Origin of the sequence: Phytobacter sp. V91, assembly GCF_965644225.1 — a bacterium.
Classification (GTDB): domain Bacteria; phylum Pseudomonadota; class Gammaproteobacteria; order Enterobacterales; family Enterobacteriaceae; genus CBFFRJ01.
This window is the reverse complement of sequence record NZ_CBFFRJ010000027.1, coordinates 1-45,926: the sequence shown is the minus strand read 5'-3', so window position 1 is coordinate 45,926 and position 45,926 is coordinate 1. Positions and strand designations below refer to the sequence as shown.

At 49.4% G+C, this 45,926-nt stretch carries 37 protein-coding genes; 36 read left to right on the top strand and 1 reads right to left on the bottom strand.

Going from position 1 to position 45,926, the window contains the following annotated elements; genetic code table 11:
• Window positions 1-290 precede the first annotated feature (290 nt).
• The 3 genes from udk to asmA all read left to right on the top strand — a co-directional run bounded on the left by udk (window position 291) and on the right by asmA (window position 3,474).
• On the top strand, window positions 291-932 hold the full coding sequence (gene udk / locus ACSZO4_RS07815; protein WP_437888318.1) for a uridine kinase: 642 nt from the start codon (window positions 291-293) through the stop codon (window positions 930-932).
• Between the two features lie 81 nt (window positions 933-1,013).
• Window positions 1,014-1,595, top strand: a complete 582-nt coding sequence (gene dcd / locus ACSZO4_RS07810; RefSeq protein WP_437888317.1) for a dCTP deaminase — start codon at window positions 1,014-1,016, stop codon at window positions 1,593-1,595.
• Between the two features lie 25 nt (window positions 1,596-1,620).
• Window positions 1,621-3,474, top strand: a complete 1,854-nt coding sequence (gene asmA / locus ACSZO4_RS07805) for an outer membrane assembly protein AsmA (RefSeq protein WP_437888316.1) — start codon at window positions 1,621-1,623, stop codon at window positions 3,472-3,474.
• Window positions 3,475-3,506: 32 nt separating this feature from the next.
• On the opposite strand, the gene ACSZO4_RS07800 is transcribed toward asmA, so the two are convergent.
• A complete protein-coding gene (locus ACSZO4_RS07800; RefSeq protein ID WP_437888315.1) occupies window positions 3,507-5,087 on the bottom strand; it encodes a TerC family protein in 1,581 nt (526 codons plus the stop codon).
• A 694-nt stretch (window positions 5,088-5,781) separates the two neighbouring features.
• Here ACSZO4_RS07800 and ACSZO4_RS07795 point away from each other — a divergent pair.
• The 33 genes from ACSZO4_RS07795 (at window position 5,782) to ugd (ending at window position 45,847) form a co-directional block, all read left to right on the top strand.
• Window positions 5,782-6,921 carry a polysaccharide export protein gene (locus tag ACSZO4_RS07795; protein ID WP_437888314.1) on the top strand — a complete coding sequence of 380 codons (1,140 nt, stop codon included), beginning with the start codon at window positions 5,782-5,784 and terminating at the stop codon, window positions 6,919-6,921.
• Between the two features lie 6 nt (window positions 6,922-6,927).
• Complete coding sequence (gene wzb, locus ACSZO4_RS07790) at window positions 6,928-7,371, top strand: low molecular weight protein-tyrosine-phosphatase Wzb (RefSeq protein ID WP_437888313.1); 444 nt, start codon at window positions 6,928-6,930, stop codon at window positions 7,369-7,371.
• Between the two features lie 2 nt (window positions 7,372-7,373).
• The gene (gene wzc / locus ACSZO4_RS07785) at window positions 7,374-9,536 is read left to right on the top strand and encodes a tyrosine-protein kinase Wzc (protein WP_437888312.1); all 2,163 of its coding nucleotides are present in this window, start codon (window positions 7,374-7,376) and stop codon (window positions 9,534-9,536) included.
• 107 nt (window positions 9,537-9,643) lie between these two features.
• Window positions 9,644-10,486, top strand: coding sequence for a colanic acid biosynthesis glycosyltransferase WcaA (gene wcaA / locus ACSZO4_RS07780; RefSeq protein ID WP_437888311.1), 843 nt, complete (start codon window positions 9,644-9,646; stop codon window positions 10,484-10,486).
• Window positions 10,486-10,977 (top strand): colanic acid biosynthesis acetyltransferase WcaB, encoded by a 492-nt coding sequence (gene wcaB / locus ACSZO4_RS07775; protein WP_437888321.1) that lies wholly within the window; start codon window positions 10,486-10,488, stop codon window positions 10,975-10,977. Before wcaA ends, wcaB begins: the two co-directional genes overlap by 1 nt.
• Entirely contained in the window at window positions 10,974-12,191 is a 1,218-nt protein-coding gene (gene wcaC, locus ACSZO4_RS07770; protein WP_437888310.1) for a colanic acid biosynthesis glycosyltransferase WcaC, read from the top strand. Before wcaB ends, wcaC begins: the two co-directional genes overlap by 4 nt.
• On the top strand, window positions 12,166-13,386 hold the full coding sequence (wcaD, locus tag ACSZO4_RS07765; protein ID WP_437888309.1) for a colanic acid polymerase WcaD: 1,221 nt from the start codon (window positions 12,166-12,168) through the stop codon (window positions 13,384-13,386). Before wcaC ends, wcaD begins: the two co-directional genes overlap by 26 nt.
• Window positions 13,387-13,399: 13 nt before the next feature.
• Window positions 13,400-14,146: a colanic acid biosynthesis glycosyltransferase WcaE gene (wcaE, locus tag ACSZO4_RS07760; protein ID WP_437888308.1), complete on the top strand. Its 747-nt coding sequence runs from the start codon at window positions 13,400-13,402 to the stop codon at window positions 14,144-14,146.
• A gap of 54 nt (window positions 14,147-14,200) precedes the next feature.
• A complete protein-coding gene (wcaF, locus tag ACSZO4_RS07755) occupies window positions 14,201-14,746 on the top strand; it encodes a colanic acid biosynthesis acetyltransferase WcaF (RefSeq protein WP_437888307.1) in 546 nt (181 codons plus the stop codon).
• 20 nt (window positions 14,747-14,766) lie between these two features.
• Window positions 14,767-15,888: a GDP-mannose 4,6-dehydratase gene (gmd, locus tag ACSZO4_RS07750; RefSeq protein ID WP_437888306.1), complete on the top strand. Its 1,122-nt coding sequence runs from the start codon at window positions 14,767-14,769 to the stop codon at window positions 15,886-15,888.
• A gap of 2 nt (window positions 15,889-15,890) precedes the next feature.
• Entirely contained in the window at window positions 15,891-16,856 is a 966-nt protein-coding gene (gene fcl, locus ACSZO4_RS07745; protein ID WP_437888305.1) for a GDP-L-fucose synthase, read from the top strand.
• A gap of 2 nt (window positions 16,857-16,858) precedes the next feature.
• Window positions 16,859-17,332 (top strand): GDP-mannose mannosyl hydrolase, encoded by a 474-nt coding sequence (locus tag ACSZO4_RS07740; RefSeq protein WP_437888304.1) that lies wholly within the window; start codon window positions 16,859-16,861, stop codon window positions 17,330-17,332.
• Window positions 17,329-18,633 carry a colanic acid biosynthesis fucosyltransferase WcaI gene (gene wcaI, locus ACSZO4_RS07735; RefSeq protein ID WP_437888303.1) on the top strand — a complete coding sequence of 435 codons (1,305 nt, stop codon included), beginning with the start codon at window positions 17,329-17,331 and terminating at the stop codon, window positions 18,631-18,633. The genes ACSZO4_RS07740 and wcaI overlap by 4 nt, the downstream gene beginning before the upstream one ends.
• Window positions 18,630-20,066, top strand: a complete 1,437-nt coding sequence (gene cpsB, locus ACSZO4_RS07730) for a mannose-1-phosphate guanyltransferase (protein WP_437888302.1) — start codon at window positions 18,630-18,632, stop codon at window positions 20,064-20,066. The genes wcaI and cpsB overlap by 4 nt, the downstream gene beginning before the upstream one ends.
• Before the next feature lie 196 nt (window positions 20,067-20,262).
• A complete protein-coding gene (cpsG, locus tag ACSZO4_RS07725; protein WP_437888320.1) occupies window positions 20,263-21,633 on the top strand; it encodes a colanic acid biosynthesis phosphomannomutase CpsG in 1,371 nt (456 codons plus the stop codon).
• Between the two features lie 82 nt (window positions 21,634-21,715).
• Entirely contained in the window at window positions 21,716-23,110 is a 1,395-nt protein-coding gene (wcaJ, locus tag ACSZO4_RS07720; RefSeq protein ID WP_437888301.1) for an undecaprenyl-phosphate glucose phosphotransferase, read from the top strand.
• A gap of 10 nt (window positions 23,111-23,120) precedes the next feature.
• Window positions 23,121-24,599 (top strand): MOP flippase family protein, encoded by a 1,479-nt coding sequence (locus ACSZO4_RS07715; protein ID WP_437888300.1) that lies wholly within the window; start codon window positions 23,121-23,123, stop codon window positions 24,597-24,599.
• 81 nt (window positions 24,600-24,680) lie between these two features.
• The gene (wcaK, locus tag ACSZO4_RS07710) at window positions 24,681-25,958 is read left to right on the top strand and encodes a colanic acid biosynthesis pyruvyl transferase WcaK (RefSeq protein ID WP_437888299.1); all 1,278 of its coding nucleotides are present in this window, start codon (window positions 24,681-24,683) and stop codon (window positions 25,956-25,958) included.
• Window positions 25,955-27,175 carry a colanic acid biosynthesis glycosyltransferase WcaL gene (gene wcaL / locus ACSZO4_RS07705; RefSeq protein WP_437888298.1) on the top strand — a complete coding sequence of 407 codons (1,221 nt, stop codon included), beginning with the start codon at window positions 25,955-25,957 and terminating at the stop codon, window positions 27,173-27,175. The genes wcaK and wcaL overlap by 4 nt, the downstream gene beginning before the upstream one ends.
• A 12-nt stretch (window positions 27,176-27,187) precedes the next feature.
• Window positions 27,188-28,603, top strand: coding sequence for a colanic acid biosynthesis protein WcaM (gene wcaM / locus ACSZO4_RS07700; RefSeq protein ID WP_437888297.1), 1,416 nt, complete (start codon window positions 27,188-27,190; stop codon window positions 28,601-28,603).
• Between the two features lie 180 nt (window positions 28,604-28,783).
• Window positions 28,784-29,677 carry a UTP--glucose-1-phosphate uridylyltransferase GalF gene (gene galF, locus ACSZO4_RS07695; protein WP_437888296.1) on the top strand — a complete coding sequence of 298 codons (894 nt, stop codon included), beginning with the start codon at window positions 28,784-28,786 and terminating at the stop codon, window positions 29,675-29,677.
• 404 nt (window positions 29,678-30,081) lie between these two features.
• On the top strand, window positions 30,082-31,170 hold the full coding sequence (gene rfbB / locus ACSZO4_RS07690) for a dTDP-glucose 4,6-dehydratase (RefSeq protein ID WP_437888295.1): 1,089 nt from the start codon (window positions 30,082-30,084) through the stop codon (window positions 31,168-31,170).
• A gap of 14 nt (window positions 31,171-31,184) precedes the next feature.
• Window positions 31,185-32,051, top strand: coding sequence for a glucose-1-phosphate thymidylyltransferase RfbA (gene rfbA / locus ACSZO4_RS07685; protein WP_437888319.1), 867 nt, complete (start codon window positions 31,185-31,187; stop codon window positions 32,049-32,051).
• Window positions 32,052-32,078: 27 nt separating this feature from the next.
• Window positions 32,079-32,969, top strand: a complete 891-nt coding sequence (rfbD, locus tag ACSZO4_RS07680) for a dTDP-4-dehydrorhamnose reductase (protein ID WP_437888294.1) — start codon at window positions 32,079-32,081, stop codon at window positions 32,967-32,969.
• A gap of 18 nt (window positions 32,970-32,987) precedes the next feature.
• Window positions 32,988-33,536 carry a dTDP-4-dehydrorhamnose 3,5-epimerase gene (gene rfbC, locus ACSZO4_RS07675; RefSeq protein WP_437888293.1) on the top strand — a complete coding sequence of 183 codons (549 nt, stop codon included), beginning with the start codon at window positions 32,988-32,990 and terminating at the stop codon, window positions 33,534-33,536.
• Between the two features lie 2 nt (window positions 33,537-33,538).
• Window positions 33,539-34,468, top strand: a complete 930-nt coding sequence (locus tag ACSZO4_RS07670) for a glycosyltransferase family 2 protein (protein ID WP_437888292.1) — start codon at window positions 33,539-33,541, stop codon at window positions 34,466-34,468.
• A 113-nt stretch (window positions 34,469-34,581) separates the two neighbouring features.
• Complete coding sequence (locus ACSZO4_RS07665) at window positions 34,582-35,997, top strand: mannose-1-phosphate guanylyltransferase/mannose-6-phosphate isomerase (RefSeq protein WP_437888291.1); 1,416 nt, start codon at window positions 34,582-34,584, stop codon at window positions 35,995-35,997.
• A gap of 16 nt (window positions 35,998-36,013) precedes the next feature.
• Window positions 36,014-37,399, top strand: coding sequence for a phosphomannomutase CpsG (locus tag ACSZO4_RS07660; protein WP_437888290.1), 1,386 nt, complete (start codon window positions 36,014-36,016; stop codon window positions 37,397-37,399).
• Between the two features lie 92 nt (window positions 37,400-37,491).
• Complete coding sequence (locus ACSZO4_RS07655; protein WP_437888289.1) at window positions 37,492-38,295, top strand: ABC transporter permease; 804 nt, start codon at window positions 37,492-37,494, stop codon at window positions 38,293-38,295.
• Window positions 38,285-39,622, top strand: coding sequence for an ABC transporter ATP-binding protein (locus ACSZO4_RS07650; RefSeq protein WP_437888288.1), 1,338 nt, complete (start codon window positions 38,285-38,287; stop codon window positions 39,620-39,622). The genes ACSZO4_RS07655 and ACSZO4_RS07650 overlap by 11 nt, the downstream gene beginning before the upstream one ends.
• Window positions 39,619-42,717 (top strand): FkbM family methyltransferase, encoded by a 3,099-nt coding sequence (locus tag ACSZO4_RS07645; protein WP_437888287.1) that lies wholly within the window; start codon window positions 39,619-39,621, stop codon window positions 42,715-42,717. The genes ACSZO4_RS07650 and ACSZO4_RS07645 overlap by 4 nt, the downstream gene beginning before the upstream one ends.
• A gap of 295 nt (window positions 42,718-43,012) precedes the next feature.
• Window positions 43,013-44,419, top strand: a complete 1,407-nt coding sequence (gene gndA / locus ACSZO4_RS07640) for an NADP-dependent phosphogluconate dehydrogenase (protein ID WP_437888286.1) — start codon at window positions 43,013-43,015, stop codon at window positions 44,417-44,419.
• 261 nt (window positions 44,420-44,680) lie between these two features.
• On the top strand, window positions 44,681-45,847 hold the full coding sequence (gene ugd / locus ACSZO4_RS07635; protein WP_437888285.1) for a UDP-glucose 6-dehydrogenase: 1,167 nt from the start codon (window positions 44,681-44,683) through the stop codon (window positions 45,845-45,847).
• Window positions 45,848-45,926 lie beyond the last annotated feature (79 nt).

Genomic DNA, 45,926 nt, shown 5'->3' with positions numbered 1-45,926 from the left:
TGGGCGGCTCATGGTTTGTCGGCGCCTTTGAGGCGCTCACCCTAAAGCCTCCGGCTCTGCCGGAGGATACTTACTACTTAGTCGGCAAAAAAAACCACGTAAGCGGCGTTATTTTAACCGTTAAAATTTGCGAAAAGTCACCGCAAAGAGCAAAGGTGAGCAACTTTTAGCTTTAATAACATCCACTGCCTGTTCGACTGGTATCGTGGCGCTGAAATCCCTATAATTGCCGCGTTTGACGCCAAGGCGTCTCCTTCCTTTACATCCAGGTTAATCAGGTCGCTAAATTTATGACTGATAAGTCACATCAGTGCGTCATTATTGGTATCGCCGGCGCATCGGCTTCAGGTAAAAGTCTTATTTCCAGTACGCTTTATCGCGAATTACGCGAACAGGTCGGTGATGAGCAGATCGGCGTTATTCCGGAAGACAGCTATTACAAAGATCAAAGCCATCTGTCGATGGAAGAGCGGGTAAAAACCAACTATGACCATCCGAGTTCTATGGATCATAGTCTGTTGTTCCAGCATTTACAGATGCTCAAAAGCGGTCAGGCAATTGAATTGCCGGTGTACAGCTATGTTGAACATACCCGCACGCCGGAAACCATTCATATTGAACCCAAGAAAGTGATCATTCTTGAAGGCATTCTGCTGCTGACAGACGCACGTCTGCGCGAAGAGATGAATTTCGCTATTTTTGTCGATACGCCGCTGGATATTTGCCTGATGCGTCGTATCAGGCGTGATGTGAATGAGCGTGGTCGTTCCATGGACTCGGTGATGGCGCAATACCAGAAAACGGTGCGGCCTATGTTCCTGCAATTTATCGAACCGTCCAAACAGTATGCCGATATCATCGTGCCGCGAGGGGGGAAAAACCGCATCGCGATTGATATCCTGAAAGCCAAAATCAGCCAGTTTTTTGAATAATACATGTTAGGCTGTACCCTTAAGTTAATTTGCAACGCTCCTGCTTTGGCCGGAGCGTGATACACAAAAGGAGAAAGTGCCATGCGTCTGTGCGACCGAGATATTGAAGCCTGGTTGGATCAGGGCCGTTTGTCGATTCAACCGCGACCGCCCGTAGAGCGCATTAATGGCGCTACCGTGGATGTTCGTCTGGGCAACAAATTTCGCACATTTAGTGGGCACACTGCGGCGTTTATCGACCTGAGTGGGCCGAAAGATGAAGTCAGCGCCGCCCTCGAACGCGTGATGAGCGATGAAATTGCGCTTGCCGATGGGGAGGCTTTTTTCCTTCATCCTGGAGAGCTGGCGCTGGCAGTGACCTTTGAGTCAGTCACCCTGCCATCCGATCTGGTGGGCTGGCTGGACGGTCGCTCCTCACTGGCGCGTCTGGGGCTGATGGTCCATGTGACCGCGCACCGAATCGATCCTGGCTGGTCGGGCTGTATCGTGCTGGAGTTCTATAATTCCGGCAAACTGCCGCTGGCGTTACGTCCTGGTATGTTAATCGGCGCCCTGAGTTTTGAGCCGCTTTCTGGCCCGGCTGAGCGTCCGTATAACCGTCGCCAGGATGCGAAATACCGCGATCAGCAAGGTGCCGTAGCCAGTCGTATTGATAAAGACTGAGTGATGCAAAACCACTGAGGTTGCCATGAGAAGAGTATTAACGACGCTGATGATTTTACTGGTCGTGCTGGTCGCCGGCCTCTCTGCGTTGGTCATAATGGTCAACCCTAACGATTTTCGTTCTTATATGGTGCGCCAGGTGGAGGCGCGCAGCGGCTATCAGCTACAGCTTGACGGCCCCTTGCGCTGGCATGTCTGGCCTCAGCTCAGCATTCTCTCCGGGCGCGTCACACTGACCGCGCCGGGCGCAGCCCAACCCATCGTCAAAGCCGACAACATGCGTCTTGATGTCGGCCTGTTACCCTTGCTTTCTCACCAGTTGCAGGTCAAGCAGGTGATGCTTAAAGGGGCCATTATCCAGCTTACGCCGCAATCCAGGGCGATAGCGCAAAAAGATGCGCCGGTTGCGCCGAAAGAGAATACGCTGCCGCAGGTGGCGGAAGATCGCGGATGGTCGTGGGATATTGCCCGTCTGCAGGTGGCCGACAGCGTGCTGGTGTTCCAGCATCAGGATGACGAGCAGGTCACGGTGCGCGACATCAGTCTGCAAATGGATCAGGATGCTTTTCATCAGGCAACGCTCAATTTCTCTGGTCGCGTCAACCGCGATCAACGCGATTTAAGCCTGTCATTAACCGCAAAAGTCGATGCCAGCGATTACCCGCATAACCTCAGTGCGGCGATAAGTTCCCTCAACTGGCAGCTACAGGGCGGCGATGTGCCTCCCCAGGGCATCAATGGCCAGGGCAGCCTTGCGGCGCAATGGCAGGGTGACCGCCAGCGGGTTGTGTTAAATGACCTGCAGTTAACGGCGAATGACAGTGCATTTAGCGGCAAAGGCAGCGTGGTGCTTGCCGGGAAGCCGCAGTGGGCGCTCGACTTACAGTTTGATAACCTCAATCTGGATAACCTGCTTACCGTTAAAGATAACCCGGCGACCAACACCAGCAGCGCGCAGCAGGGGCAGAAGCTGCAACCCCGCTTACCGCGCCCGGTGATCGCCGGTAATCCCGTGATACCTGAGTACACTGCTCTGCGCGATTTTTCAGCTCAGTTGGTGCTGACGGCCAAAAAAATCCAATGGCGCGGGATGCAGTTTGCCGATGTCCAGGGACAGCTTACCAATGAGGGCGGATTACTCAGCATCACGACGCTCGAAGGGAAAATGGGGGCCGGTGATATTTCGCTTCCCGGCACCCTGGATGTTCGTACCGATCGGCCGCTGGCCCGGTTTAAACCGCGGCTGAATAACGTGGAAATCGGCACGATCCTTACCGCCTTTGATTATCCTATCGCGCTGACCGGCCAGCTCTCGCTGGCCGGGGATTTCTCGGGCGGTCGTATTGATGCGGATGATTTTCGCCGCAACTGGCAGGGCACTGCCCATGTGGACATCGCCGACAGCCGCATGGAAGGGCTGAACTTCCAGCAGTTGATACAGCAGGCGGTCGCCCGCAGCAGCGATGTTGAAGTGCAACAGAACTACGACAATGCCACCCGGCTTGATAGCTTTAGCACCGAGTTAACGCTGGAAGACGGCATGATGACCATGACGGATATACAGGGCGCATCGCCCTTGCTAAGCCTTGCCGGCGAAGGTGAAATGGATCTGGTCAAAGAGCAGTGCGATACCCGCTTTACGGTACGCGTGCTGGAAGGCTGGAAGGGCGAGGGCAAACTGGTTGAGTACCTGAAAAACACCGCAATCCCGCTAACGGTTTACGGTGACTGGCAGTCGCTGAACTACAGTCTTCAGGTCGATCAGATCCTGCGTAAACATCTCCAGGATGAAGCGAAACGCAGACTCAATGCCTGGGCCGATCGCAATAAAGACACCCAGAACGGCAAAGATGTGAAAAAGCTGCTGGATAAGCTGTAAGCGATAGCGCCGGGGTTGCCCCCGGCGTCTGTTCAGACTTCGTACTCCGGTTCATCCTGCTGCAACGCGATAAGCTGCACTTTCTGTACCCGGTGGCTTTCCACTTCCAGTGTTTTAAGCAAATAATCTCCCACCTGAACTTCTTCTCCCTGCTGCGGTATCCGCTGCAGATGTTCCATCAGCAGCCCGGCAATGGTGTGATATTCGCGCTTCTCATCCAGCGGCAGCGGCACATACTGCACCAGATCCTCCAGCGGCATATGGCCGTTCGCCGTCCAGCTGCCGTCGCTGTTTTTCTGAATGTCATGGCGGGCGTCCAGCTCTTCCACCTCGTTAGGCAGATTGCCTGCAATCGTCTCCATCACGTCGCTTAAGGTGACAATCCCTTCTACGGAACCAAATTCATCCACCACAAAAGCAAAATGGGTACGGGCGCTGCGGAACTGTTCCAGAGCCTGTAACAGCGGCAGGCCTTCAGGGAACACCAGCGGCTGGCGGATAAGCACTTTGAGATCCAGTGGTTCGCCACGCAGTGACTGCGTAAGCAGATCAATCACATGTACCACCCCGAGCAGATCTTCTTCTTCATTCCCCCCGGTGACGACCACACGGGTGTGCTGATTTTTTTCCAGCAGCGCGCGTATTTCGGCCTCCGGCGCATCAAGAAAGATGTGCTCAATGTCGTGACGTGAGGTCATGATGCTGCTGACCGTGCGTTGGTTCAGGTTCAGCACCCGGCCAATCATCCGTCGTTCCTGAGAGTTGAAGATTTGACTGTCGTCATGATCGGCAAGCATTGCGGAGGCGTCCGCGTCCAGCTCAGCATCCTCTTTTTTCCCGCTCAGTAAACGCATGACGGTTTCGGTGGTGCGCTGGCGCAGGGTCTGATTGGCCGACAAAAAGCGACGACGGTTAAAATTAGCCAGCTGATTCAGCGCTTCGATCATCACCGAGAAGCCGATGGCCGCGTACAGATAGCCCTTCGGTATATGGAATCCGAAGCCGTCGGCAATCAGGCTGAAGCCGATCATCAACAGGAAGCTGAGACACAAAATAACGATGGTCGGATGATTATTAACAAAGCGTGTTAACGCTTTACTGGCGAGCAGCATCAGCGAGATGGCGATGATAACCGCAGCCATCATTACCGCCAGGTGGTCGACCATTCCCACTGCGGTAATGACTGAATCGAGAGAGAAGACAGCATCGAGGATGACGATTTGGGCCACCACGCTCCAGAATTTTGCCCCGCGTCGTTGGGTGGGGTTATCGCTGTCTTTCCCTTCCAGACGCTCATTGAGCTCGACGGTGGCTTTAAACAGTAAAAACAGTCCCCCCACCAGCATGATCAAATCCCGGGCGCTGAAGCTCAGGTCGCGAACCGAAAAGAGAGGGGTCGTCAGGGTGACCAGCCAGGATATAGAGGCCAGCAGCAGCAATCGCATCGCCATTGCCAGTACCAGTCCGGTTACCCGGGCGCGATCGCGCAGTGCAGGCGGTAATTTCTCCGCAAGAATTGCAATAAAGACCAGGTTATCAATCCCGAGCACCAGTTCGATCACGATAAGTGTGAACAACCCGGCCCAGATTGAAGGATCGGCAATCCATTCCATCTTTTGCTTAACACCTTATGTTATATGACAATTGTCACAGGATGATCATGGATAAAGCTGACTTAAATTGCAATGGTAGTCTGCGATTTATCTTATAAATGCCCGGTGGCGAAATATATTTAAATTCATTTCTCCTTAATAAAAGTGAGATTATTATTTTTTAGAGCATACATTAAAATTAAGATATTTCGCAGGTGTAAATGTTAGTAATGAATTTGTCAACATCGAGATAATCCTAAAATTATGAATATTTGAGTTTAATATTAATCTTAAAAATCTGTTATGGCAGGATGTTACCTTGCCTGTAATTCGCATAGCTGCAACAATTCCTCCAGTACGTTTTTAATATACATTTGAAGTTATTTTAAATGCACTTTATCAGCATTAATTCTTATACCTGCCAGATCTGTCGCCATCAGGGAAATGTGTGGGCAGACTAAACGTGCAACAAGTCATATTTAATAACTTACTGTTTAATCAGTGGATTGGTAGCTGAAAGCCAAGGGCGGTAGCATGCCTGACAGCGTGTCGAAACGTCTGGATTATTCTGTCAATAGCATGTGGTTGAATAAGCAAACTTTAGGAGTGATACCAGTTAATTTTAGTTTCAATTAACTGCATTCTGATTGAGAAGAAACTCAAGAGCTTATTTAAATACACAGGATAATTACTCTGCAAAAGTGATAATTAATCAATGATGAAATCCAAAACGAAATTGATACCATTATTGGTGTCTATGACCTTGATGAGTGGCTGCACAGTCCTGCCGGGTAGCAATATGTCTACGATGGGAAAGGATGTGATCAAACAGCAGGATGCAGATTTTGATTTAGACCGCATGGTTAATGTTTATCCACTGACCCCGCGTCTGGTTGAACAATTACGTCCGCGTCCCAATGTCGCCCAACCGAATATGTCGTTAGACCAGGAAATATCCAACTATGAGTACCGCGTGGGGCCTGGCGACGTACTGAGCGTTACCGTCTGGGACCACCCCGAACTCACCACGCCTGCCGGTCAATACCGTAGCTCCAGCGATACCGGCAACTGGGTCCAGCCCGATGGCACCATGTTTTATCCCTACATTGGCCGCGTCCATGTGGTGGGCAAAACACTGGCGGAAATCCGTAGTGATGTTACCAGCCGCTTAGCGACGTACATCGCTGACCCGCAGGTGGACGTTAACATCGCTGCATTCCGCTCGCAAAAAGCCTATGTCTCCGGTCAGGTGAGCAAATCCGGCCAGCAGGCCATCACCAACGTCCCGCTTACGGTGCTGGATGCCGTCAATGCCGCCGGCGGCCTGACCGACGCTGCTGACTGGCGCAATGTGGTGCTGACCCATAACGGCAAAGAGGAACGTATTTCACTCCAGGCGTTGATGCAGAACGGTGATTTGAGCCAGAACCGTCTGCTGTATCCTGGCGACATCCTGTATGTACCGCGCAATGACGATCTGAAAGTCTTCGTGATGGGGGAAGTGAAAAAACAGAGCACCCTCAAAATGGACTTCAGCGGCATGACCCTCACCGAAGCGCTGGGCAACGCGGAAGGCATCGATCTGACCACCTCCAACGCCAGCGGCATCTTTGTGATCCGTCCGTTGAAGGGCGAGGGCAGCGCCAAAGGCAAGATTGCCAACATCTATCAGCTTGATATGTCCGACGCCACCTCTCTGGTGATGGCAACGGAATTCCACCTCCAGCCTTATGACGTGGTGTACGTCACGACCGCTCCGGTGGCCCGCTGGAACCGTCTCATCAATCAGTTGCTGCCAACCATCAGTGGCGTCCGCTATATGACGGACACGGCACGCGACATTCATACCTGGTGATACGCGATGTTTAACAAAATTCTGGTGGTGTGCGTGGGGAACATTTGCCGTTCCCCCACGGCAGAAAGGCTGCTGCAAAAATATCAGCCGGCGTTAACGGTAACCTCCGCAGGATTAGGGGCGCTGGTGGGCAAAAGCGCCGATGCGCAGGCCGCGAGTGTGGCGCTGCAAAACGCGCTTTCCCTTGAGGGACATATCGCCCGGCAAATCTCCGGCAAGATGTGTCGGGACTTCGACCTGATCCTGGTCATGGAGAAGCGGCACATTGCCGCATTGTGCGAAATCGCGCCAGAGATGCGCGGCAAAGTGATGCTGTTTGGTCACTGGGATGGTGAGCGGGAAATTCCCGATCCTTACCGCAAAAGCCGTGATGCCTTCGAGGCCGTTTACACCTTAATTGATCGGTCTGCCCGCCAGTGGGCGCAGGCCCTTAATGCACAGCAGGGATAACAATGACCGAAAAAACACACCACTCTGCCGCTCCAGCGGCGGGCAGCGATGAGATAGATATTGGCCGCTTGATTGGTACGGTTGTCGAAGCCCGCTGGTGGGTACTGGGCATCACCTCACTGTTTGCCGTCGCGGCCATCATCTATTGCCTGTTTGCCACGCCGATTTACAGCGCTGATGCGCTGGTGCAGATAGAGCAGGATAGCGGGAGCTCACTGGTACAAAATCTCAACAGCGCGCTGTCCAACAAACCGCCCGCCTCTGATGCTGAAATTCAACTGATCCAGTCACGTATGGTGCTGGGCAAAACGGTCGAGGATCTCAATCTGGATATCGCGGTGAGCAAAAACACCTTCCCGGTGTTTGGCTCCGGCTGGGATCGCCTGATGGGGCGACAAAATGAGACCGTCAAGGTGACTCATTTCGTGGTTCCCAAAGCGATGCTGGAACAGGTTTTCACCCTCACCGTACTGGGCGCGAGGCAGTATCAGCTCACCAGCGATGGTGGTTTCAGCGCGCGGGGCGAGGTAGGACAGAGGCTGTCGAAAGACGGGTTGAGCATTGAGGTCAGTGCCATTGCAGCGGGAACGGACAGTGAGTTCACGGTCAGCAAATTTTCGACGCTTGGCATGATCAACAACCTGCAAAATAACCTTAGCGTGACAGAAAACGGTAAGGACACGGGTGTGCTCAGCATGAGTTATACCGGTGAAGATCGCGAACAGATCAGCGCGATTCTAAACAGCATCACCAAAAACTACCTTGAACAGAATATTCAGCGTAAATCAGAAGAGGCGGCGAAAAGCCTGGCCTTCCTGGACAAACAGCTGCCAGAGGTTCGCGGCAAACTGGACATTGCTGAAAATAAACTCAACACCTACCGCCAGGAAAAGGACTCTGTTGATTTACCCCAGGAAGCCAAAGCGGTGCTGGATTCGATGGTTAACATCGATGCCCAGCTCAACGAACTGACCTTTAAAGAAGCCGAAATCTCCAAGCTCTTCACCAAAGCGCACCCGGCGTACCGCACGCTGCTGGAAAAACGTCAGGCGCTGGAAGATGAGAAAACCAAGCTGAACAACCGCGTCACGGCCATGCCAAAAACGCAGCAGGAGATTGTGCGCCTGACGCGTGACGTCGAGTCGGGTCAGCAGGTCTATATGCAACTGCTCAATAAACAACAGGAACTGCGGATAACTGAAGCCAGTACCGTTGGCGACGTGCGTATTGTCGATTCAGCCATTACTCAGCCAGGGGTACTGAAACCGAAAAAGGCGCTGATTGTGCTGGGCGGGATCATCCTCGGTCTGATCCTGTCGGTGGTGGTCGTGCTGCTGCGCTCGCTGTTTAACCGTGGCATTGAAAGCCCGCAGGTGCTGGAAGAGCAGGGGATCAGCGTCTACGCCAGCATCCCGCTCTCTGAATGGCAAAAAGCCCGTGACAGCGTCAAAACCATCAAAGGGGTTAAGCGTTACAAGCAGAGTCAGCTGCTGGCGGTGGGCAACCCTGCGGATCTGGCGATTGAGGCGGTACGCAGCCTGCGTACCAGCCTGCACTTTGCCATGATGCAGGCCAACAACAATGTGTTGATGATGACCGGGGTCAGCCCGTCTATCGGTAAGACCTTTGTCTGCGCCAACCTCGCGGCAGTTTTCAGCCAGACCAGTAAACGTGTTCTGATGATCGACTGCGATATGCGCAAAGGCTACAGCCACGAACTGCTCGGGACTGACAATACCAACGGTCTGTCAGAGATCCTGGTGGGCAAAGGGGATATTGAACGCTGCGCCAAACCCACGTCTGTCGCCCATTTAGATCTGGTGCCGCGTGGTCAGGTGCCGCCAAACCCCTCGGAATTGCTGATGAGTGAACGCTTCACGCAGCTGCTGGCGTGGGCAAGCAAAAATTATGATCTGGTACTGATAGATACCCCACCGATTCTGGCCGTTACGGACGCGGCGATTGTGGGTCGCCATGCGGGCACCACGCTGATGGTGGCGCGCTATGCGGTTAACACGGTGAAAGAGGTGCAAACCAGCCTCAGCCGCTTCGCGCAAAACGGTATCCAGGTCAAAGGCGTCATTCTTAACTCTATTTTCCGCCGCGCCACCGGTTATCAGGACTACGGATATTACGAGTACGAATACAAGTCGGACAGTAAGTAATTAAGCGATGTTGCCCCACCGGCACGGATGGTTCCCTCTCCCCTCGGGGGAGAGGATTAGGGTGAGGGGCGATATCAGCGCCATACTTCAATTAGTCGGGGAAAAAAATGACCACAGAACGTCCATTAATCTCGATTTACATGCCGACGTGGAACCGTCAACAGCTGGCTATCCGGGCGATTAAATCGGTGCTGCGCCAGGATTATGACCACTGGGAGATGATCATTGTCGATGACTGTTCAACCACCTTTGAGCAGCTACAGCAGTTCGTCAGCGATCTGCACGACCCGCGCGTACGCTACACCCGCAATGCGTTTAATTCCGGGGCATGCGCGGTGCGTAACCAGGCCATCATGCAGTCAACGGGACAATTTATTACCGGTATTGATGACGATGACGAGTGGACGCCCGATCGCCTGTCCGTGTTTCTTGCCGAAAGTCATCAACTGAAAAACCGTGCCTTTCTGTATGCCAATGATTATGTCTGCCAGGGTGAGGTCTACTCGCAGCCTGCCAGCCTGCCGCTGTACCCGAAATCGCCGTTTTCCCGCAAGCTGTTCTGGAAACGCAACATTGTGGGCAACCAGGTGTTCAGCTGGTCCTGGCGCTTTAAAGAGAGCCTGTTTGATACCCAACTGAAAGCCGCGCAGGACTACGACATTTTCCTGCGCATGGTGGAGCAGTATGGTGAGCCGTGGAAAATCGAGAAAGCGACGCAAATCCTGCACATTAACCACGGTGAAATGCAGATCACCTCGTCGCCGAAAAAGTTTTCCGGCTACTTCCATTTCTACCGCAAACATAAAGCCAAATTTGACCGGGCCAGCAAAAAATACCAGCTGTTTACGCTCTATCAGATCCGCAATAAGCGGATGAACTGGCGTACCTTGCTCACCCTTTTATCCGTGCGTAACGGCAAACGTCTGGCCGATGGCCTGCGGGGGAAATGATGCGTCTGGAGGATTTTCGCGCCAACCAATGGAGCCTGCGCCCGTGCTGTATGGTCGCCGCTTATCGCATCGCTCATTTCTGCTCGGTATGGCGCAAAAAAAACGTGCTCAATAATTTATGGGCCGCTCCGCTGCTGCTGATCTACCGCTTTATGACGGAATGTCTGTTCGGCTACGAAATCCAGGCGGCGGCGACCATCGGGCGGCGTTTTACCATCCACCATGGTTATGCGGTGGTCATTAACAAGCATGTTGTCGCCGGGGATGACTTCACTATTCGCCACAGTGTCACCATCGGTAACCGGGGCGCAGGCAACCTGGCCTGTCCGGTGATTGGCAACAATGTTGAACTGGGCGCAAGCGTCGTGCTGTTGGGCGATATCGCCATCGGCAATAACGTGGTCATCGGCGCGGGGAGCGTGGTGCTCGACAGCGTACCGGACAATGCGCTGGTGGTGGGTGAAAAAGCGCGCGTGAAGGTGAGAACATGAACATTTTACAATTTAACGTTCGCCTCGCTGAAGGCGGCGCGGCGGGCGTGGCGCTGGATTTGCACCAGCGGGCATTGCAGCAGGGCCTGCATTCACGCTTTGTGTATGGCTACGGCAAAGGCGGCAAGAAGAGCGTCAGTCATGATGCTTACCCTGAGGTGATTAAACAGACGCCACGTCTGACGTCGATTGCCAATCTGGCGCTGTTTCGCCTGTTCAACCGCGATGTTTTTGGCAATCTCAATAATCTCTATCGTACCGTCAGCCGGATCTCCGGCCCGGTGGTACTGCATTTTCATGTGATGCACAGCTACTGGCTGAATCTTGCCGATGTGGTGGCTTTTTGCCAGAAACTGAAAGCCCATAAGCCGGATGTCACCTTTATCTGGACCCTGCACGATCACTGGAGCGTAACCGGGCGCTGCGCCTTTACCGATGGCTGCGACGGCTGGAAGCAGGGCTGCCAGAAGTGCCCGACGCTGGCTAACTACCCGCCGGTGAAAGTCGACCGGGCCCATCATCTGGTCGGGGAGAAACGCCACCTGTTTAGCGAAATGATGGCGCTGGGCTGCCAGTTTATCTCTCCGAGCCAGCATGTGGCCGACGCCTTTAACAGCCTGTACGGCGCGGGACGCTGCCGGATTATCAATAACGGCATCGATGTGGCCACGGAAGCGATTCTGGCAGAGCTGGCGCCGGTGACCGTCACTGCGGGACGGCCAAAAATTGCGGTGGTGGCCCATGATCTGCGCTACGACGGTAAAACCAATCAGAAGCTGGTGCGCGACGTGATGGCGCTGGGCGAAAAGGTTGAGCTACACACCTTTGGCAAATTTTCGCCCTTTGAAGGTTCGAATGTGGTTAACCACGGTTTTTTGACTGATAAGCGCAAATTAATGAGTGAACTGAATCAGATGGATGCGCTGTTGTTTACTTCAAGGGTGGATAACTACCCGCTAATATTGTGCGAAGCACTGTCGATTGGGGTGCCGGTTATTGCCACCCATAGCGATGCCGCGCGCGAGGTGCTGGATAAGTCTGGCGGCAAAACCTTTAGCGAAGAGGAAGTACTCCCCCTGGTGCAACAGCACAAAGCGGAGATCGCCCAAGCGGTATTCGCCACTTCGCTTCAGGCGTTCAGCGCCCGCAGCCGCATTGCTTACAGTGGGCAACAGATGCTGGAGGAATATGTCTCGTTCTATCAGGGTCTGTAGCTATCTTTTGCTGCCGCTCATCTATTTGCTGGTGAACGTGAAGCTTCTACAGCTTGGCGAGAGCTTCCCGATAACCATAGTGACATTTTTACCCCTGCTGCTCCTGTTATATGTCGACAGGATCAACCTGAAAAAGTTGATGATTGCACTGGGGGCAGGGGCGGCGTTAACGGTCTTCAACTATCTGTTTGGTCAGTCGTTAAATGCCGGTAAGTACGTCACGTCCACCATGCTGTTTGTCTATATCGTCATTATTATCGGCATGGTCTGGAGTATTCGTTTTAAGACCATCTCTGCGCATAACCACCGCAAGATACTGCGCTTTTTCTGGCTGGTTGTGGGGCTTATTGTCACCCTGGCGGCCGCGGAAATGGCGCAAATTATCCTCAGCGGCGGAAGTAGCCTGATGGAGATGATTTCGAAATATCTGATTTACAGTAACAGTTACGTGCTGAATTTTATCAAATTTGGCGGCAAGCGAACCACTGCACTTTATTTCGAACCGGCCTTCTTCGCTCTGGCGTTAATCTCAATTTGGCTCAGCATCAAACAGTTTGGTATCAAAACGCCAAAGACAGATGCTATGATTTTGGCAGGGATAGTTCTTTCCGGATCGTTTTCAGGGGTAATGACATTTATCCTGTTTTATTTACTGGAGTGGGCCTTCCAGTATCTGAACAAAGAAGCGATTAGCAAGAAATTACCCCTTGCCATTATTTCTTTGGCCGTATTCATTGTCGGGGTTGTGTTTGCTTTTCCTTATATTGCAGAACGTCTTGGCGATTTAGGAACTGAAGGCTCATCCTCTTATTATCGCATCATTGGTCCGTTGGTTATGGTGGGATATTCACTGACCAATATCGATGGTGTCGTAAGATTTGGTTCCCTTTACGAATATGTTGCATCATTCGGAATCTTTAACGGTGCAGACGTCGGTAAAACAATAGACAATGGCCTGTATCTGTTAATTATTTATTTTTCGTGGTTCGCTGTAATATTGACCGCGTGGTATCTGGCCAAAGTCGCAAAGATGATGTTGAACGCCTTCGGTGATAATCAGAATTATCGTGTTCAGCTTTATCTGTTTACTCCCATGTCATTGTTTTTTACGGGGTCGATTTTTAGTCCGGAATACGCTTTTTTAATTGTTTGTCCATTTATTCTGCGCAAGGCGCTGAATATAACGGATTCCTGATGAGGTGCGTCACATGCTGCTAAGTATTATTACCGTTGCGTTTCGAAATTACGAAGGCATTGTGAAAACCTGGGCCTCGCTGGCGCATCTGGCCGAAGCTCAGGATATCACCTTTGAGTGGATTGTCGTTGACGGCGGATCGATGGACGGAAGTGCGGAGTTTCTCGAAAACCTCAATGGACAGTACCACTTACGCTATGTCAGCGAGAAGGATAAAGGGATCTACGATGCGATGAATAAAGGGATTGATATGGCTAACGGCCGCTTCGCCCTGTTCCTTAATTCCGGCGATATTCTCCATGAAGACAGCGTTAACGTCGTCAGTCAGCTGGCCCGGATGCGTGATAATGCGATGTATATTGCCGATGCATTATTAGATTTTGGTGATGGCACAAAAATTCGGCGCGGTGCCAAACATGGCTGGTATATTTACCACAGCTTGCCCGCCAGTCATCAGGCAATATTCTTTCCAATGAGTGGATTGAAAACCTATCCCTACGATCTGCAATATAAAGTTTCTTCCGATTATGCACTTGCTGCCCGCATGTTCAAAGGTGGTTTCACCTTTAAGCGTCTGACGGGCCTGATATCCGAATTTTCTATGGGTGGCGTGTCAACCTCAAATAATCTTGAATTATGTCAGGATGCCCGCAACGTCCAACGGAAAATATTGCGTGTGCCAGGTTTTTGGGCTCAATTGTCCTATCTGTTGCGGTTGCGTACAACCGGAAAAGCCAAGGCCTTATATAACAAAGCCTGATTATAACCAACTCTGGTTATAGCAATATATAGTGCGCTGATATAAGGATAACCAATGCAAGAGTTACAAGGATTCTCCGTGCCGAAAGGCTTTCGGGGGGGCAACGCTATTAAGGTTCAGTTGTGGTGGGCTGTCCAGGCAACATTATTTGCCTGGTCGCCACAAGTGATGTATCGCTGGCGGGCATTTTTACTGCGTTTATTCGGTGCAAAAATCGGAAAAAACGTAGTCATTCGTCCGTCAGTAAAAATTACCTATCCGTGGAAATTAACCCTTGGCGATTATAGCTGGGTAGGTGATGACGCGGTGTTATACACATTAGGCGATATCTCAATTGGTGCAAATTCAGTGATTTCGCAGAAGTGTTATTTGTGTACCGGCAGTCACGATTATTTGAGCGCCAATTTTGATATTTACGCCAAACCTATCGTGATTGGTGAGAAATGCTGGCTGGCGACGGATGTGTTTGTCGCCCCGGGCGTGCAGATCGGCGACGGAACCGTGGTCGGTGCGCGCAGCAGTGTGTTTAAACCGCTTGCGGCAAACGTGATTTGCCGTGGCAACCCCGCAGTGGTTACGCGTGAACGCGTTGAAAAATGATCATTTAAGAGGTAATAAAAATGTCTAAAGTCGCTCTCATCACCGGTGTAACCGGACAGGATGGTTCTTATCTGGCGGAACTGCTGCTGGAAAAGGGTTACGAGGTTCATGGCATCAAACGTCGCGCCTCTTCATTCAACACCGAGCGTGTGGATCATATTTATCAGGATCCGCACACCAGTAACCCAAAATTTCATCTGCACTATGGCGATCTGACGGACTCCTCCAACCTGACCCGTATTTTGCAGGAAGTACAACCGGATGAAGTGTACAACCTCGGGGCGATGAGCCACGTGGCGGTCTCCTTCGAGTCCCCGGAATACACCGCCGACGTTGATGGGATGGGGACGCTGCGTCTGCTGGAGGCCATTCGCTTCCTCGGCCTTGAGAAGAAAACCCGTTTCTACCAGGCTTCCACCTCAGAGCTGTACGGTCTGGTGCAGGAAATTCCGCAGAAAGAGACCACGCCGTTCTACCCGCGCTCTCCGTATGCGGTTGCCAAGCTGTACGCTTACTGGATTACCGTTAACTACCGTGAGTCTTACGGCATTTTTGCCTGTAATGGCATCCTCTTCAACCACGAGTCCCCGCGCCGGGGTGAAACCTTTGTGACCCGCAAAATCACCCGTGCGATTGCCAATATTGCTCAGGGCCTGGAGTCCTGCCTCTACCTTGGCAACATGGATTCTCTGCGTGACTGGGGCCATGCCAAAGACTACGTGAAAATGCAGTGGATGATGCTGCAACAGGAAAAACCGGAAGATTTCGTGATAGCGACAGGCGTGCAGTACTCCGTGCGTCAGTTCGTGGAAATGGCGGCGGCACAGCTGGGCATTAAGCTGCGCTTTGAAGGCAAAGGCGTGGAAGAGAAGGGCATTGTGGTCTCAGTAACCGGTCATGACGCGCCTGGCGTGAAACCTGGCGATGTAATCATTGCCGTTGACCCGCGTTACTTCCGTCCGGCGGAAGTGGAAACCCTGCTCGGCGATCCGACCAAAGCACACGAGAAACTGGGCTGGAAGCCAGAAATTACCCTCCAGGAGATGGTCTCCGAAATGGTTGCCAAAGATCTCGAAGCGGCGAAAAAACACTCGTTGCTGAGAGCCCATGGTTATGAGGTTGCCATCGCGCTGGAGTCCTGAGCATGACGAAACAACGTATTTTTGTTGCCGGCCATCGCGGGATGGTCGGATCGGCCATCGTTCGCCAGCTTGAGCAACGTGCGGACGTGGAGCTGGTGCTGCGCAGCCGCGACAGTCTGGATCTGCTTGATCCTGCGGCGGTGAATGCATTTTTCGCCAGCGAGCGGATAGACCAGGTGTATCTCGCGGCGGCGAAAGTCGGCGGCATTGTCGCGAACAATACGTTCCCGGCCGATTTTATCTACCAGAACATGATGATCGAGAGCAACATCATTCACGCGGCGCATACGCACAACGTGAATAAGCTGCTGTTCCTCGGCTCCTCCTGTATCTACCCGAAAATGGCCCAGCAGCCGATTGCCGAGAGCGAGCTGCTACAGGGCACGCTTGAAGCCACCAATGAGCCTTATGCCATTGCTAAAATTGCCGGCATTAAGCTGTGTGAGTCCTACAACCGTCAGTATGGCCGGGATTACCGCTCGGTCATGCCCACTAACCTGTACGGGCCACATGACAACTTCCATCCGAGCAATTCCCATGTGATCCCGGCGCTGCTGCGCCGTTTCCATGAGGCGACGCTCGGCAATGCGCCGGATGTGGTGGTCTGGGGCAGCGGCACGCCAATGCGTGAGTTTTTGCACGTTGATGACATGGCTGCCGCCAGTATCCATGTGATGGAGCTCGACGCCAGCGTCTGGCAGGAAAACACCGAGCCGATGTTGTCGCACATTAACGTTGGCACCGGAGTGGATTGCACCATCCGCGAACTGGCGCAGACCCTTGCCCAGGTGGTGGGCTACAAAGGACGCGTGGTGTTTGACGCCACTAAGCCCGATGGCACACCGCGTAAACTGCTGGATGTGAAACGCCTGCACCAGCTTGGCTGGTATCACGAAATTTCGCTGGAGCAGGGACTGGCCAGCACTTACCAGTGGTTCCTTGAAAACCAACAGCGGTTCCGGGGGTAAGCATGTTTTTACGTCCGGAAGATTTTGCCACTGTCGTGCGTTCAACCCCGCTTATCTCCATCGATCTTATTGTGGAGAACGCACAAGGGGAGTACCTGCTCGGCAAGCGGACCAATCGCCCGGCTCAGGGATACTGGTTTGTACCCGGCGGGCGGGTGCTGAAGGATGAGCCACTGGCGGTCGCGTTTGAGCGCCTGACGCTTGCCGAGCTGGGAGTACGTCTGCCGATGTCGGCAGGGGAGTTCTATGGTGTCTGGCAACACTTCTATGACGATAACTTTTCGGGTAGCGACTTTACCACCCACTACATCGTGCTGGGTTTTCGCCTGCGGCTGAGCCAGGAGACGCTACTGCTGCCCCAGGATCAGCATGATGATTACCGCTGGCTGACGCCGGAGGTGCTGGTTGCCGACCCGCTGGTGCATGACAACAGTCGTGCCTACTTCCTGCAGGCACCGGGAGTACCGGGCTTATGAAAATCCTGATTTACGGTATCAATTATGCGCCGGAGTTAACCGGTATCGGCAAATACACCGGCGAGATGGTGGAGTGGATGGCCCGCCAGGGACATGAGGTGCGGGTGATCACCGCACCGCCTTATTACCCTGAGTGGGAGGTGGTCAAACCCTGGTCCCGCTGGCGCTACCGCCGTGAAACGGGGGCGGCGACGGTGTGGCGTTGTCCTCTGTATGTGCCGAAACAGCCGTCGACCTTAAAGCGCCTGATCCATCTGACCAGTTTTGCCATCAGCAGCTTTTTCCCGCTGATGGCCCAGCGTAGCTGGAAACCAGACCGGATTATCGGCGTCGTGCCGACGCTGTTCTGCACGCCGGGCATGCGTCTTCTGGGGAAACTGACCGGAGCGCGAACCTTGCTGCACATTCAGGATTATGAAGTGGACGCCATGCTTGGCTTAGGGATGGCAGGCAAGGGTAAGGGCGGCAGGGTGGCTAAGTGCGCCATGGCTTTCGAGCGTAGTGGTCTGCTTAACGTTGACAATGTCTCCACCATTTCCCGCTCGATGATGAATAAAGCCCGGGAGAAAGGGGTTGCCCCTGAGCGGGTGATTTTCTTCCCTAACTGGTCTGAAGTGGCCCGCTTTCGCGATGTTGACGGGCAGCGCGTGACGCAATTAAAGCGCCAGCTTGATCTGCCGGATGACAAAAAAATCATTCTTTATTCCGGCAACATCGGCGAGAAGCAGGGGCTGGAAAACGTTATAGCGGCGGCAACCACACTGCGTGAACAGCCGTGGTTATTTGTGATAGTCGGCCAGGGTGGCGGTAAGGCCCGGCTGGAAAAACTGGCGCAAGAGAACGGGCTGGATAACGTCAAATTTTTCCCGCTGCAACCTTATGACGCGCTGCCTGCTTTGCTGAAGATGGCCGATTGCCATCTGGTAATTCAAAAACGCGGCGCGGCGGATGCGGTGCTGCCTTCCAAGCTGACCAATATTCTGGCGGTGGGAGGAAATGCGGTCATTACCGCCGAGGCGAATACCGAGTTAGGCGAGCTGTGCGCAACATGGCCAGGCATTGCCGTTTGCGTCGAACCTGAGTCCGTTGCGGCGCTGACAAGCGGTATTGAGCAGGCATTACTGATGCCTCATACCAACACGGTGGCACGTGAATATGCCGAAAGTGCGCTCGAGAAAGAGAGCGTGTTAACCCAGTTTATGGCGGATATTTCCCGTTGTGATCCGCAGGCCGGGGAGACGCATACGGCGTCTTCACATAATTCCGACCTCAATTACGAAGGGAATGGGGATAAATCATGAGTCAAACACAATTGTACCCGGTCGTGATGGCCGGAGGCTCTGGCAGCCGTCTGTGGCCTCTGTCCCGTGTGCTTTACCCAAAACAGTTCCTGTGCCTGAAAGGTGAACAGACCATGCTGCAAACCACCGTCTGTCGCCTCGACGGGGTGGAGTGCGAAAGCCCGGTGGTCATTTGTAATGAGCAGCACCGGTTTATCGTTGCAGAACAGCTGCGCCAGCTTAACAAGTTGACGGAGAACATCATTCTGGAGCCTGCCGGGCGTAATACCGCACCGGCAATCGCTCTGGCGGCGATGGCGGTAAAACGCCACAACCCGAAAGCCGATCCGTTGATGCTGGTGCTGGCGGCAGATCACGTGATCGCCGATGAGGAGGCGTTTCGAACCTCGGTGCGTCAGGCCATTCCCTGGGCAGAAAAGGGCAAACTGGTGACCTTCGGTATCGTGCCGGATATGCCGGAGACAGGCTACGGCTACATTCGCCGCGGTGAGGTTGCGCAGGGCAAACAGGATGCGGTGGCGTTTGATGTCGCACAGTTTGTCGAAAAGCCCAATCTGGAAACCGCGCAGGCGTACGTCGCAAGCGGTGAATACTACTGGAACAGCGGTATGTTTCTGTTCCGTGCCGGACGTTATCTGGAAGAACTGAAGAAATATCGCCCGGATATTTACAGCGCCTGCGAACAGGCGATGAACGTGACCGACCCGGATCTCGATTTTATCCGTGTTGCCGAAGAACCCTTTCTGGCCTGCCCGGACGAATCCATTGACTATGCGGTGATGGAAAAAACGGCGGATGCGGTGGTCGTGCCGATGGATGCCGGCTGGAGCGATGTTGGATCCTGGTCTTCGCTCTGGGAAATCAGTGCCCACACGCCGGAGGGAAACGTCCATCACGGCGACGTTATCAGCCATGAAACGGAAAACAGCTTCGTCTATGCGGAGTCCGGGCTGGTGACCACCGTCGGCGTGAAAGATCTGGTCGTCGTGCAGACCAAAGATGCGGTGCTGATTGCCGATCGCAACCACGTTCAGGATGTCAAAAAGGTCGTGGAGCAGATCAAGGCCGAGGGGCGCCACGAACACCATATTCACCGGGAAGTTTATCGTCCGTGGGGCAAATATGACTCCATCGACGCAGGCGATCGCTACCAGGTAAAACGCATTACCGTCAAACCGGGCGAGGGGCTGTCGGTGCAGATGCACCATCACCGGGCTGAACACTGGGTGGTGGTGGCCGGGACGGCGAAAGTGACTATTAACGACGATATCAAACTGCTGAGCGAAAATGAGTCGGTCTATATTCCGCTTGGCGCGCGGCACTGCCTGGAAAACCCGGGGAAAATTCCTCTCGATCTGATTGAAGTGCGTTCCGGTTCGTACCTTGAAGAGGACGATATCGTGCGCTTTGAAGACCGGTATGGCCGCATCTGATTCTATCCACCATCTTTCACGCCGCAGGTGTGTTAGCGCCTTTGTTCACCCCAGTCACTTAGTTGACTAAGCTCCTGGGGATTCGCACAGTCGCTGCCTTCCTGCAACGCGAAGTCTGATGGATATAACAATTTAATTTTTGTGATTATTTCTCCGTAGCGGAGCGGGCTGACTGTTGCCTGAAAACGAGGTAATGATGGAAAAATTAACCTGTTTTAAAGCTTACGATATTCGCGGCAAGCTGGGATCCGAACTCAATGAGGATATTGCCTGGCGTATCGGGCGTGCTTACGGCGAGTATTTAAAACCGAAAACCATCGTGCTCGGCGGCGATGTGCGCCTGACCAGTGAACCCCTGAAACTGGCGCTGGCCAAAGGGTTACAGGACGCCGGGGTTGATGTGCTGGATATTGGCCTGTCGGGCACGGAAGAGATTTACTTTGCCACTTTCCACCTCGGGGTTGACGGCGGGATCGAAGTGACCGCCAGCCATAATCCAATGGATTACAACGGGATGAAGCTGGTGCGCAAAGGCGCCCGTCCCATCAGCGGCGATACCGGGTTGCGTGATGTCCAGCGTCTGGCGGAGGAGAACGCCTTCCCGCCGGTTGATGCAGAGCAGCGCGGCAGCTATCAAAAAATCGACCTGCGTGATGCCTATATCGACCATCTCCTTGGCTATGTGGATCTGTCGAACTTCACCCCGCTGCGGCTGGTTATCAATTCCGGTAATGGCGCCGCAGGCCCGGTGATTGATGCGCTGGAAGCACGCTTTAAATCCCGTAACGTTCCGGTGACCTTTATAAAGGTGCACAACACGCCGGACGGTAACTTCCCTAATGGTATTCCTAATCCGCTGCTGCCTGAGTGTCGTGATGACACCCGTAACGCGGTGATCCAGCATCGTGCCTCACTGGGGATCGCCTTTGACGGTGACTTTGACCGCTGTTTCTTCTTCGACGGCGGCGGCCAGTTTATTGAAGGCTATTACATCGTTGGTCTGCTGGCGCAGGCATTTCTGGAGAAAAATCCCGGGGCGAAAATCATTCATGACCCGCGTCTTTCCTGGAACACGGTCGATATGGTTGAGGCCGCAGGCGGGAAGCCGGTGATGTCGAAAACCGGGCATGCCTTTATTAAAGAACGTATGCGCCAGGAAGATGCCATTTACGGCGGCGAGATGAGCGCTCACCACTACTTCCGCGATTTCGCTTACTGCGACAGCGGCATGATCCCCTGGCTGCTGGTGGCTGAACTGCTTTGTCTGCAAGGAAAAACGCTGGCTGAACTGGTTCAGGACCGGATGATGGCTTTCCCGGCGAGCGGCGAAATCAACCGCACGCTGGTGCAACCGGCAGAGGCGATTGCCCGGGTTGAACAGCATTTTCACCCGGTGGCCCTGAGTGTCGATCGCACCGACGGGATAAGCATGACCTTCCCTGACTGGCGTTTTAATTTGCGCTCCTCCAACACCGAGCCCGTGGTCCGCCTGAATGTGGAATCCCGTGGCAACGTGGCGCTGATGGAGGCGCGAACACAGGACATTCTTGCGCTGTTAAATCAGTAACCCCTGTTTCTCCCCTCATCCTGACGTTTTCCGCACTGAGGAGAGGTCGGGTGAGGGGCAAAACTTATCTACAGGTACGACGATGACAAATCTAAAAAAGAGCGACCGGGCCAGAACGAATGCATCGTTAATCTCTATCGTGCAACGATTCTCAGACATCACCATTATGTTCGGTGGGCTATGGGTGGTCTGCAGACTTACTGCGTTGCCGTTTTTCTATCAGCATCTGCTGATGGCGCTGATAACCCTGGTTGTGTTTCAGATGATTGGCGGCATGACCGATTTTTATCGATCCTGGCGCGGTGTGCGTTTTATGACCGAGCTGGTTCTGCTGCTGCAAAACTGGACCCTGAGTTTTGTCTTCAGCGCCGGATTACTGGCTTTCAGCAACGATATCAATAACACCTTTGCCCTCTATTTCGCCTGGTATCTGTTAAGCAGCTCGGGGTTGATTATCTGCCGGGGCGTGATCCGCTTCGGCGCGGGCTGGCTGCGGAATCATGGTTACAACACCCGGCGTGTGGCGGTGGTTGGGGATCTGGCCTCCGGGCAGGAGTTGCTGGACGGTTTTCGTAACGAACCCTGGCTCGGTTTTGAGGTGGTCGGGGTGTATTACGATGCCAAACCCGGTGGCGTCAGTAACGACTGGGTGGGTAACTTCCAGCAACTGCTCGACGATGCCCGCGCCGGGAAAATGCATAACATCTATATCGCGATGTCGATGAACGATGCGGCCTGCATTAAAAAACTGGTGCGCGATCTTGCGGACACCACCTGCTCAGTGATCCTGATCCCCGATGTTTTCACCTTCAATATTCTGCATTCACGCATTGAGGAAGTGAACGGCGTCCCGGTGGTGCCTTTGTATGACACCCCGCTTTCCGGCATTAACCGGGTATTAAAGCGACTGGAAGATATTGTGCTTGCCTCCCTCATTCTGATGCTTATCTCCCCGGTGCTGCTGGCGATTTCGCTGGCGGTGAAGATGACCTCGGCAGGCCCGGTGATTTTTCGCCAGAAACGCTATGGCATGGACGGGAAACCGATCATGGTGTGGAAATTTCGCTCCATGAAGGTGATGGAGAACGACAAGGTGGTCACCCAGGCAACCCAGAACGATCCCCGCGTCACCAAAGTGGGCAACTTCCTGCGTCGTACCTCGCTTGATGAACTGCCGCAGTTTATCAACGTACTGACGGGCGGGATGTCGATTGTCGGTCCTCGACCACATGCGGTAGCGCACAACGAACAGTACCGTCAGCTTATCGAAGGCTACATGCTGCGCCACAAAGTGAAGCCCGGCATCACCGGCTGGGCGCAGATTAACGGCTGGCGCGGCGAGACCGACACGCTGGAAAAAATGGAAAAACGCATTGAGTTCGACCTCGAGTACATCCGCGAATGGAGCCTGTGGTTCGATATCAAAATCGTTTTTCTGACCATCTTTAAAGGCTTTGTTAATAAAGCGGCGTATTAGGGAATTTGCCTTGAGCCTGAGAGAAAAAACCATCAGCGGCGCGAAATGGTCGGCGCTGGCGACGCTGACCATTATCGGCCTGGGACTGGTGCAGATGACCGTGCTGGCGCGCATTATTGATAATCACCAGTTCGGTCTGTTGACCGTTTCGCTGGTGATTATCGCGCTGGCCGATACGCTGTCTGATTTTGGTATCGCCAACTCGATTATTCAGCGTAAGGAGATAAGCCATCTCGAACTGACTACCCTGTACTGGCTGAACGTCGGGTTGGGGCTGGTGGTCTGCGCGGCCATTTTTGCGCTCAGCGACGTAATTGCCGGGGTGTTGCATAACCCGGATCTCGCGCCCCTGATCAAGACCCTGGCGCTGGCATTTGTGGTGATCCCGCATGGGCAACAGTTTCGCGCGCTGATGCAAAAAGAGCTCGAGTTCAGCAAAATCGGCAGCATCGAGACGGTATCGGTGCTGGCGGGTTTCTCCTTTACGGTTGCCAGCGCGTTTTACTGGCCACTGGCAATGACCGCCATCCTTGGTTATCTGGTCAACAGCACGGTGCGTACGCTGCTGTTTGGCTGGTTTGGCCGCAAAATTTATCGCCCGGGGCTGCATTTCTCCCTGGCCTCGGTCAGCTCAAATCTTAAGTTTGGCGCCTGGCTGACCGCCGACAGCATCATCAATTACGTCAATACCAACCTCTCCACCCTGGTGCTGGCGCGTATTCTCGGGGCCAGCGTGGCGGGCGGCTACAACCTCGCCTATAACGTGGCGGTCGTGCCGCCGATGAAGCTTAACCCGATCATTACCCGGGTGCTGTTCCCGGCCTTTGCCAAAATCCAGGATGATACCGATAAGTTGCGGCTGAACTTCTACAAGCTGTTGTCGGTGGTGGGGATCATTAATTTCCCTATCCTGCTGGGGCTGCTGGTGGTCGCCAACAACGTTGTGCCGCTGGTGTTTGGTGACAAGTGGGCCAGCATTATTCCGATCCTGCAACTGTTATGTATCGTCGGGTTGCTGCGCGCGGTGGGCAACCCAATCGGCTCACTGCTGATGGCGAAAGCGCGGGTGGATATTAGTTTTAAATTCAATGTGTTCAAAACCTGCTTGTTTATCCCGGCGATTATCGTTGGTGGTCATCTGGGCGGGGCTATCGGTGTGACCCTTGGCTTCCTGCTGATACAGATTATCAACACCATTCTGAGTTACTTCGTGATGATAAAACCGGTGCTGGGATCGAGTTACCGCCAGTACATCTTAAGCCTGTGGCTGCCGTTTTATCTTTCGCTTCCCACCCTTGCGGTGAGCTACGGGCTTGGCCTCCTGCTGACCGGACATCTCACCATGGCGGCCCTGCTTATCGTCCAGATTGCCGCAGGCGCGCTGGCTTTCGCCCTGATGATTGTGCTGTCGCGCAATGCGCTGGTGGTGGAGATAAAGCGCCAGTTTTGTCGTAACGAGAAAATGAAAACACTGCTTCGTGCAGGTTGATCCTCCTTCTCCCGTGGGAGAAGGCCGGGGTGAGGGCATCAGGCCGCACCTATTGAATAAAATGCCCCTTAAGAGGTCAGTATGAAACTTTTAATTCTTGGCAATCACACCTGTGGAAATCGGGGAGACAGTGCCATTTTACGTGGGCTGCTGGATGCGATTGCCCGCATTGAACCCCAGGCAGAAGTCTACGTGATGAGCCGCTACCCGGTCAGTTCCTCCTGGCTGCTTAACCGGCCGGTGATGGGGGATCCCCTCTACAGCCAGATGAAAGCGCACAATACCGCGGCGGGGCTGGTAGGAAGGGTTAAAAAGATCCTCCGTCGCCGTTATCAGCACCAGGTGCTGCTCTCGCGCGTTACCGACAGCGGCAAACTGCGCAATATCGCCATCGCGCAAGGGTTTACCGATTTCGTACGCCTGCTGGCAAATTATGACGCCATTGTGCAGGTTGGCGGCTCCTTTTTCGTCGATCTTTATGGTGTGCCGCAGTTTGAACATGCTCTCTGTACCTTTATGGCGAAAAAGCCGCTGTATATGATTGGTCACAGCGTCGGCCCCTTCCAGGATCCGCAGTTTAATCAACTGGCAAACTATGCCTTTGGCCACTGTGAAGCGCTTATTCTGCGGGAAAGCGTCAGTCTTGATTTGATGAAGCAGAGCGAAATTACGACCGACAAGGTAGAGCAGGGCGTGGATACCGCCTGGCTGGTGGAAGACGATGCGAATTTTGTCCCCAGCTATGCGGTGCGCCACTGGCTGGAGGTGGCAGGTCGGCAAAAAACCGTTGCCATAACCCTGCGTGAGCTGGCGCCTTTCGATAAACGGCTGGGCACCACCCAGCAAGCCTATGAAGAAGCCTTTGCCGGGGTGGTCAATCGTATTATCGATGCCGGCTGGCAGGTCATTGCGCTCTCCACCTGTACCGGTATCGACAGTTACAACAAAGATGACCGGATGGTTGCGCTCAACCTGCGCAAACATATCAGCTCCCCGTCGTCTTACCACGTGGTGATGGACGAACTGAACGATCTGGAAATGGGCAAAATTCTCTCCGCCTGTGATTTAACGGTGGGGACCCGTCTGCACTCCGCCATTATTTCGATGAATTTTGGCACCCCGGCGATTGCCATTAACTATGAACACAAGTCAGCCGGGATCATGAAGCAACTGGGGATGCCGGAGATGGCGGTGGAGATCCGCCACCTGCTGGATGGTTCGCTGGCCGCGATGGCGGCCGATATGCTGGGGCAGCTTCCGGCGCTTAATCAGCGTCTGAGCGTCGCCGTCGATGCGGAGAGGGAGAAAGGCGCGCAGATGGTGCAGTCGGTACTGGACAGAATTCGGGAGGTGAAATGAAAGTCAGCTTCTTTTTGCTGAAGTTTCCGCTCTCCTCGGAAACCTTCGTCCTCAACCAGATTGTGGCCTTTATCAATATGGGCTATGAGGTGGAAATCGTCGCTTTGCATAAAGGGGATTTGAGCAACACCCATGCGGCCTGGCGCGAATACAATCTTGCGCAGAAAACCCACTGGCTGCTGGATGAGCCCGCGGGAAAGCTGGCGAAGCTGAGCTATCGCGCAAAGGCCATTTTGCGCGGTGCGGGCCGGGCGGCCACCTGGAAAGCGCTCAATATGTCGCGCTATGGCGATGAAGCACGCAACCTGATTCTGGCGGCTATTTGCGGTCTTGCGCCGCGTGTTTTCAGCGCTGATGTGTTTGTCGCCCATTTTGGTCCGGCGGGTGTCACCGCCGCAAAACTGCGTGAGCTGGGGATGCTTGAGGGCAAAATCGCCACCGTATTTCACGGTATTGACGTTTCACACCGTGGGGTACTGAACCACTATACCCCGGAATATCAGCAACTCTTTCGCCGGGGCGATCTGATGCTGCCCATTAGCGAGCTCTGGGCTTCACGGCTGCTGGCGATGGGGTGTCCGCTGGAGAAAATCGCCGTTTCCAGAATGGGCGTCGACATCAGCCGCTTTAGCCTGCGTCCGGTTAAAACCCCAGGCTTACCGTTGCAGATTGTCTCCGTCGCTCGTCTGACAGAGAAAAAAGGATTGCATGTGGCCATTGAAGCCTGCCGGTTACTCAAAGCGCAGGGGGTATCTTTTCGCTACCGTATCCTGGGGATTGGCCCGTGGGAAAGGCGGCTGCATACCCTAATCGGACAATACGAGCTTGAGGACGTCATTGAGATGCCGGGCTTTAAGCCCAGCCATGAAGTGAAGGCCATTCTCGACGATGCGGATGTCTTCTTACTGCCTTCTGTAACCGGAGCCGACGGTGATATGGAGGGGATCCCGGTGGCCTTAATGGAGGCCATGGCCGTGGGTATTCCGGTGGTGTCGACGGTGCATAGCGGCATTCCTGAACTGGTGGAGGCCAACAAATCGGGCTGGCTGGTGCCGGAAAATGACGCAGTGGCGCTGGCTGAACGTCTTAGCGCATTTAGCGACATGCAGAGTCAGGAGCTGACGCCGATCATCAGGCTTGCCCGGCAAAAGGTCGAAGCCGACTTCAATCAGCAACGTATTAATCAGAATCTTGCCACGCTGCTCCAGGCACTTTGATTTCGAGGTTTTATGTCTGAACGAAAAACGCCTGTTACCCTGAATCGCCGAAAATTCCTCGCCGCCGGCAGCGCGCTGGCGACCCTGCCTTTGCTCTATTCGCCGCTGATTCGTGCCGCGACAAACGCGAGCCCGGTGGACATTCGTCGCTACCAGACCACTGACTGGCCAGCGGCGTTAAAGCAGGCCTTTACCGAGGCGCAGACGGTTGAAATTCCAGCCGATCTGGTGTGTGAGAATATGAACACCGGGGTGTTTATTCCACCGGGCAAAACCCTGCTGGTGCGGGGCGCTATCAAGAGTAATGGCCGTGGGCGCTTAGTCCTCCAGGACGGCAGCAAGGTCATCGGCGAGAAGGGGGGCAGTCTCTACAATCTGACGCTGGATGTGCGGGGTTCAGACTGCGTTATCCAGGGGATCCATCTGAGTGGTTATGGCCCGGTGACGCAAATCTATATTGGCGGTAAACAGCCGCAGGTGATGCGTAATCTGACCATTGATAATATCACCGTGACCAAAGCCAACTATGCCATCCTGCGCCAGGGATTCCATAACCAGGTGGTGGGCGCACGGATAACCAACAGCCGGTTCAGTTATCTCCAGGGGGACGCCATTGAGTGGAATGTGGCGATCAATGACCAGGATATCCTGATCTCCGATCATGTAATCGACCACATCGATTGTACCAACGGCAAAATAAACTGGGGGATTGGTATCGGTCTGGCGGGCAGTACTTACGATAACGCCTACCCGGAAGATCAGGCGGTGAAAAATTTTGTGGTGGCCAATATTACCGGCAGCCATTGCCGCCAGCTGGTCCACGTGGAGAACGGCAAACATTTTATTATTCGTAACATTAAGGCTAACAATATTACGCCGGATTACAGCAAAAAGGCGGGTATTGATAATGCAACGGTGGCGATTTACGGTTGCGATAATTTTGTGATAGACGGTGTGAGTATGGAAAACAGCGCCGGGATGTTAATTGGCTATGGCGTAATCAAAGGCGATTATTTATCCATTCCGCAAAACTTCAAGCTCAACGATATCCACCTCGACAACCGCAAAAGTGATTACAAATTGCGCGGAATTCAACTCTCCTCCGGAAATGCCACCTCATTTGTCGCGATTACAAATCTGAATCTGCAGCGCGCCAGTCTGGAACTCCACAACAAACCGCAACATCTTTTCCTGCGCAATATCAATGTTATGCAGGAATCGACCCTCGGTTATGCGTTAACCCTGAACTTTGATTTGCGCAAAGATGTGCGGGGTCGCTTTATGGCGAAGCAGGATACGCTATTGTCACTGGCGAATATTAAAGCGGTGAATGAAAAAGGGGAAAACTCTGTCGATATTGACCGCATTGACCAGCATACGGTTAATACAGAAAACCTGAACTTCCGCTTACCAGTACGACGTTTCTGAGCGTTGCCGACGCGATTTTTTACGATGAATCCTGGTGACTTGAACAGTGCATCAGGATTACATCTACAGCAATTCTTCGACAACAGGCGTAACATCTTTCCCTGTTACTTGTGACGGAGTTGCTGGCGAAAAAAAGTTGAAGGTCTATAATTTATCAATCATTTACAGGTGGAAGATATAATGATTAATTTGAAAGCAGTTATCCCGGTAGCCGGTTTGGGGATGCATTTGCTACCCGCCACGAAAGCTATCCCGAAAGAGATGCTACCGATCGTCGACAAGCCAATGATTCAGTACATCGTCGACGAAGTTGTTGCTGCAGGGATCAAAGAAATCGTCCTCGTCACCCATTCATCAAAAAATGCGGTTGAGAACCATTTTGACACCTCTTACGAGCTTGAAGCCTTGCTTGAACAGCGCGTGAAGCGCCAGTTACTGGCTGAAGTGCAATCCATCTGTCCGCCAGGCGTCACCATCATGAACGTGCGTCAGGCGCAGCCGCTGGGTCTGGGCCACTCAATCCTTTGCGCCCGTCCGATTGTTGGCGATAACCCATTTGTGGTGGTTCTGCCGGATATCGTACTGGATAGCGCCTCTGCGGATCCGCTGCGTTATAACCTGGCATCTATGGTGGCGCGTTTCAGTGAGACTGGCCGCAGCCAGGTACTGGCGAAACGTATGGATGGCGACTTGTCTGAATATTCTGTTATCCAGACCAAAGAGCCACTGGACACCGAAGGCAAGATCAGCCGCATCGTTGAATTTATTGAGAAGCCGGATCAGCCGCAAACCCTGGATTCTGATCTGATGGCGGTTGGCCGCTACGTGTTGTCCGCGGATATCTGGGCGGAGCTGGAGAAGACCGCACCGGGCGCGTGGGGACGTATCCAACTGACCGATGCTATTGCCCAACTGGCAACCAAACAGTCTGTTGATGCCATGCTGATGACCGGCGACAGCTTCGACTGCGGTAAGAAAATGGGCTATATGCAGGCCTTTGTTAGTTATGGTCTGCGCAACCTGAAGGAAGGTCAGAAATTCCGTGAGAGCGTTAAAAAACTTTTGACTCAGTGAACGATTAAAAAAGCTCACGAAATAATTAACTTATAATAAATAGCAGTGGAGGGTGGTCGTGGAGTGCGAAGTGCTTCAGAACATTCTCACTGCTTTTTTTTGTTTTATGCTGTTAAATCAACGAATAAAAATTTAAAAAGCAAGATGTTTCTTACTGAGTTTTCTTAGATTTTTCTTGTTTCCGTGATCGTTTGAGCAGAAAATAGTTTTTTATCATTTTGTGCTTGATAACGATAAACATTCGCACTATCAGACATGCCTTTAAAATTGTCGGTAGTTACACACAGTGCACTGGTAGCTAATAAGCCAGGGGCGGTAGCATGTCTGTTTAATAAACAAACATGGCCTGAGCTTGTCTATCCGGTGACGTAGTTAAAACTGCAAAAGCAAAGTGGAATCGTCTCGTGAAAATATTGGTCACTGGTGGGGCAGGCTTTATTGGGTCTGCTGTCGTTCGTCACATCATTAATAATACGCAGGATGCGGTAGTTAACGTCGATAAATTAACCTACGCGGGTAATCTTGAATCATTGACTGAGGTGGAAAACAACCCCCGCTATGCTTTTGAGCAGGCAGATATCTGTGACGGTGAAGCGATGGCGCGGATTTTTGCTGACCATCAGCCAGATGCTGTTATGCATTTAGCTGCTGAAAGCCACGTTGATCGCTCTATTACGGGGCCGGCGGCATTTATTGAAACCAACATCGTTGGTACCTATGTGCTGCTGGAAGCGGCGCGTAAATACTGGTCGCAGCTTGATGAACCGCGTAAAACGGCGTTCCGTTTCCATCATATATCCACTGATGAAGTCTACGGTGATTTGCCGCATCCTGATGAAGTGCCGGCAGGTGAACCCTTACCACTCTTTACTGAAACTACGCCTTATTCTCCCAGCAGTCCTTATTCCTCCTCCAAAGCCTCAAGCGATCATTTAGTTCGTGCATGGCGTCGTACTTATGGTTTCCCGACCATTGTTACTAACTGTTCTAATAATTACGGTCCTTATCATTTCCCGGAAAAACTTATCCCACTGATTATTTTAAATGCCCTGGCAGGAAAACCATTACCTGTCTATGGTAATGGTGAGCAGATCCGTGACTGGTTATATGTCGAAGATCATGCTCGTGCATTATACAAAGTGGTGATCGAAGGTGTTGCAGGTGAAACTTATAATATCGGTGGCCATAACGAACGTAAAAACATCGATGTGGTAAAAACCATCTGCACCATTCTGGATGAGGTCATTGATAATAAACCAGAGGGTATCAGCCATTTCTCTCAATTAATCACTTATGTAACCGACAGACCTGGCCATGATCTTCGCTACGCCATTGACGCCAACAAAATTAAGCATGATTTGGGCTGGGTACCTCAGGAAACGTTCGAATCCGGGATCCGCAAAACGGTGAACTGGTATTTGACTAATCAGGCCTGGTGGCAGCGTGTGATGGATGGCTCCTACGCGGGTGAACGTCTCGGACTGGCAGATTAATTAAGGACATAATGATGAAAGGCATCGTCTTAGCGGGTGGTTCTGGCACCCGTCTCTACCCTATTACACAAGGTGTGTCGAAACAACTTCTTCCTGTTTACGACAAACCGATGATTTTTTATCCGATTTCTGTCCTGATGTTAGCCGGCATTCGTGACATTTTGATTATCACTACCCCGGAAGATATGCCAGCCTTTCAGCGGCTGCTGGGTGATGGCATTCAGTTTGGTATTCGTCTGAGCTATGAGGTTCAGCCCTCTCCTGATGGTCTGGCACAGGCATTTATCATCGGTGAAGAGTTTATCAATAATGAACCCTGCGCACTGGTGCTGGGCGATAACATCTATTTTGGGCAGAGTTTCGGCAAAAAACTGGAAACCGCTGCACAGCTGACTCAAGGGGCGATGGTCTTTGGTTATCAGGTCCAGGATCCGGAACGTTTCGGGGTCGTGGAATTTGATGACAGCTACAAAGCGCTCTCCATTGAAGAAAAACCACTGAAACCAAAATCCAACTGGGCGGTAACCGGGCTTTATTTCTACGACAAAAATGTTGTGGAAATGGCGAAGCAGGTTAAACCTTCTGCCCGTGGCGAACTGGAAATTACCACGCTGAACCAGATGTATCTTGAGCGCGGTGAGCTACAGGTTGAATTGCTGGGGCGTGGCTTTGCATGGCTTGATACCGGTACGCATGACAGTCTGGTCGAAGCCTCACAGTTTATTCATACCATTGAGAAACGTCAGGGCATGAAAGTTGCGTGCCTGGAAGAGATCGCTTTCCGCAAAGGCTGGTTGAGCAAAGAGCAGGTTTCAGAGCAGATTAAAATTCTGTCGAAAACTGACTACGGTCGCTATTTGAAAAGCCTGATTAGCGAATAATTCTGATAATGCGTTAGCGGTGAAGAAATGAAAATTTTACTGATTGGCAAAAATGGCCAAGTTGGTTGGGAGCTGCAACGCTCCCTTGCTACGTTAGGTGAATTGGTAGCGGTCGATTTTTTCGACAAGGAGCTTTGTGGCGATCTGACTAATCCGCAAGGTATTGCGCAGACTATTCGTCAGGTAAAACCTGACGTGGTGGTGAATGCGGCAGCGCATACGGCGGTGGATAAAGCAGAAAGCGAAAGAGAGCTTTCACAATTACTGAATGCAGACAGCGTCGAAGTGATTGCCAAAGAGACGGCGAAATTAGGCGCGCTGCTTATCCATTATTCAACTGACTATGTCTTTAATGGCGGTGGCGAGCATTACCGTCTGGAAGATGAGCAGCCTGCGCCTCTCAATGTCTATGGCGAGACGAAGCTGGCAGGCGAGATTGCCGTCGCAACATATAATCCACGCCATTTTATTTTTCGTACCAGCTGGGTGTACGCCACCCGTGGCGCGAATTTTGCGAAAACCATGCTTCGTCTGGCGAAAGAAAAAGATGCGCTTTCTATTATTAATGACCAGCATGGAGCGCCGACCGGCGCTGAGCTTCTTGCCGATGCGACTGCGATAGCTATTCGGGCGGAAAGTAACAATAAGTCGCTCTACGGAACCTATCATCTGGTTGCCAGTGGTGAAACGACCTGGTACGACTATGCGCAATATGTCTTCTCTGTCGCTCGTGAACTTGGCGAAACCCTGGCTATAAAAGAGGTGAACGGCGTAGATACATCCGCTTACCCCACGCCGGCAAAAAGACCACAAAATTCACGCTTGTCAAACCTGAAGTTTCAGACTGCTTTTGCTACTACGTTGCCTGACTGGAAGGTGGGCGTACAGCGAGTCGTGACTGAAATACTTGGAAAATAAGCCAGAGACTGTAAGCAAATGAATGTAATCAAAACAGCAATTCAAGACGTCCTTATTTTTGAACCTAAAGTTTTTGGTGATGCTCGTGGGTTTTTCTTTGAAAGTTTCAATCAGAAAATTTTTGAGGAAGCAGTGGGTCGTCAGGTAGCATTTATTCAGGACAATCATTCACAATCGCAAAAAAATGTTCTTCGCGGGCTTCATTATCAGCTCGACCCACATGCGCAGGGCAAACTTGTTCGTTGTGTTGAAGGTGAGGTATTCGACGTCGCAGTGGATATCCGTAAAAGCTCAGAGACATTTGGTCAATGGGTCGGTGTTGTTTTAAGTGCAGACAATAAGCGCCAGCTTTGGATCCCGGAAGGTTTTGCCCATGGCTTTATGACGTTGTCTGATAACGCTCAGTTCGTATATAAAGCGACAAACTATTATGCTCCGCAATCTGAACGTAGCATTATCTGGAATGATCCGGAAATAAATATAAAATGGCCTGCTACCGATCAGTTACAGCTTTCGGCTAAAGATCAAAATGGGCAACTCCTGTCAGATGCGGAAATCTATTCCTGATTATGAATACAGATAAGAGAGTAGCTATACTGCTTTGTACCTACAATGGAAGCGAATTTCTCCCTAAGCAGTTAGATTCTATTATTAATCAGACCCATACTAATTGGGTCATTTTCATTTCTGATGATGGCTCAACAGATGATACATTAGACATTTTAAATAGGTATCAACAGAAGTTAAGTCGAGAAAAAATCGTTATTTCGCATGGCCCTAAAAAAGGCTTCGCATGGAATTTTTTATCACTTCTTGATTCATGTCCTGATGATTTTGATTGTTATTCATTCAGCGATCAGGATGATGAGTGGTTGCCTGAAAAATTAAGTAGCGGAGTTAATGTTCTTAGTTCTCTGGATGCTGAAAGTGCAGCTGTACACTGTGGGAGAACGATACTTGTCGATGAGAACGATAATTGTATCGGATATTCTCCACTTTTTAATAAAATACCATCATTCCGCAATGCTTTGATTCAAAGTATCGCTGGTGGTAATACCATGATGTTGAATCACAAAGCCAAAAAAATCGTAAGTAAAACACCTCGCTACCAGAAAATAATCTCCCATGATTGGTGGATATATATTTTAATAACAGGTTGTGGTGGTAAGGTAATCTATGACGAGACTCCAACACTAAGATACCGACAGCATACCAATAATATTATTGGTTCCAACTTAGGCTGGAAGGCTAGAATAAGAAGAATTAATGCATTGTTTGATGGTCATTTTCAACAATGGATACAAAAGAATATTGATGTGCTAAATGCAATAGACGTGCCCTTGTCGGAAAATAATCAATATATTTTTAATGACTTCATTGAGGCCAGAAAATCTGGCTTATTTAAGCGTACGTATATATTTAGTAAAATTAAATTATATCGACAAACATTTCTGGGAACCTTGGCTTTTTATATAGCCATTCTTTTTAAGAAAATTTAAAAGTTACTTCTTTCACCACGAATTAATCAATTAACAAGTCTGGATTCTATAAATAGATGATATAAATCATATAGAATAGCTGACTGGCTCACAACGAGTTTAAGGAAAATAGTATGATACTTCCTGTTATTATGGCGGGAGGGAGTGGCAGCCGACTTTGGCCTATGTCCCGTGAACTTTATCCAAAACAATTTTTAAAGCTCCATGGTGAGTGGTCGATGCTTCAGGAAACTATTTTGCGTCTTGATGGTGTAAGCATGCGCGAACCCCTGGTGATTAGTAATGAAGAGCATCGGTTTGTAATTGCTGAGCAGTTGAGACAGATTAATAAATTATCTAAAAATATTATCCTCGAACCAGTAGGAAGAAACACTGCTCCAGCTATAGCGCTGGCGGCATTAAAAGCAGTAGGTGAAGGTGATGATCCATTACTGCTCGTATTAGCCGCGGATCATGTAATAAATAAGAAAGAAGTGTTTCACCAAAGTATTATCGAAGCTGAAAAATATGCTAATGCTGGTCATTTAGTCACTTTTGGTATCGTTCCGACTCATCCTGAGACAGGATATGGATATATCCACAGAGGTGAGGAAATTTCACTGGGAAGTGGTCTGGCTTATAAAGTTAACCGTTTTGTTGAAAAGCCAAACTATGACATTGCAGAAAGTTATGTCAATTCCGGTGAATACTACTGGAACAGCGGCATGTTTATGTTCAGGGCTAAAAAATACCTGGCAGAATTGCAAAAATATAGACCAGATATTCTACAAAAATGTATTGAATCTATTTCCGCAGCAGATTGTGGGCATGAATTCATCTCTATTCCACAGCATATTTTTAGTGAATGTCCGGATGATTCTATCGATTTTGCAGTGATGGAAAAGACCGCTGATGCAGTTGTTATCGGGTTAGATGCTGACTGGAGTGATGTTGGGTCATGGTCGGCCCTCTGGGATGTTAGTGCCAAAGACCAAAATGGTAATGCATTGAATGGCGATGTATATGCCTACAATGTCCAAAATTGTTATGTTAATTCGGAAGAGAAATTAGTCGCTCTCGTAGGTGTTGACAATCTGGCTATAATTAATACCAAAGATGCGGTTTTGGTAGTTAACAAAGATCAAGTTCAGGATGTAAAGAAAGTTGTTGATTTTTTAAAATCAGAAGGGCGACAGGAATATAAACAACATCGTGAAAAATATCGTCCCTGGGGCCTCTGTGATGTCGTGGTAAAAAATCCGCGATTTGTTGTTAATAAAATCACTATGATTCCTGGTGGGAGTTTTTCTTACCAAAAACATCATCATAGAACTGAGCACTGGATCATTTTGTCCGGAACCGCTGAAGTTGTAATGAATGATAAAACCTTTTTATTAACTGAAAACCAGTCGACGTTTATCCCGATAGGCATTGAGCATTCATTAAATAATCCAGGTAAAATCCCGTTAGAGATGCTCGAGGTTCAGGCTGGCTCTTATTTAGGCGATGATGACATCATCCGTATTAAAGATCTTTATGGTCGCTGTTAACCATCTGGAACATGTAATGACAAAATTAACTTGTTTTAAAGCTTACGACATTCGTGGCGAACTTGGAACCGAATTGAATGAGGATATTGCATACCGCATTGGTCGAGCTTACGGTATTTATTTGAAACCGCGGCGAGTGGTGGTTGGTGGTGATGTAAGACTGACAAGTGAATCATTAAAGTTATCCGTTGCCCGTGGTTTGCAGGATGCTGGTGTCGATGTCCTTGATATTGGATTAAGTGGTACTGAAGAAATTTATTTTTCTACGTTCCATCTTAATGTTGATGGGGGAATTGAGATTACGGCTAGCCATAATCCAATCAACTATAATGGTATGAAGTTAGTCAAAGAAAATGCCAAACCAATAAGTGGCGATACTGGTTTAGACCAAATTCAAAAACTGGCAGAAGAAAATAGTTTCCCTGCAGTGATAGAATCCGAGCGCGGTCAGTATAAAAAGATCTCTATCTTAAATGATTATATTGATCATCTGATGAGTTATATCAGCATTTCGAATTTTAAAAAACCACTAAAATTAGTGATTAACTCGGGGAACGGTGCCGCTGGGCATGTTATTGATGAAATAGAAAAACGATTTGAGACGTCAGGTATCCCGGTATCATTTGTGAAAATTCATAATGATCCTGATGGCAATTTCCCTCATGGTATTCCAAATCCACTTTTGCCTGAATGTCGTAAAGATACAGCTGATGCAGTCATTGCACACAATGCTGATATGGGTATCGCATTCGATGGTGATTTCGACAGATGCTTCTTCTTTGATGAAGAAGCTAAATTTATTGAAGGATATTACATTGTCGGCTTGTTAGCTGAGTCATTCTTGAGGAAATATCCTTCGGCAAAAGTAATTTATGATCCTCGATTAACCTGGAATACAATCGATATTGCTCAGTCTCTGAATGGCAACGCAATCGTCTCTAAGACTGGGCATGCTTTCATCAAAGAAAGAATGCGTAAAGAAGATGCGATCTATGGTGGTGAAATGAGCGCGCATCATTACTTCAAAGATTTTGCCTATTGCGATAGCGGTATGATTCCCTGGTTACTTATTGCTGAGCTAATATCTGGAAAATCAGAGAAACTAAGTAAGTTTGTTGAGCACAGAATTGAAGCTTTCCCTGCTTCAGGGGAAATTAATCGCAAAGTAGATAATCCTCAGACCGTAATTAATAAAATCAAGCTGGCTTATGAGCATGATGCTACTTCTGTTGAGTATATTGACGGTCTGAGCATGAGTTTCCCTACATGGCGATTTAATCTGAGATGTTCAAATACTGAGCCATTGATTCGTCTTAACATTGAATCTCGGGGTGATAAAAAATTAATGCAGTTAAAAACCAGAGAACTGATAAATCTAATTGATTGCCAAACTTCTGATTAATCAGCCTAAAATAAAACGAGTATTACATCATTTATGTTTTACTCTAGCTTGGCTGTTAATCACTGAAAAATAGTGGGTATTGCAGGTGTCATATGTATAACGCGGTTAAAGAAATATTCAGTAATATTAAGTTGCTGATATCTCTGGTGAAGAGAGAAATAAGTCTAAAATACAAAGGTTCTATTGGCGGTTCCGCTTGGGCAATATTAATGCCTCTTTGCATGTTGGTGATTTACACATTCGTGTTTAGCCATATATTCAAAGCTAAATGGGGGACGCAAGGTTATGATGCACCGAAATCTGAATTTGCTTTGATTTTATTTATCGGTATTATTGCATATAACTTCTTTTCAGAATGTATTACCCGTAGTCCAACGATTATCACAAGTAATCCGAACTATGTTAAAAAAGTGGTATTTCCTTTAGGGATATTACCAATTGTTTATGTATTATCTGCTTTCTTTAATATGGTTTTGACTATCTTCATATGGTTGGTTGGCTATATAGTTATTTATGGGATGCCACATTTAACACTGCTCTATCTACCATTGGTAATATTGCCTTTGCTGATTTTCTCTTTAGGTACGAGTTATTTGCTGGCGTCGTTAGGAACCTATATAAGAGATATTAATCAACTCACAGGTTTGATCGCCACAGCTTTGATGTTCCTCTCACCTATTTTCTATCCTATCAGCGCTATACCTGAAGCATTTAGAACCATAATGCAAATAAACCCGCTTACTCCAGCCGTTGAAGAAATGCGCAGTGTAATGTATTTTGGTAATAGCATATCATGGGAACTATTTCTGAGAAGTTTATTAATATCAGTAGTTTTCTTTATTTTAAGTTTTGTTTTTTATTCAAAAACGAAAAAAGGATTTGCTGATGTCCTTTGATAAAGAGATGCCACAACTTGCACTGCAAGTCACAAATGTAGGTAAAGCGTATCGAGTTTATAATAAAAATACGCATCGCTTGTATCAATTTTTTCTTCCAAATAAAATTAAATTATATAGCGAGTTTTGGGCAGTAAAAAATGTCAGTTTCCAGATAAACAGAGGGGAGACTGTCGCCATTCTTGGCAGGAACGGAGCCGGGAAATCTACGCTGCTGCAGTTAATTTCAAACACCCTTTCTCCGACAACCGGTGAGATTTATCGAAAAGGAAAAATCGCTGCATTACTGGAGTTGGGTGCGGGATTCAATAATGAGTTTACTGGCCGAGAAAACATATATATTTCGGGAGCGATTTATGGTCTCTCAAGATCTGAAATAGATGCCAAATTCTCAGATATTGAATCCTTTGCTGATATTGGTACATTCATCGATCAGCCAGTAAAAAATTACTCAAGTGGTATGTTTGTCCGTCTGGCATTTGCTCTTATCGTCAATGTTGATGCTGAAATTTTGATCATTGATGAAGCTTTAGCTGTTGGTGATGTATTTTTCCAACAAAAATGCATGCGCTTCCTGCGTGGTTTTCAGGATAATGGTGGTACCATCCTTTTTGTCAGCCACGATACCGCGGCAGTAATGGCCCTGTGTGATAAAGCCATTTTATTACGGCGTAATGCCAGTGGCGATACCTATGTAACAGAAGGTAAAGCTGAAACAGTGTGCCACGAATATTTAAAAGAGTTGTATGCTGATCCTGAAAGATTAAAAAATAATAGTCAGACCTCTAAAATAAAATCACACGCTCATGCCAAGATTATAGAAGGTGATTCAATTTCACATTCATTGTATTTTGTTTCCGATTTTAATTCCGCAGCGGAAAGTTTTGGCCGTGGTGGCGGTAGCATTATACATGCTGAGGTGCAAGATCCTGATGGTATCAGGGTAAAAAATATTAGTTCCGGGCAAGAAATTAAGATATGTGTTTCAATAGAGGCTAAATCTTATATTGAAAATCCTGCTGTAGGTCTCATCCTGAAGGACAGTAAAGGTCAGTTCTTATTCACGGAAAGTACAGACCCGCATTTCAGACTTGCCAATTTGAGTATGAACGAAGGTGAAAAAGTTAATGTCTATTTTACACTCAGAATGCCTGTTTTAATTAGAGGTGTCTACAGCATTGATTTCGCTTTTGCAAATGGGGTGGGTGATGATCATTATCAACTTCATTGGGTACATGATGCTGTAGTCATTGAATGTGTATCAGGACGCCAGGTACATGGCATTCTAGGGTTTGATAATTTAGATATTAAATGGGAGAGTAAATGAACGTGGATAATTCAGAGTTAATTATCAATTCCAGATATGGAAAAATATGTGTCAGTGACAAAGAAGATTTAATCGTTAACAGCCTAAAAGCTTATGGTGAATGGGCGAATAATGAAATATCGTTCTTAAATAAACTGATTCATAAAGGTGATTTTGTTCTCGATATCGGTACATATATTGGCACCCACTTATTGGCTTTTAGTTCATTTGTCGGCCCTAATGGCACAGTTATCGGTTTTGAACCACAGAAAAAAGCATTTGAATTGGGTTGTGAAACGATCAAGGTCAATTCACTGGGGTATGTGCGAATTAATAATTTTGCACTCGGCTGCCGTGAAGATGAAATTAATGTTAACGAAGCCTCTCCTGAACAAAAAAATAATGAAGGCTCTTTTTCTATTTTATCCTCTCAGCATGAAAACTCGCATTACCCGGATAGTGAAATAGATTCGCATGAAATACCTGAAGTAAGCGATAAAATTAGTATAAAAACGCTGGATTCACTCGGATTTGAACGTTTAGATTTTATTAAGATTGATGCTGAAGGAATGGAGTTTGATGTATTGTGTGGCGGTGTCGACACACTAACAAAAACGCGTCCTTTAATTTATTGTGAATGTAATGATTTGGAACATGGCAGCCAGGTTTACCAGTGGGCTGTTCAGCATGATTTTAAGGTAGTTGCAGTTAATATTCCGGCATTTAATCCTGAGAATTATTTTAAAAATCAGGAAGATTTCTTTGGCGGCGCTTCGGAAGTTGCATTGCTGCTTTATCCTCTGGAAAAAGAAAGTAAAATTAATGTAGCTATCAGTGGGATGGCTTTCAGGAAGATTGGCTCGAGTGCTGATATTTATTTGACGCTACTGAATAAGAAACAATTCATTGCTGAAACAGCAGCATTAAGCGATGCCGGGTTAAATTATAAAGATTTTGATTTTAACAGCCAACGTTTTGATATCGAATTCGATATTCCTGAGAGTAAAAAAACAGAAGGCGTGTTAATTGGTGTGCCTTTCTATAAAGGTGTCGAACTCGTAGAGCCATTGCTAAACTCGTTTATCAAATGCAGCGAAGAGTTACTTTCAGCTAATGCGAAGGTCGTGTTTTATAACGATAGCCCTGATGATATCGCATTGTGCCAGAAATTACTGGAGGTAAGCACTCATGATGTTGGTTTTTCGTTCGAAATAGTAACTAATGAGAAAAATTTAGGTTTTATTGGAACAACAAATAAATCAATTGAGTATGCTGTAAGTCTGAAATACGACCTGGTGATGCTCAACTCTGATACTTTATTTTTCCCCGGTGTATTAAAACAATTAATTGATGTGGCATATGCGGACCCGATGATTGGTTTTGTATCACCAAGATCGAACAATGCAACTATATGTACATTCCCGCATAATGAGTTAAATAACCAGCTATCACCTGAAGAACTGTACAACCGTTTTACTAATGTTGCTTCGGTGTTTCCACGTTATACATTTGTGCCAACGTTAGTTGGTTTTTGTCTGTTTGTTAAACATAAAATTCTTCAAGAGTTTGGTTTGTTGGATCCTGTCTATGGCAAAGGATATAACGAGGAAAATGATTTTATCATGCGCGCAAACCGCTGTGGTTATGGCGCAGTTTTAGCGAATCATGCATATGTCTGGCATGAAGGTGAGAAGTCATTCTCTACACTTGAAGTAACCAGAACAGAAAGAGAAATCGAGAACAGAAAAATATTAGATCGCCGCTATCCTGAGTTTGGTAGTCTGGTAACCAATTATTTTTCATCTGTCGAATACCGGACAGAGAGCATAATTGAGGGACTTATTCCAGATTCTGAGGGTCGGCTGAATATTGCAATCGATTTTTCATCACTCGGAACCTATCACAATGGAACATTCGAGGCAGGGAAGAAACTTATTTTTGCTGCGGATAAATGCTGGAATAGTAAATATAACATTGTGATTATTTGTGGTAGTGCGTCATGGGAATATCATGAAATCCAGAAAGACGTTAGCAAACGTGTATCATGGTGTGATTCTGCCGATTTTAGCCAAAAATTTGCTGCAGTCATCAGAATCGGTCAGCCTTTTACTGTTGATGCCCTTGCGCAAGGCTTTTATCGTGCACCAGTGACCAGTTGTTTCATGCTTGATACTATTGCAACTGATTGTGGTTATCTTAAAGAAAATTTCGATATTGATATTTGGCGCTTTATATTAAAGTGGAACGAGGTAATATTCACTAACTCTTTCTTCACGGCGAGCCAATTCTCTCGGCGATATATAATCGGCGAAAATACTATCTTACAGCCATCTCTGCACTCTGTTACAGTTGATGATTATTTTGGTGGCGCACCATTATCTAATGTAAAAGAAAATACTTCAGTGTCTAAATATAATAGAACACTGCTTGTTATTGGTAATAAGTTTGAACATAAGGGGTTGAATACTGCAATTCCTCTTCTGGCGAAAGCATTACCTGACGACGAAATATTAGTTCTTGGCGCTACTGATTTTACCTTTAACAATGTAACCTGTATTCCAACTGGTGGCATGAGTGATGATGAAGTTAGATCTATTTATCAACGTGCTGATGCAATTATTTTCCCAAGCCATTATGAAGGTTTCGGTTTTCCGTTGTTGCATGGTATCGCTCAGCAGAAAAAAGTCATTTTAAGAAATCTGCCTGTCTATCATGAGATTACTCGTGAACTTCGTTCAGGCAGAGATAATGTTATATTCTTTGATGCTTTAGATGAATTGCCGGAAATGTTGAATAGCGGCTCTCTGAAATGGCATGGAGATGTGGCAGTTGGTGAGGAATCTGGTTGGGAGCGCTCGGCTGCTGAGGTTATTCAAACTATTGAACACTGTATGAAGAATGTGAGTTTTGAAAATACCGCAGAGCGACTACGTTGGTTTGAGCGTTCTTTCCTCAGTGGTTCTTCTGCGTCAGGTGGTGCAAAACATAGTGTTGCAGAAAACATTGCAAACAGAGTCTCCCCTTATTTTCATAGAGCTATCGTTAAGGTTCTAAATAATCGGTTTAGCTATAGTGTACTAAGAGTTCTGTGGCGGTTGTTTAAAAAAATCCGCTAATCGTTGAGTGGCGTACCCAATGATACGCCACTCGTTTTATTTGTTTTACTTCATGTTAATGGTGTAATTAATACCCGTAGCCTGCGCAGATCAGATGTTGATAAATTTGCGTTGTAAGTTATGTAACTACATATAAATAACTCGCAAAATTTGGTGTGGCAAACTCTGGATTCATTAAGGAGAGGCGGGTGTTGTCAATAACTATTCAGAACGTTATTTCTACGTTAATATAGCATCCACTTAAACCCGCCGGACTCGTTCCCGGCTGGGTAACCACACCTGACAGGAGTTTTGCATGTCTAAGCAACAAATCGGCGTTGTTGGTATGGCAGTGATGGGGCGCAACCTGGCGCTGAACATCGAAAGCCGTGGCTATACCGTTTCCGTGTTCAACCGCTCCCGCGATAAAACGGAAGAAGTGATTGCCGAAAACCCAGGCAAAAAGCTGGTTCCTTTCTATACCGTGCAGGAATTTGTTGAATCCTTAGAAACGCCTCGCCGCATCCTGTTGATGGTGAAAGCAGGCGCTGGTACTGATGCTGCCATCGACTCCCTGAAACCGTATCTTGATAAAGGCGACATCATTATTGATGGCGGTAACACCTTCTTCCACGACACTATCCGTCGTAACCGTGAACTCTCTGCCGAAGGCTTTAACTTCATTGGTACCGGCGTTTCCGGTGGCGAAGAGGGCGCGCTGAAAGGCCCGTCAATCATGCCTGGTGGTCAGAAAGAAGCCTATGAGCTGGTTGCGCCAATCCTGACTAAGATTGCCGCAGTTGCCGAAGATGGCGAACCTTGCGTGACCTATATCGGCGCTGACGGCGCGGGTCACTATGTGAAGATGGTTCACAACGGCATCGAGTACGGCGACATGCAGCTGATCGCTGAAGCCTACGCTCTGCTGAAAGGCGGCCTGAACCTGTCCAACGAAGAACTGGCAGAAACCTTCAGCGAATGGAACAAGGGCGAGCTGAGCAGCTATCTTATCGACATCACCAAAGATATTTTCACCAAGAAAGATGAAGAAGGTAAATACCTGGTTGATGTGATCCTCGATGAAGCCGCCAACAAAGGTACCGGTAAATGGACCAGCCAGAGCTCTCTGGATCTCGGCGAGCCGCTGTCTCTCATCACTGAATCTGTTTTCGCACGTTACATCTCCTCTCTGAAAGAGCAGCGTGTTGCAGCCTCTAAAGTACTGAGCGGCCCGCAGGCGAAACCTGCTGGCGATAAAGCTGAGTTTGTTGAGAAAGTTCGTCGCGCACTGTACCTGGGCAAAATCGTCTCTTACGCACAGGGCTTCTCTCAGCTGCGCGCGGCATCTGACGAGAATAACTGGGACCTGAACTACGGCGAAATCGCGAAGATTTTCCGTGCAGGCTGCATCATTCGTGCTCAGTTCCTGCAAAAAATCACTGACGCCTATGCTCAAACTCCGGCTATCGCTAACCTGCTGCTGGCGCCTTACTTCAAGCAGATTGCTGATGACTATCAGCAGGCGCTGCGTGATGTTGTGGCTTACGCGGTGCAGAACGGTATTCCGGTACCGACTTTCGGTGCGGCAGTGGCTTACTATGACAGCTACCGTGCGGCCGTCCTGCCTGCGAACCTGATTCAGGCGCAGCGTGACTACTTCGGTGCCCACACTTACAAACGCACTGACAAAGACGGCGTATTCCATACCGAATGGCTGGATTAATCTGATATTGTCCGCAATCGTAAACGAAGCCCGGTTATTATAACCGGGCTTTTTTTCGTCATAACGCGGCATGTGCAGGGGATTTACATGCCTTCTTCAGAGAAAGCAAAATAAATGGCTGTTAAACCCATGTTTTAGCATAAACACGCCGTCTTGACAGTGCCTCAACAGAAGAGGTAAAAACCCCAACAGTTATTGATTTTAAGCGATGGCACAGACTGCCATCTTCGGTTCTATACACTGACATAAGTTGCTTATCGAATGAAAATAACCATCTCCGGAACAGGTTACGTTGGCTTATCAAACGGTATTTTGATTGCGCAAAACCATGAGGTTGTGGCGCTGGATATTGTGCAGGCCAAAGTCGACATGCTTAATCAGAAGATTTCCCCAATTGTGGACAAGGAAATCGAGGAGTATTTACAGCATAAGCCGCTGAATTTCCGTGCGACAACGGACAAGCAAGATGCTTACCGTGATGCCGAGTACGTCATCATCGCCACCCCGACAGATTACGACCCGAAAACCAACTACTTCAATACTTCCAGTGTGGAAGCGGTTATTCGTGATGTACATGAGATCAACCCGAACGCCGTGATGATTGTCAAATCCACGATCCCGGTTGGCTTCACCCAGTCCATCAAAGAGAAGCTGGGCATTGATAACGTTATCTTCTCGCCGGAGTTTCTGCGCGAAGGTAAGGCGTTGTACGACAACCTCCATCCTTCACGTATCGTTATTGGCGAGCGTTCTGAACGCGCGGAACGTTTTGCCGCGCTGCTGCAGGAAGGGGCCATCAAAAAGGATATCAACGTCCTCTTTACCGGCTCAACCGAAGCAGAAGCGATCAAACTGTTTGCCAATACCTACCTGGCAATGCGTGTGGCTTACTTTAATGAGCTGGACAGCTACGCTGAAACCCTGGGCCTCGATACCCGCCAGATCATCGAAGGTGTTTGCCTTGACCCACGTATCGGTAATCACTACAACAACCCGTCGTTCGGCTACGGCGGCTACTGCCTGCCGAAAGACACCAAGCAGTTGCTGGCTAACTACCAGTCAGTACCGAACAACCTGATTTCCGCTATTGTTGATGCTAACCGCACCCGCAAAGATTTTATCGCCGATTCTATTCTGGCGAGCCATCCGAAAGTGGTGGGCGTTTACCGTCTGATTATGAAGAGTGGTTCGGACAACTTCCGCGCTTCCTCGATTCAGGGGATCATGAAACGCATCAAAGCCAAAGGCGTGCAGGTGATTGTCTATGAACCAGTGATGCAGGAAGACACGTTCTTCCATTCCCGGGTGATCCGTGACCTGGAAGCTTTCAAACAGGAAGCCGATGTGATTATCTCTAACCGCATGGCGCCGGAACTGGCGGATGTGGCGGATAAAGTTTATACCCGCGATCTGTTCGGCAACGACTAAGCTGTACTAGCTCAGACCTGATCTGACAGTTACCGGTTATTTATACAGGTGTCTGTCAGATTAAATCTGGTTCAGATTT

What these genes read in the sequence shown, in the direction of transcription:
- wzc (WP_437888312.1), top strand. Translation starts at nt 7,374, where the DNA reads ATGACCGAAAAAACACACCACTCTGCCGCTCCAGCGGCGGGCAGCGAT.
- wzb (WP_437888313.1), top strand. Translation starts at nt 6,928, where the DNA reads ATGTTTAACAAAATTCTGGTGGTGTGCGTGGGGAACATTTGCCGTTCC.
- ACSZO4_RS07800 (WP_437888315.1), bottom strand. Translation starts at nt 5,087, where the DNA reads ATGGAATGGATTGCCGATCCTTCAATCTGGGCCGGGTTGTTCACACTT.
- wcaA (WP_437888311.1), top strand. Translation starts at nt 9,644, where the DNA reads ATGACCACAGAACGTCCATTAATCTCGATTTACATGCCGACGTGGAAC.
- cpsG (WP_437888320.1), top strand. Translation starts at nt 20,263, where the DNA reads ATGGAAAAATTAACCTGTTTTAAAGCTTACGATATTCGCGGCAAGCTG.
- wcaM (WP_437888297.1), top strand. Translation starts at nt 27,188, where the DNA reads ATGTCTGAACGAAAAACGCCTGTTACCCTGAATCGCCGAAAATTCCTC.
- galF (WP_437888296.1), top strand. Translation starts at nt 28,784, where the DNA reads ATGATTAATTTGAAAGCAGTTATCCCGGTAGCCGGTTTGGGGATGCAT.
- wcaB (WP_437888321.1), top strand. Translation starts at nt 10,486, where the DNA reads ATGCGTCTGGAGGATTTTCGCGCCAACCAATGGAGCCTGCGCCCGTGC.
- udk (WP_437888318.1), top strand. Translation starts at nt 291, where the DNA reads ATGACTGATAAGTCACATCAGTGCGTCATTATTGGTATCGCCGGCGCA.
- ACSZO4_RS07795 (WP_437888314.1), top strand. Translation starts at nt 5,782, where the DNA reads ATGATGAAATCCAAAACGAAATTGATACCATTATTGGTGTCTATGACC.
- ACSZO4_RS07650 (WP_437888288.1), top strand. Translation starts at nt 38,285, where the DNA reads ATGTCCTTTGATAAAGAGATGCCACAACTTGCACTGCAAGTCACAAAT.
- wcaI (WP_437888303.1), top strand. Translation starts at nt 17,329, where the DNA reads ATGAAAATCCTGATTTACGGTATCAATTATGCGCCGGAGTTAACCGGT.
- dcd (WP_437888317.1), top strand. Translation starts at nt 1,014, where the DNA reads ATGCGTCTGTGCGACCGAGATATTGAAGCCTGGTTGGATCAGGGCCGT.
- wcaK (WP_437888299.1), top strand. Translation starts at nt 24,681, where the DNA reads ATGAAACTTTTAATTCTTGGCAATCACACCTGTGGAAATCGGGGAGAC.
- ACSZO4_RS07645 (WP_437888287.1), top strand. Translation starts at nt 39,619, where the DNA reads ATGAACGTGGATAATTCAGAGTTAATTATCAATTCCAGATATGGAAAA.
- ugd (WP_437888285.1), top strand. Translation starts at nt 44,681, where the DNA reads ATGAAAATAACCATCTCCGGAACAGGTTACGTTGGCTTATCAAACGGT.
- ACSZO4_RS07665 (WP_437888291.1), top strand. Translation starts at nt 34,582, where the DNA reads ATGATACTTCCTGTTATTATGGCGGGAGGGAGTGGCAGCCGACTTTGG.
- gmd (WP_437888306.1), top strand. Translation starts at nt 14,767, where the DNA reads ATGTCTAAAGTCGCTCTCATCACCGGTGTAACCGGACAGGATGGTTCT.
- wcaE (WP_437888308.1), top strand. Translation starts at nt 13,400, where the DNA reads ATGCTGCTAAGTATTATTACCGTTGCGTTTCGAAATTACGAAGGCATT.
- cpsB (WP_437888302.1), top strand. Translation starts at nt 18,630, where the DNA reads ATGAGTCAAACACAATTGTACCCGGTCGTGATGGCCGGAGGCTCTGGC.
- ACSZO4_RS07655 (WP_437888289.1), top strand. Translation starts at nt 37,492, where the DNA reads ATGTATAACGCGGTTAAAGAAATATTCAGTAATATTAAGTTGCTGATA.
- ACSZO4_RS07740 (WP_437888304.1), top strand. Translation starts at nt 16,859, where the DNA reads ATGTTTTTACGTCCGGAAGATTTTGCCACTGTCGTGCGTTCAACCCCG.
- asmA (WP_437888316.1), top strand. Translation starts at nt 1,621, where the DNA reads ATGAGAAGAGTATTAACGACGCTGATGATTTTACTGGTCGTGCTGGTC.
- rfbC (WP_437888293.1), top strand. Translation starts at nt 32,988, where the DNA reads ATGAATGTAATCAAAACAGCAATTCAAGACGTCCTTATTTTTGAACCT.
- ACSZO4_RS07660 (WP_437888290.1), top strand. Translation starts at nt 36,014, where the DNA reads ATGACAAAATTAACTTGTTTTAAAGCTTACGACATTCGTGGCGAACTT.
- wcaL (WP_437888298.1), top strand. Translation starts at nt 25,955, where the DNA reads ATGAAAGTCAGCTTCTTTTTGCTGAAGTTTCCGCTCTCCTCGGAAACC.
- wcaD (WP_437888309.1), top strand. Translation starts at nt 12,166, where the DNA reads ATGTCTCGTTCTATCAGGGTCTGTAGCTATCTTTTGCTGCCGCTCATC.
- wcaF (WP_437888307.1), top strand. Translation starts at nt 14,201, where the DNA reads ATGCAAGAGTTACAAGGATTCTCCGTGCCGAAAGGCTTTCGGGGGGGC.
- gndA (WP_437888286.1), top strand. Translation starts at nt 43,013, where the DNA reads ATGTCTAAGCAACAAATCGGCGTTGTTGGTATGGCAGTGATGGGGCGC.
- fcl (WP_437888305.1), top strand. Translation starts at nt 15,891, where the DNA reads ATGACGAAACAACGTATTTTTGTTGCCGGCCATCGCGGGATGGTCGGA.
- rfbA (WP_437888319.1), top strand. Translation starts at nt 31,185, where the DNA reads ATGAAAGGCATCGTCTTAGCGGGTGGTTCTGGCACCCGTCTCTACCCT.
- ACSZO4_RS07670 (WP_437888292.1), top strand. Translation starts at nt 33,539, where the DNA reads ATGAATACAGATAAGAGAGTAGCTATACTGCTTTGTACCTACAATGGA.
- rfbD (WP_437888294.1), top strand. Translation starts at nt 32,079, where the DNA reads ATGAAAATTTTACTGATTGGCAAAAATGGCCAAGTTGGTTGGGAGCTG.
- wcaC (WP_437888310.1), top strand. Translation starts at nt 10,974, where the DNA reads ATGAACATTTTACAATTTAACGTTCGCCTCGCTGAAGGCGGCGCGGCG.
- wcaJ (WP_437888301.1), top strand. Translation starts at nt 21,716, where the DNA reads ATGACAAATCTAAAAAAGAGCGACCGGGCCAGAACGAATGCATCGTTA.